General features: G+C 65.5%; 33 protein-coding genes and 2 pseudogenes. 13 read left to right on the forward strand and 22 right to left on the reverse strand.

Annotated features, from left to right (window positions below):
* Positions 1–23: 23 nt before the first annotated feature.
* Positions 24–743 carry an OmpA family protein gene (locus CKW22_RS08770; RefSeq protein ID WP_033701275.1) on the forward strand — a complete coding sequence of 240 codons (720 nt, stop codon included), beginning with the start codon at positions 24–26 and terminating at the stop codon, positions 741–743.
* A gap of 42 nt (positions 744–785) precedes the next feature.
* Here CKW22_RS08770 and pta read toward each other — a convergent pair whose 3' ends face one another.
* On the reverse strand, positions 786–2,873 hold the full coding sequence (gene pta, locus CKW22_RS08775; protein WP_033701274.1) for a phosphate acetyltransferase: 2,088 nt from the start codon (positions 2,871–2,873) through the stop codon (positions 786–788).
* Between the two features lie 32 nt (positions 2,874–2,905).
* Entirely contained in the window at positions 2,906–3,208 is a 303-nt protein-coding gene (locus tag CKW22_RS08780; protein ID WP_095064021.1) for a DUF3565 domain-containing protein, read from the reverse strand.
* On the opposite strand from CKW22_RS08780, the gene CKW22_RS08785 reads away from it, so the two are divergent.
* Both CKW22_RS08785 and CKW22_RS08790 read left to right on the forward strand, forming a co-directional pair.
* Positions 3,207–3,692, forward strand: a complete 486-nt coding sequence (locus CKW22_RS08785) for a peptidylprolyl isomerase (protein ID WP_016501463.1) — start codon at positions 3,207–3,209, stop codon at positions 3,690–3,692. The two genes, CKW22_RS08780 and CKW22_RS08785, sit on opposite strands and share 2 nt — an antisense overlap.
* A 145-nt stretch (positions 3,693–3,837) precedes the next feature.
* A complete protein-coding gene (locus CKW22_RS08790; protein WP_033701272.1) occupies positions 3,838–4,320 on the forward strand; it encodes a glutathione peroxidase in 483 nt (160 codons plus the stop codon).
* Between the two features lie 9 nt (positions 4,321–4,329).
* Here CKW22_RS08790 and CKW22_RS08795 read toward each other — a convergent pair whose 3' ends face one another.
* Positions 4,330–5,547 (reverse strand): glycosyltransferase family 1 protein, encoded by a 1,218-nt coding sequence (locus tag CKW22_RS08795; protein ID WP_047582736.1) that lies wholly within the window; start codon positions 5,545–5,547, stop codon positions 4,330–4,332.
* A gap of 307 nt (positions 5,548–5,854) precedes the next feature.
* Here CKW22_RS08795 and CKW22_RS28110 point away from each other — a divergent pair.
* Both CKW22_RS28110 and CKW22_RS28115 read left to right on the forward strand, forming a co-directional pair.
* Positions 5,855–6,454: pseudogene (locus tag CKW22_RS28110) on the forward strand (PAS domain-containing protein); the annotation flags it as partial.
* 168 nt (positions 6,455–6,622) lie between these two features.
* Positions 6,623–7,042 (forward strand): annotated as a pseudogene (locus tag CKW22_RS28115) (methyl-accepting chemotaxis protein); the annotation flags it as partial.
* 138 nt (positions 7,043–7,180) lie between these two features.
* On the opposite strand, the gene cysZ reads toward CKW22_RS28115, so the two are convergent.
* Positions 7,181–7,909: a sulfate transporter CysZ gene (cysZ, locus tag CKW22_RS08805; protein ID WP_033701268.1), complete on the reverse strand. Its 729-nt coding sequence runs from the start codon at positions 7,907–7,909 to the stop codon at positions 7,181–7,183.
* 329 nt (positions 7,910–8,238) lie between these two features.
* On the opposite strand from cysZ, the gene trxB reads away from it, so the two are divergent.
* On the forward strand, positions 8,239–9,201 hold the full coding sequence (trxB, locus tag CKW22_RS08810; protein ID WP_033701267.1) for a thioredoxin-disulfide reductase: 963 nt from the start codon (positions 8,239–8,241) through the stop codon (positions 9,199–9,201).
* A gap of 62 nt (positions 9,202–9,263) precedes the next feature.
* Here trxB and nadC read toward each other — a convergent pair whose 3' ends face one another.
* Complete coding sequence (nadC, locus tag CKW22_RS08815) at positions 9,264–10,112, reverse strand: carboxylating nicotinate-nucleotide diphosphorylase (RefSeq protein ID WP_033701266.1); 849 nt, start codon at positions 10,110–10,112, stop codon at positions 9,264–9,266.
* Between the two features lie 242 nt (positions 10,113–10,354).
* On the opposite strand from nadC, the gene CKW22_RS08820 reads away from it, so the two are divergent.
* The 3 genes from CKW22_RS08820 to ampE all read left to right on the forward strand — a co-directional run bounded on the left by CKW22_RS08820 (position 10,355) and on the right by ampE (position 14,000).
* Entirely contained in the window at positions 10,355–12,520 is a 2,166-nt protein-coding gene (locus tag CKW22_RS08820) for a DUF1631 domain-containing protein (protein WP_033701264.1), read from the forward strand.
* Positions 12,521–12,606: 86 nt separating this feature from the next.
* Positions 12,607–13,173, forward strand: a complete 567-nt coding sequence (ampD, locus tag CKW22_RS08825; RefSeq protein ID WP_033701263.1) for a 1,6-anhydro-N-acetylmuramyl-L-alanine amidase AmpD — start codon at positions 12,607–12,609, stop codon at positions 13,171–13,173.
* Entirely contained in the window at positions 13,170–14,000 is an 831-nt protein-coding gene (gene ampE / locus CKW22_RS08830; RefSeq protein ID WP_033701262.1) for a regulatory signaling modulator protein AmpE, read from the forward strand. Before ampD ends, ampE begins: the two co-directional genes overlap by 4 nt.
* 18 nt (positions 14,001–14,018) lie before the next feature.
* On the opposite strand, the gene CKW22_RS08835 is transcribed toward ampE, so the two are convergent.
* A complete protein-coding gene (locus tag CKW22_RS08835; RefSeq protein ID WP_033701261.1) occupies positions 14,019–14,795 on the reverse strand; it encodes a TatD family hydrolase in 777 nt (258 codons plus the stop codon).
* A 2-nt stretch (positions 14,796–14,797) separates the two neighbouring features.
* A complete protein-coding gene (cra, locus tag CKW22_RS08840; protein ID WP_033701260.1) occupies positions 14,798–15,793 on the reverse strand; it encodes a catabolite repressor/activator in 996 nt (331 codons plus the stop codon).
* A 286-nt stretch (positions 15,794–16,079) separates the two neighbouring features.
* On the opposite strand from cra, the gene ptsP reads away from it, so the two are divergent.
* The 3 genes from ptsP to CKW22_RS08855 are packed head-to-tail and all read left to right on the forward strand — an operon-like array spanning position 16,080 to position 21,615.
* On the forward strand, positions 16,080–18,932 hold the full coding sequence (ptsP, locus tag CKW22_RS08845; protein WP_095064022.1) for a phosphoenolpyruvate--protein phosphotransferase: 2,853 nt from the start codon (positions 16,080–16,082) through the stop codon (positions 18,930–18,932).
* Complete coding sequence (gene pfkB, locus CKW22_RS08850) at positions 18,932–19,879, forward strand: 1-phosphofructokinase (RefSeq protein ID WP_095064023.1); 948 nt, start codon at positions 18,932–18,934, stop codon at positions 19,877–19,879. The genes ptsP and pfkB overlap by 1 nt, the downstream gene beginning before the upstream one ends.
* Positions 19,876–21,615: a PTS fructose-like transporter subunit IIB gene (locus CKW22_RS08855; protein ID WP_095064024.1), complete on the forward strand. Its 1,740-nt coding sequence runs from the start codon at positions 19,876–19,878 to the stop codon at positions 21,613–21,615. The genes pfkB and CKW22_RS08855 overlap by 4 nt, the downstream gene beginning before the upstream one ends.
* A gap of 35 nt (positions 21,616–21,650) precedes the next feature.
* Here the strand turns inward: CKW22_RS08855 and CKW22_RS08860 are convergent, their stop codons facing one another.
* Complete coding sequence (locus tag CKW22_RS08860) at positions 21,651–21,872, reverse strand: DUF3820 family protein (RefSeq protein ID WP_095064025.1); 222 nt, start codon at positions 21,870–21,872, stop codon at positions 21,651–21,653.
* Positions 21,873–22,073: 201 nt separating this feature from the next.
* Here CKW22_RS08860 and CKW22_RS08865 point away from each other — a divergent pair, with 201 nt between their 5' ends.
* Positions 22,074–22,550, forward strand: a complete 477-nt coding sequence (locus tag CKW22_RS08865) for a PA2169 family four-helix-bundle protein (protein ID WP_033701252.1) — start codon at positions 22,074–22,076, stop codon at positions 22,548–22,550.
* Here the strand turns inward: CKW22_RS08865 and CKW22_RS08870 are convergent.
* From CKW22_RS08870 to CKW22_RS08935, 14 genes are all read right to left on the reverse strand, one after another.
* Entirely contained in the window at positions 22,547–24,043 is a 1,497-nt protein-coding gene (locus tag CKW22_RS08870; protein ID WP_033701251.1) for a sensor domain-containing diguanylate cyclase, read from the reverse strand. The genes CKW22_RS08865 and CKW22_RS08870 overlap by 4 nt on opposite strands.
* A 224-nt stretch (positions 24,044–24,267) precedes the next feature.
* Positions 24,268–25,602, reverse strand: coding sequence for an OprD family porin (locus CKW22_RS08875; RefSeq protein WP_095064026.1), 1,335 nt, complete (start codon positions 25,600–25,602; stop codon positions 24,268–24,270).
* A gap of 204 nt (positions 25,603–25,806) precedes the next feature.
* Positions 25,807–26,031 (reverse strand): hypothetical protein, encoded by a 225-nt coding sequence (locus CKW22_RS08880; protein ID WP_033701248.1) that lies wholly within the window; start codon positions 26,029–26,031, stop codon positions 25,807–25,809.
* Between the two features lie 130 nt (positions 26,032–26,161).
* On the reverse strand, positions 26,162–27,574 hold the full coding sequence (locus CKW22_RS08885) for a heavy metal sensor histidine kinase (protein WP_033701246.1): 1,413 nt from the start codon (positions 27,572–27,574) through the stop codon (positions 26,162–26,164).
* Positions 27,549–28,223 carry a heavy metal response regulator transcription factor gene (locus CKW22_RS08890; RefSeq protein WP_033701245.1) on the reverse strand — a complete coding sequence of 225 codons (675 nt, stop codon included), beginning with the start codon at positions 28,221–28,223 and terminating at the stop codon, positions 27,549–27,551. The genes CKW22_RS08885 and CKW22_RS08890 overlap by 26 nt, the downstream gene beginning before the upstream one ends.
* A 9-nt stretch (positions 28,224–28,232) precedes the next feature.
* Positions 28,233–31,325 carry a multidrug efflux RND transporter permease subunit gene (locus CKW22_RS08895; protein WP_033701244.1) on the reverse strand — a complete coding sequence of 1,031 codons (3,093 nt, stop codon included), beginning with the start codon at positions 31,323–31,325 and terminating at the stop codon, positions 28,233–28,235.
* On the reverse strand, positions 31,322–32,485 hold the full coding sequence (locus tag CKW22_RS08900; protein WP_033701243.1) for an efflux RND transporter periplasmic adaptor subunit: 1,164 nt from the start codon (positions 32,483–32,485) through the stop codon (positions 31,322–31,324). The genes CKW22_RS08895 and CKW22_RS08900 overlap by 4 nt, the downstream gene beginning before the upstream one ends.
* A gap of 421 nt (positions 32,486–32,906) precedes the next feature.
* Positions 32,907–33,641 (reverse strand): YkgJ family cysteine cluster protein, encoded by a 735-nt coding sequence (locus CKW22_RS08905; RefSeq protein WP_033701242.1) that lies wholly within the window; start codon positions 33,639–33,641, stop codon positions 32,907–32,909.
* The gene (locus CKW22_RS08910) at positions 33,638–33,949 is read right to left on the reverse strand and encodes a hypothetical protein (RefSeq protein WP_033701241.1); all 312 of its coding nucleotides are present in this window, start codon (positions 33,947–33,949) and stop codon (positions 33,638–33,640) included. The genes CKW22_RS08905 and CKW22_RS08910 overlap by 4 nt, the downstream gene beginning before the upstream one ends.
* Before the next feature lie 88 nt (positions 33,950–34,037).
* Positions 34,038–34,937 carry a chemotaxis protein gene (locus CKW22_RS08915; protein ID WP_033701239.1) on the reverse strand — a complete coding sequence of 300 codons (900 nt, stop codon included), beginning with the start codon at positions 34,935–34,937 and terminating at the stop codon, positions 34,038–34,040.
* A 117-nt stretch (positions 34,938–35,054) separates the two neighbouring features.
* The gene (locus CKW22_RS08920) at positions 35,055–36,239 is read right to left on the reverse strand and encodes an HlyD family type I secretion periplasmic adaptor subunit (protein WP_033701238.1); all 1,185 of its coding nucleotides are present in this window, start codon (positions 36,237–36,239) and stop codon (positions 35,055–35,057) included.
* Positions 36,236–38,398 carry a type I secretion system permease/ATPase gene (locus CKW22_RS08925; protein WP_047582717.1) on the reverse strand — a complete coding sequence of 721 codons (2,163 nt, stop codon included), beginning with the start codon at positions 38,396–38,398 and terminating at the stop codon, positions 36,236–36,238. Before CKW22_RS08925 ends, CKW22_RS08920 begins: the two co-directional genes overlap by 4 nt.
* Positions 38,395–39,831, reverse strand: a complete 1,437-nt coding sequence (locus CKW22_RS08930) for a TolC family outer membrane protein (RefSeq protein WP_095064027.1) — start codon at positions 39,829–39,831, stop codon at positions 38,395–38,397. Before CKW22_RS08930 ends, CKW22_RS08925 begins: the two co-directional genes overlap by 4 nt.
* Positions 39,832–39,895: 64 nt before the next feature.
* Positions 39,896–56,023, reverse strand: a 16,128-nt coding sequence (locus CKW22_RS08935; protein WP_095064028.1) for a BapA/Bap/LapF family large adhesin, incomplete at its 5' end; no start/stop codon positions are given.

A 56,023-nucleotide genomic window follows, 5' to 3' on the forward strand; every position in this document is an offset into this window, starting at 1 on the left:
TGAATTTCAGTAGGAGCTTGTCCATGTTCACCATGCGTCGTCTGATTATCGTCGCAACCGCTGCAGCCCTGATGACTGGCTGCGCAAGCCAGAACCCGTACGACAACCAGGGTCAGGCGCAGGGCTCCACGGGGATGAGCAAGACCGCCAAGTACGGCGGCTTGGGCGCGTTGGCCGGCGCTGTCGCCGGTGCCGCCATCGACCACAACAACCGGGGTAAAGGTGCGCTGATCGGCGCCGCCGCAGTGGGTGCCGCAGCAGCCGGTTACGGCTACTACGCCGACAAGCAGGAAGCCGCACTGCGTGCACAAATGGCCAATACCGGCGTCGAGGTGCAGCGCCAGGGCGACCAGATCAAGCTGATCATGCCAGGCAACATCACCTTCGCCACCGACTCGGCCAACATCGCGCCAAGCTTCTACTCGCCGCTGAACAACTTGGCCGGCTCGTTCAAGCAGTTCAACCAGAACACCATCGAAGTGGTCGGCTTCACCGACAGCACCGGCAGCCGTCAGCACAACATGGACCTGTCCCAGCGCCGCGCGCAGGCGGTCAGCACCTACCTGACTTCGCAGGGTGTGGATGCTTCGCGTATTTCGGTACGTGGCATGGGCCCGGACCAGCCGATCGCCAGCAACGGCGACGCCAACGGCCGGGCACAGAACCGTCGCGTGGAGGTCAACCTGAAGCCGATCCCAGGTCAGCAGTATGACCAGCAAGGGCAGGTTCAGCAGTATCCGTAAGTCATAAGGGTCGCCTTGGGGCTGCCAAGCAGCCCCAAGGCTTCAGCGCACGACGCTGGCCTGAATCGCCGTCAGGGCGATGGTATGCACGATATCGTCCACCTGAGCCCCGCGCGGCAAATCGTTCACCGGCTTGCGCAACCCCTGCAGCATCGGCCCCAGGCTGACCCCATCGGCACTGCGCTGCACCGCTTTGTGCGTGGTGTTGCCGGTATTGAGGTCGGGGAAGACGAACACCGTGGCTCGCCCGGCAACCGGGCTGTTTGGTGCCAGTTCCCGGGCGATGGCCGGGTTGGCCGCAGCGTCATACTGCAACGGCCCATCGATCAGCAGATCATGCTCCGCGCTTTGTGCCAGGCGTGTCGCTTCGCGGACCTTCTCGACTTCTTCATCGCTCGCCGAATCACTTGAATAACTGATCATCGCCACCCGCGGCGCGATGCCGAAGGCCTGTGCCGATTCGGCGCTCTGCCGGGCAATTTCTGCAAGTTCTGCGGCACTGGGGTGCGGGTTCATCACGCAGTCGCCGTACACCAGCACCTGCTCGGGGAACAGCATGAAGAACACCGAAGACACCAGGCTGGCACCTGGCGCCGTCTTGATCAGCTGCAGGGCCGGGCGGATGGTGTTGGCGGTGGAGTGCACCAGGCCCGAGACCAGGCCGTCGACCTCATCCAGGGCCAGCATCATGGTGGCGATCACCACCGGGTCTTCCAGCTGCTGCTCGGCCATGGGCGCATTAAGGTTCTTGCTTTTGCGCAGCTCGACCATCGGTTCGACATAGCGCCCGCGAATCAGCTCCGGGTCGAGTATTTCCAGGTCTGGCGGCAGGGTAATGCCCTGGGCGCGGGCAACGGCTTCGACGGCCTCGGGCTTGGCCAGCAGTACGCAACGCGCGATGCCACGGGCCTGGCAGATCGCCGCCGCCTGCACCAACAGCGGCTCGGCGCCCTCGGGCAGGACGATGCGCTTGTTGGCCTGTTGTGCGCGTTGAATCAACTGATAGCGGAACACCGCAGGCGACAGACGCAGCTCACGTGGCGTGCCACAGCGCTGATGCAGCCAGGCAGCGTCGAGGTGGCTGGCGACGAAATCGGTGATGAACTCGGCACGCTCGCGGTCATCCACGGGGATCTCGCGGTTCAGTGAATTGAGCTGGTTGGCCGTGTCGTACGAACCGGTACTCACCGAAAGAATCGGCAGGCCGGCTTGCAGGGCGCCGCGGCACAAGCCAAGGATGCGCGCATCGGGCTTGCTGTCGCTGGTCAGCAGCAGGCCGGCCAGGGGCACGCCATTGATCGCCGCCAGGCTCACGGCCAGAATGATGTCGTCACGGTCACCCGGGGTCACCACCAGGGTGCCAGGGGTGAGCAATGGCACGGTGTTGGCCACGGTGCGTGCGCAGATGATGATCTTGCTCATGCGCCGCTGCTCGTAGTCCCCGGCGTTGAGCACCTGGGCGCCAAGGAGGTCGGCCACATCGCGGGTGCGCGGGGCGTTCAGCTCGGGCTGGTAAGGGATGCAGCCCAGCAGGCGGAAGTCGTTGCCGCGCAGCAATGGCGAGTGCTCGCGCAGGCGCGTGGCGAAGTCCGCCATGCTTTCTTCGGTGCGCACCTTGTTGAGAACCACCCCGAGCACTTTCGGGTCGCGTGGGCCGCCGAACAGCTGGGCCTGCAGCTCGACCCGGCCGGACAGCTCGCTGAGGACCTCGTTTTCCGGCGCCGACACCAGAATCACCTCGGCATCCAGGCTCTTGGCCAAGTGCAGGTTGACCCGCGCCGCGTAGCTGGCGTGGCGGGTCGGCACCATGCCCTCGACCACTACCACGTCATTGCCCACGCAGGCTTGCTGGTACAGGCGGATGATTTCTTCGAGCAGTTCGTCAAGTTGGCCATCGCCGAGCATGCGCTCGACGTGCGCCAGGCTCAAAGGCTTGGGCGGCTTGATGCCGTGGGTCCGTGCGATCAGTTCGGTGGAGCGCTCGGGGCCGGTATCGCCGGGGTGAGGCTGGGCGATCGGCTTGAAAAAACCGACCTTCAGGCCTGCGCGTTCAAGGGTGCGAACCAGGCCCAGGCTGATTGAAGTCAGGCCGACACCAAAGTCGGTCGGCGCAATGAAAAATGTTTGCATGCGTGCTTCTCGAAATAAAGCGGTGCAAGGAATCAACGGCCAAGGGTAGCGCTATCGGCCGCCTGTGCACACCAGCCACAGGCGAAAGCCTGGCCGATGCGCTGCTGGCGCTGAGCGGCATCGAGCACCCACGGGCGCGCCTGCCAAGGGGGTTGGTGGCGAAGGTGCTGGGTGTGGCCGCACGACAACTCGACCACCCAGTGGCCTTCTTCGTCCTGATGGAAGCCAGTGATCCGACTGATGGGCTGTTCCTCGGCCGAGGCGCGTTCGCAATCGGGCGATGGCTTGGTTACACTTGTCCGCTCTACATACTTTTGCAAAAGGTCTTGCCCCATGCTGATCGCCGCCAACAAGGCTGTCTCCATCGACTATACCCTGACCAACGACGCCGGGGAGACCATCGACAGCTCCGCCGGTGGCGCGCCGCTGGTTTACCTGCACGGTGCCGGCAACATCATCCCGGGCCTGGAAAAAGCCCTGGAAGGCAAACAGGCCGGTGACGAGCTGAATGTTTCCATCGAGCCGGAAGACGCGTACGGTGAATACCTGGCCGAGCTGGTCAGCACCCTGAACCGCAGCCTGTTCGAAGGCGTCGACGAGCTGGAAGTCGGCATGCAGTTCCACGCCTCGGCGCCGGATGGCCAGATGCAGATCGTCACCATTCGCGACCTCGACGGCGACGACGTTACCGTTGACGGCAACCACCCGCTGGCCGGCCAGCGCCTGACCTTCCAGGTCAAGGTTGTCGACGTGCGTGATGCCAGCGAAGAAGAAATCGCTCACCGTCACATCCACGGTGAAGGTGGCCATCACCACTGATTTTCTGCGCTAAGCTCAGAGAGTCGCCAGGCGCTCGGGCAAGCCATTTGCCTTCCCAATGGGAGGTGGACGGCTTGGACGAGCGCTTTTTTGTTGGGCGGGTTTCGCCCACGCGGCCATCGGGAACCTGAGAGGGGATTACATCATGAGTGCATTTCACGACCTGAAGTTGGAGGCACTGAACGGCGGGGAACTGCCCCTCGCACCGTTCAAGGGCCAAGTGGTGCTGGTGGTCAACGTTGCCTCCAAGTGTGGCCTGACGCCGCAATACGCTTCGCTGGAAAAGCTGCAACAGCAGTTCAAGGGCAAGGGTTTCAGCGTGCTGGGGCTGCCCTGCAACCAGTTTGCCGGCCAGGAGCCTGGCAGCGAGAAGGATATCCAGGAATTCTGCAGCCTCAACTACGGTGTCAGCTTCCCCTTGGGCGCCAAGCTGGAGGTCAATGGGCCACAACGCCACTCGCTGTATCGCCTGCTGGCAGGGGAGGGGGCTGAATTCCCCGGTGACATCAGCTGGAACTTCGAAAAGTTTCTGGTAGGCAAGGACGGGCGTGTGCTGGCGCGCTTCTCGCCGCGCACTGCGCCGGATGACCCTGCCGTGGTTCAGGCCATCGAGAAGGCACTGGGCTAAGGTTTTTCCTCAGCCGCGCGGGGCTGTCGAACCTGGCTTGATCGCCAGCGCAGTGCCCGGTGCCTGTTGCGTCGCGCCTGCGCGTTGTTTGCAGGCACCATACAGATAGGCCTCGAACTGCTCGACAATCGCCGGCCAGCCTTGGCGGCTGGCGTGTTGACGGGCGTTCAGGCGTACTCGGCGCAGGGTTTCTTCCTCTTCCAGCAACCAGCAGGCGGCATCGATAAAGGCCGCCTGGTCCCCGGGCATGGCCAGCGCGCCGCTGTGCCCATGACGAAGATGTTGCGCGGCCGCCGCCTCATCGTAGGCCACCACCGCCAGCCCCGAAGCCATGCCTTCGAGTACCACGTTGCCAAAGGTTTCGGTCAGGCTTGGGAACAGGAACAGGTCACCGCTGGCATAGTGCTCGGCCAGTGCCTCACCGCGCTGGGCGCCACAGAACACGGCATCAGCCACCTGTTGTTCAAGGGCGGCGCGCTGTGGGCCGTCGCCGACCACGATCAGGCGCAGGCGCTTCTGTGGATAAGTCTGCTTCAGCGCGTCCAGGCACGGGCGCAGCAGCCCCAGGTTCTTTTCTGCCGCCAAGCGCCCGACATGCAGCACGGCGATATCGTCCGGGCCAAGCCCCCAGCTTTCACGTAGCACCTGGCTGCGCCGGGCCGGGTTGAACAGGCAGGCATCGACCCCGCGGGCCAGCAGTTCCAGGCGCTCGAAACCACGGCGTTCAAGCTCCAGGCGCTGGCTGATGCTGGGCACCAGCGTGATGGCCGTACGGCGATGGAACCAGCGCAGGTAGTGGGTGAGCAGGCGTGCCAGCAAACCCAAGCCATATTGGCCGGAGTACTGCGGGAAGTTGGTATGGAAACCGCTGACCACCGGCACCCCCAGGCGCCGCGCCGCGCGCAGCGCACTCAGCCCCAATGGCCCTTCGGTAGCGATGTACAGCACATCCGGGCGTTGTCTGCGCCAGCGCCGCAGCAGCTTGTGCATGGACACTTCGCCCCATTGCAGGCCGGGGTAGCCGGGCAAGCCCCAGCCGCGGCACAGCATCAGTTGCGGGTCGTTGTGCACCGGCGCTTCGCCGGCTTGGCGTGGGCGCACGATCTCGATGTCATGCCCGCGTTGGCGCAACCCTTCGCTGAGGCGGCCAAGGGTATTGGCGACACCGTTGATCTCCGGTGGGAAGGTTTCGCTGACGAGGGTGATACGCAGGGCGGGTGTATTCATGACAAAAAGTGTCCGCCTGCAGCATTGCGCGCATGTGACGGCCTTGTGACGTGCAGGTGACGCCTGATCGCCGGTTGTTTCAACGGTGTGAATATTTGCCTGCAGGGTGCTCAAGAACCTGCCACCACCAGCCGATGAAGATGCATTCGATTACGTGCTGCGCTCCAGGAGAGCGGGAATGTTCAACAACAAGCTCAAGCAAGAAATCCAGCAACTGCGTGAAGACCTGCTGTCGGTCGAACAGGTCAAGAGCAGCCTCGACAGCGAGATGCTGGTGCTCCAGCTCGACCCCCAAGGACGGATCGAGATGGTCAACGGCAACTTCGAGAGCGAGATGCTCTACCGTGCCGACCAACTGCTTGGACGCAAACTCGAAGACATTGTCCCGGCCCATGTGAAGACGCTGGATTTCTATCAGCGCATGAAAAGTGCCATTAGCCGTGGCGAGCACCTCAACGGGGCGTTCCGCCTGCTGCGTGGCAATGGCCAGGAAGCCTGGCTGCGCTCCATCCTGCAGCCGGTCAAGAACAGCGAAGGGCGCCTCAAGTATTTCACCCTGCACTCGAGCGACCTTACCCGCACCATCGAAACCTCACGCGAGCACGAAAGCCTGATCAAGGCATTGATGCGCTCGACCGCCGTGATCGAATTTGGCCTCGATGGCACCATTCTGACTGCCAACGAACGTTTTCTGACCGCGGTCGGCTACCGTCTCGAGCAGATCTGCGGCAAGCATCACCGCATCTTCTGTGAGCCTGCAGAAGCCAATTCGGCAGGGTATCAGGCGTTCTGGGACAAGCTGCGCCGGGGCGAATACATCGCTGAGCGCTTCAAGCGCGTCGACGCCCATGGCCGGGTAGTGTGGCTGGAGGCGTCCTACAACCCGATCTTTGATGCCCATGACGTGCTGTACAAGGTGGTCAAGTTCGCCACCGTGATCACCGACCAGGTCAACCAGGAGCAGGCAGTTGCCGAGGCGGCGGACATCGCCTTCAACACCTCGTTGGGCACGGACACCAGCGCGCGCAAGGCCACCGAGGTGGTCACGCAAACCGTAAGCGTCATGCGTGGGCTGGAGGCGTCGATGCAGGAAGCGGCCGAGGGTATCCAGGCGCTGGACACTCAGTCGCGGGTGATCGGCTCGATCATCAAGACCATCAGCGACATTGCCGGGCAGACCAACCTGCTGGCGCTCAACGCCGCCATCGAGGCAGCCCGTGCGGGGGAGCAGGGGCGGGGGTTTGCTGTGGTCGCCGACGAAGTACGCCAGCTGGCCTCGCGTACCAGCACTGCCACCGAAGAGATTGCCCGGGTCGTGCAGCAGAACGAGCAATTGGCCCAGGCTGCGGTGGCGATCATCGACACCAGCAAGCGCCAGGCCGAGCAGGGGCTGGCGCTTGCCGATGAGACCGGCAACGTGATCGTCGAGATTCAGGACGGAGCGAAGCGGGTGGTGGACGTGGTGGGGCAGTTTTCCAGCCGCCTGGCTCAGTGATTGTTGTTGGTGTAGGAGCGGCCTTGCGTCGCGAAAGGGTCGCGTAGCGGCCCCATCGATATTAGCCGCTGAAATCCGGGGGCCGCTACGCGACCCTTTCGCGACGCAAGGCCGCTCCTACACCAGCGCGTGCCAGGCTCAGTTACGCTCGCGTACCCAGAACAGGGTGGCACCGGCCACCGCTGCCGGCATCATCAGCACGTTCACCACCGGCACCATCAGCGCCAGGTAGGTGATACCGCCAAAGCCCAGCGACTGCCAGCGCTTCTGGCGCAGCCAGGCGAGCATGTCCTGCCAGCTCATCTTGTTGTTGTCCGCCGGGTAGTCGATGTACTGGATAGCCATCATCCATACCCCAAAAATCAGCCACAGCGGCGCCGCGATCACGTTGACCACCGGGATCAGCGACAGGATGAATAGGCCGATCGCCCGGGGCAGGAAGTAGCCCAGCTTGCGCATCTCGCGGCCAAAGGTGCGCGGCACCATGGCCACCAGCTCAGCCCAGCTGAACGCGGGGAAATTGTCTTCGCCGCGCACCACCACTTCGACCTTTTCGGCCAGAAAACCATTGAACGGCGCGGCAATGACGTTGGCCACCAGGGTGAAGGTGAAGAACACCATCAGCACCACCAGGGCGACGAACAGTGGCCAGAGAATGTACGTGAGGAAGTTCAACCAGCTTGGCAGGGTCGGCATCAGCGCATCGACCCACACACTGAACTGGTGGCCGGCAAAGTAGATCAGGCCGCCGAACAGCAGCAGGTTGACCGCCAGGGGCAGCAGCACGAACAACCGCAGGTTCGGGCTCAGCACCAGTTTCAGGCCTTCGCGCAGATACTGGGGGCCAGAGAGGACAGGGGCTTGCATCGAGACACTCCGAACATAAGGAAAACGCGCTGACCTTACCGAGTTTGTTGCGCCGACGAAAGGCGGGCGATGTCGGCGAAACCGGCTGTAACAAAAGCACCAGGGCGTTTTTCGTGAATGAAATTGCTGAATAGACGATGCCTATGAGGTGGATTGTCGAAGGATATTTCCTTAATCTTTGCGACCTCGCTACAGTGCGCTCAACTTTTAGGTTCTGGACCGACGCGTAGTAGCCTTCCCCAAGGTTGCGTGGGTCCTTTTTAAATTCCAGCTGGCACCGCCGGCACACCGATGCTGGCCCCGTGCGGCCGGCTCGACAGGAGTTCGACATGTCTGAAGTACGTCATTCGCGCGTCATCATCCTCGGTTCCGGCCCTGCCGGTTACAGCGCCGCAGTTTATGCCGCCCGTGCCAACCTCAAGCCGCTGCTGATCACCGGCATGCAGGCCGGTGGCCAGCTGACGACCACCACCGAAGTCGACAACTGGCCGGGCGACCCCCATGGCCTGACCGGCCCAGCCCTGATGCAGCGCATGCAAGAGCACGCCGAGCGCTTCGAGACCGAGATCGTCTTCGACCACATCAACGCTGTCGACCTGGCCAACAAACCATTCACCCTGCAAGGTGACAGTGGCACCTATACCTGCGACGCGCTGATCGTTGCCACTGGCGCCAGCGCCCGCTACCTGGGCCTGCCGTCGGAAGAAACCTTCATGGGCAAGGGTGTTTCGGCCTGCGCTACCTGTGACGGCTTCTTCTACCGCAACAAGCCGGTAGCCGTTGTCGGTGGCGGCAACACCGCGGTTGAAGAGGCGCTGTACCTGGCCAACATCGCCAGCAAGGTGACCTTGGTTCACCGTCGCGAAACCTTCCGTGCCGAGAAGATTCTGGTCGACAAGCTCAACGCCCGCGTGGCCGAAGGCAAGATCGAGCTCAAGCTCAACGCCACCCTGGACGAAGTACTGGGTGACAACATGGGCGTGACCGGTGCGCGCCTGAAGAACAACGATGGCAGCAGCGACGAAATCAAGGTCGACGGCGTGTTCATCGCCATCGGCCACACGCCGAACACGTCGCTGTTCGAAGGCCAGCTGACCCTCAAGGACGGCTACCTGGTGGTCAATGGCGGCCGTGAAGGCAACGCCACTGCCACCAACGTCGAAGGTGTGTTCGCAGCGGGCGACGTGGCCGACCACGTCTACCGTCAGGCCATCACCTCGGCCGGTGCAGGCTGCATGGCGGCACTGGACGTCGAGCGTTACCTGGACGGCTTGGCCAACGCCTCGTTCTGATCCAACGCTCGAAAAAACCGGCCATCTGGCCGGTTTTTTCATGCCTGCAATTTTCTGCGCCTTCAGAGGCTCAAGCGCATCGACAAGTCCACCGCCTTTACATCCTTGGTCATGGCACCAATGGAGATGTAATCGACGCCGGTTTCGGCAATCAACCGCAAGGTGCTCTCGTTGACGCCGCCGCTGGCCTCAAGTTTGGCCTTGCCTGCGGTGATGCGCACCGCTTCGCGCATTTCATCCAGGGTCAGCTCGTCGAGCATGATGATATCCGCCCCCGCACTCAGGGCCTGGCGCAGTTCGTCCAGGCTTTCGACCTCGATTTCCACGGGCTTGCCAGGGGCGATGCGGTGCGCTGCTGCCACCGCTTCAGGCACGCCACCGCTGGCGGCGATGTGGTTTTCCTTGATCAGGAAGGCATCGTAAAGGCCGATGCGGTGGTTGTCGCAACCGCCACAGGTGACTGCGTACTTTTGCGCCAGGCGCAGGCCGGGCAGGGTCTTGCGGGTGTCGAGCAGGCGCACCTGGGTGCCGTCGACCAGGTCGGCCAGAAAGCGCGCGCGCGTGGCGACGCCAGACAGCATCTGCAAAAAGTTGAGCGCACTGCGCTCACCGCTGAGCAGCGAGCGTGCCGGGCCTTCCAGGTGGAACAGCGGCTGGTTGGCCAGCGCGCGGTCGCCGTCGGCGACTTGCCAGTGCACGGCTACCCGCGGGTCGAGCTGGCGGAACACGGCGTCGACCCAGGCGGTGCCGGCGATCACGCAGTCCTCGCGGGTAATGATGGTCGCCTTGGCCAGGCGCTCGGCAGGGATCAGCTGCGCGGTGATATCGCCACTGCCGATGTCCTCCAGCAGCGCGCGGCGCACGTTGGCTTCGATTTCGGCGGTCAGGTCGGCGAGGCGTAGGTTCGGCATGGTCGGCTCCACAAGCTAGATGCCGGCGATTATAGGGCAGGGGGCCGGTGTGTACAGCGCCCTGGCGGGTGACCTTTGGTCGGTCGGTGTGAGCATCTGCGGCAAAGCAGGGTCATTTCCCCGTACGCGAAACGGCGCTGGCAGCTATCAGATTTTTTGCCGATAATGGTGCCCAGTATTTGGCGTCATAGCTTTGACGAATTATTGCCCGCTCGGGCAAGCGAGCCTGCAAGGAGTTCGGGATGCATAAAGAAGGCAAGGTGGTGCCGCTGGCGGCAGCCATCGACAGAGGGGCGCGCACGCCTCTGCCTTGCCTTCCGGTATTGCTCCTGCAAGTGCGCGACAAGGCTGCACTGCAATTGCGCCAAGGCCTGCAAGCCTTGTTCGACAACGCCGACGACACCCTGTTCGAGATGGCCGACAAGGCCTTCGAGCGCTGCGACCAGAACCTGTATTTTGAAGCGATGCGCGACTTGCGCCTGAAGCGCAAAAGCATCGAGCGGGGCTTTCTCGATACCTTCTACGACACCTTCGCCAGCATCGGCAAGGTTGACCCCTTGGGGTGCCTGGGTGAAACGCAAAGCGCAGCCAGCAAGGCGCAACTGGAGCGCGCATCGGCGCTTGAAGGGATGGTCGCGCGGGTGCTCTCGCGTGACGGCATTGCCCTCCAGCAACTGGGCCTGCGCTTGCAGGCCTTGCTCGATCGCCCTGTAGCGGAGCAGCAGAACCCGGTCGGGCCTGCTGCCCTGTGCGGTTATTTTCTCGAAGCGGGCCGCAACCTGGGGGTCGGTCTGCGGGTGAAGCTGGTGTTGCTCAAGCTCTTCGAGCGCTACGTGCTGCGTGATGTGGATGTGCTTTACGCGGAGGCCAACCAGTTGCTGGCCGCCGCCGGCGTGCTGCCCGAGTTGCAACCTGCGCCGCGTCGGCGTGCCGAGGACCGGCGCATGAGTGCCGGGCGCCGGCCGGCAAACCTGGAGGCACAGGGGCAGGTGGGCGCGGACAGTGCGGGGCAAGCGTTTTTTGCTTCGCTGCAGGCACTGCTGGCCCCGTCGCGTGGGCAGATCGCACCGCGTTTGCAGGCTGTGGCCGCTGCCCAGCCGATCAGCACCGGCGACCTGCTGCGCCTGCTCTCGCACCTGCAACACTATGTACCCGCCACCCAAGCGGCAGATGACTTCGAACTCGGCCAGCAGCTTGAGCAACTGCTGTTGCGCGTCAGTGTGCGCAGTGGCACCCGCCGGCGCATCGCCACCGCCGATGAAGACATGATCAACCTGGTCGGCCTGCTGTTCGGCTATATCCACAATGACCACAACCTGCCGCCCAGCCTGCGGGCGCTGATTGCGCGTTTGCATATCCCGCTGCTCAAGGTCGCGCTGCTCGACAAGGGATTGTTCAGCCGTGCCAGCCACCCGGCCCGCCGCCTGCTCAACGAGATCGCTGCTGCTGCGATCGGCTGGGAGCAAGGCGGTGAGGGCCTGCGCGACAGTTTGCATCTGCGGGTGGAGCGAATCATTCAGCGCCTGCTCAACGATTACACCGAGGACGCGTGCCTGTTCGCCGAACTGCTCGACGAATTCCTCGCCTTCAGCCACGACGAGCGCCGCCGTAACGAGCTGCTCGAGCAGCGCACCCGAGACGCCGAAGAGGGCCGGGCGCGCACCTTGCAGGCCCGCCTGCGGGTGCAGCAGGTGCTCAACCAGCGTCTGCGCGGGCGGGTGTTGCCGCAGGTGGTGGTACAGATGCTGGTGCAGGCCTGGAGCCAGGTGCTGCTGCTGGCGTGGCTCAAGCAGGGCGAAGGCTCGCAGGTGTGGCGTGATGCCCTGGCCACCATGGACACCCTGCTCGTCAGCATTGCCCCGCACCAGGCCTGCGAGCAACTGCTGCAACAGGTGCCAGGCCTGCTCAAGGCCTTGCGTGAAGGCCTGGCTGGCGTGGCGCTGGACTCGTCCGCCACCCGCGACTTCTTCCAGCAACTGGAGCAATTGCACCTGCGTGCCTGCTCGGCTTGCGTACCGCCATTGGCCGATGACCACCCGGCGTTGCAAGAGGTACGGGTAGCCGAGGACATCGTCCTGGCCCTCGCCGAAGAGCCGGCCTGTGCGCCCTTGCACATTGCCGATGGGTTCGCCGCGCAACTGCGCCAGGTTCAGCGCCTGCGTATCGGCACCTGGGTCGAGGTGTTCGATGAAGACGACACACTGCGCTGCAAGCTGGTGGCACGTATCGACAGCAATGATCGGCTGATCTTTGCCAATCGCACGGGCATGAAGGTGCGAGAATGGAGCACTGGCAGCCTGGCCCAGGCGTTGCAGCGGGGGGATGCGCGTGTGCTCGATGACGGCTTGCTGTTCGAACGGGCGCTGGCGTCGGTGCTTGAAGGGCTGCGGCAACAGCAGGTGCATTGACCCCCTTACAATGATTCACATGCAAACGGCCTCGCCCGCAGGGCATACTGCTGTTCTGTACCCGGCGTTTTTCAGGATCTGCCACCATGCAATTGGACCGTGCCACCGGCTGGTTCCACGGAATCACCCACTGCCCTTCGCCGAACTTCAACGCGCGCCCCGAGGGCGAGTCGATTTCCCTGCTGGTGATCCACAACATCAGCCTGCCGCCCGCGTGTTTCGGCACCGGCAAGGTTCAGGAGTTCTTCCAGAACCGCCTGGACGCCAATGAGCACCCCTATTTCCAGAGCATCTGCCAGCTGACGGTGTCGGCGCACCTGTTCGTCGAGCGCGATGGTGCCGTGACCCAGTTCGTGTCATTGCTCGACCGCGCCTGGCATGCTGGCGTCTCCAGCTTCGACGGGCGTGAAGGCTGCAATGACTTTTCCATCGGCATCGAGCTCGAAGGCACTGACGACCTGCCTTACACCGATGCCCAGTACGCCACGCTGGCGCAGCTTACCCGGCAGATCCGCAACGCCTGGCCGGTCATCGGCCTGGCGCGCATCCAGGGCCACAGCGACATTGCGCCGGTGCGCAAGACCGACCCAGGCCCGGCATTTGACTGGGGCCGCTATCGCCAAACCGTGAAGGATAACGAGGATTACCCATGAGTTTTCTGGTTCTGCTGCTGGCGCTGTGGGTCGAGAAGTTCTCGGCACTGCGCCATCAAGTACAGCGCGATGGTTTTTTCCTGGGCGAGATGGTGCGCCTGGAGCGCAGCGGCAAGGTGCAGCCGTGGTGGACGCTGGCCATTCTGGTGCTGGCGCCGGTAGCGGTGCTGGTACTGCTGCTGCATGTGCTGGAGCCGGTGGCCTATGGCCTGCTGGCATTGCCGGTACACCTGCTGGTGCTGGTCTACAGCCTGGGCCGCGGCGATGCGAAGGCGGCGCTGGGGCCGTTTCGAGATGCCTGGCGGCGCGGTGATGATCAGGCCGCCCTGCACGTTGCCGAGCGCGATCTGGGCCTGGTGGCCGATGAACCGCAAAGCCTGCTGGTGCGCGTGCAGGGCTATTTGCTGTGGCAGGCTTACCAGAGCTTCTTTGCCGTGATCTTCTGGTATTTCGTGCTCGGCCCCGGTGCTGCATTGGCCTATCGCCTGCTGGCGCTGTGCGGCGAGCACAGCAATCAGCCCGCGCTCAAGGCGCGTGCCGAGCAATTGCGGCACATCATGGACTGGCTGCCGGTGCGGGTGCTGGCCTTGAGCTTCGCGCTGGTCGGCAATTTCGTCGCGGTCACCCGTGTCATGCTCCACGAACTGCTCAACTGGCACATCAGCGCCGGGCACCTGGTGGCCCGGGTCGGCCGGATTGCCGACGATATTCCCGAGGAAGAAGACAGCCAGCGTGGGTTGAGCCGGTTGGACAGCCTGTGGGAGTTGCTGCTGCGCTGCGCGGTGCTGTGGTATGCCGGGTTCGCCTTGTGGACGGTGCTGGTCTGAGCCTACCCAGGTAGCTGGCTACCAGCCAAACAGCTCGCAGGCATTACGGCTGCTGGCAGCGGCCAATTGCTCGACATCGACCCCCATCACCTGCGCCAGCGCCGCCGCGATCTCAGGCAGGTGCTCCGGGCTGTTGCGCTCACCCGGGTACATCACCGGGGCCATGTCCGGCGCATCGGTCTCCAGCACGACGCTCTCCAGCGGTAGCCGTGCCAGGGTCTTGCGCAGCCGCAACGCCTGGGGCCAGGTGGCTGCCCCGCCAAGGCCAAGGCGAAACCCGAGCTTGATGTATTCACGCGCTTCTTCGTAGCTGCCCGCAAACGCATGGATCACCCCCGCCCGCGCCGGCTTGTAGCGCTTGAGCGTGGCGATCACCTGGGCGTGGCTGCGGCGCACATGCAGCAAGGCGGGCAGTGCGAAGTCGCAGGCCAGTTGCAACTGGGCCTCGAACAGCGCCTGTTGGCGGCCCTTGTCCAGTGCTTCGAGGTAGTAGTCCAGCCCGAACTCACCCACAGCGCACAGGCGCGGGTCGCCGCGCAGGCGGTCCAGCCAGTCGCGCAGTTGCGTGAGGTGCTCGGGGCGATGCTGGTCAAGATAGACCGGATGCAGCCCAAGGGCTGCAAACACCTGCGTTTCGGCGCAGGCCAGGTCCCATACCCGCTGGAAGTTCGCCTGATACACCCCCAGCACCACCATGCGTTCAACCCCTCGCACCGCCGCGTTAGCCAGCAGGCGCGGGCGGTCGGCATCGAAGTCGGGGAAGTCGAGGTGGGTGTGGGTGTCGATCAGGCGCATGCTCAGCCCGCTGTGATCCGTTGCTTGAAGGTTCGACCGATGGCGTGTACGCCGGGTTCGTAGCGTTTTTCCTCGATTGCAGCCAGGGCCAGCTCCAGTGCGGTGGCTGCAATCAGCCCGTGCTGCTGGGCCATGGCATTGACCGGAAGCGGCAGGAAATCGAGCAGTTGATTGTCACCGAAGGTGCCCAGCTGCAGCTGGCGCGAGTCGGCGGGGCGCGCCTGCAGGGTGTCGAACACCCCTTGCAGCAGCACGTAGGAAGTGGTGACCAAGGCATCGGGCAACCCCCCTTGCTCGTCGATCAGTTGCTGCATCAGGCGTTGGCCGCATTCGCGGCTGAATGCCTCGCCCTGGTAACGCCGCACTTCACCGGCATAGCCTTGCAGCGCTTCGTCGAAGCCGCCGGCACGGGCCTGGCTGACCGAAAGCTCTGGGCGCGCGCCGATCAGGGCGATGCTGCGCGGGGCAGCGCTTAGCAGGCTGGCCGCCAACTGGCGGCTGGCATCGCGGTCATCGCTGATGACCGAGCAGAAGTGCGCTGGGTCCAGGCGGCGGTCAATGGCGATCACCGGCATGCCCTTGTCCTGCAGTTCACGGTAGCTGTCGTCTTCCACCGGCAGGCAGCTGGCGACGAACAGGGCGTCGCAACGGCGGGCGCGGAACAGTTGCTGCAGCTGGCGCTCGCTGTCGGGCTGGTCATCGCTGCTGGCAATCAGCAGTTGATAGCCCCGGGCGCGGGCGCCTTGTTCCAACTGCTTGGCGATGCGCGCGTAGCTGGGGTTCTCAAGGTCAGGGAGAATGAAGCCCAATGTGCGGGTGTGTCGGCTGCGCAGGCCGGCGGCTTGCGGGTTGGGTGTGAAGCCATGGGCCTCGACCACCGCGCGCACACGCTCGACAGTGCCGCTGCTGATGCGCTGCTGTTCGGCCTTGCCATTGATGACGTAGCTGGCAGTGGTCACGGACACACCGGCCAGACGGGCGATATCGCTGAGTTTCACCGAATTTTCCTTATTATTACCGGGGCTGGCTGCGAGGCCTGACCGGGTAGTTTGACCCGGAGTTGCCGCCGCGCGCAGACGACCATTGTCGCAATTGTCCGACAGGATGGGGCTTTTTCCTGGGGAGATTATCGAGTAACGTGGCCGCCTGGTCAGGTTAAACGTTTCAGCTGCCAAATATCTGCCTTGGCTGCCGCCTGTGCAAGGCTGTTGAACTGGCCGTTTTCGTGAATTTCACAACAATAACCTCAGTACCCGACTTTGGGCACTGTAAAAGGAGAAGGTCATGCTCGAGCTCGCCACAGGGCAGATAGCCATGGGCCAGAAGGCCGCGGACAAGGCCGAGGCATTGCGCCTGCTGGCGGACCAACTGGTTGCCGACGGCCTGGTCGCCGAGGGTTACCTGCAAGGCCTGCAGGCCCGTGAGGCGCAGGGCTCGACCTTCCTCGGCCAGGGCATTGCCATCCCCCACGGCACCCCGCAGACTCGCGACCTGGTGCATACCACTGGGGTGCGCTTGCTGCAGTTCCCCGAGGGTGTGGACTGGGGCGATGGCCAGGTGGTCTACCTGGCCATCGGTATCGCTGCCCGCTCTGACGAACACTTGCGCTTGCTGCAACTGCTGACCCGCGCCCTGGGCGAGACCGACCTCGCCGAAGCGCTGCGCCGGGCCAGCTCTGCCGAGGCCTTGCTCAAGTTATTGCAAGGTGCGCCGCAAGCCTTGGCGCTGGATGCGCAACTGGTCGGCCTGAACCTGCCGGCCGAAGACTTCGACGAACTGGCCTGGCGCGGTGCGCGCCTGCTGCAGCGCGCCGGTTGCGTCGACAGTGGCTTTGCCGCCGTGCTGCAACAGGCCGAGCCGCTGCCACTGGGCGAGGGCCTGTGGTGGCTGCACAGCGAGCGCCAGGTGCGCCAGCCTGGCCTGGCATTCATTACCCCGCAGCAACCGTTGCGTTACCGCGACCAACCGCTCAACGGCCTGTTCTGCCTGGCAAGCCTCGGCGCTGCCCATCAGGCCTTGCTCGAGCGCCTGTGCGAAGTGCTGATCGAAGGGCGCGGGCAGATGCTCTACCAGGCCACCAGCAGCCGCGCGGTGCTGCAGGTGCTGGGCGGCGAGGCGCCGGCAGATTGGCCCAGCGCGCGCATCGTGCTGGCCAACTCGCATGGTTTGCATGCCCGCCCGGCCAAGGTGCTGGCACAACTGGCCAAGGGGTTCGAGGGCGAAGTCCGTGTGCGCCTGACCGACAGCGCGCAACCCGCCGTGTCGGTCAAGAGCTTGAGCAAGTTGCTCAGCCTCGGTGCCCGTCGTGGTCAGGAGCTGGAACTGATTGCCGAACCCGGCATTGCCGCTGATGCGCTGCCGGTGCTGCTGGCGGCCATCGAGCAGGGCCTGGGCGAGGACGTCGAGCCGCTGCCGCAAAGCGCTGCAGCGGTTGCCGTCCCGCCGCAGGAGGTGCTGCAGGCACCCGCCGCAGGTAGCCGAATTCAGGGCGTCGGCGCGGCCCCCGGCATTGCCAGTGGCCCGGCGCACGTCTGCGTCGAGCGCGACATCGACTACCCGCTGCGCGGTGAGTCCCCCGCCAAGGAACGGGTCAAGCTGCGCGAGGCCCTGGCAACGGTAAACGGCGAGTTGCAAACGCTGGTCCAGCGCAGCGACAAGGCCATCGGCGAGATCTTCGTCACCCACCAGGAAATGCTCGCCGACCCGGCGTTGGCCGATGATGTCGAGCAGCGTCTGGCCCAGGGCGAGAGCGCCCCTGCGGCGTGGATGGCGGTGATCGAGGCGGCCGCCCGGCAGCAGGAGTCGCTGCACGACGCCTTGCTCGCCGAGCGTGCCGCCGACCTGCGCGACATCGGCCGCCGCGTGCTGGCCCAGTTGTGCGGCGTGCAGGCGCAGGTTGAGCCCGACCAGCCCTATGTACTGGTGATGACCGAGGTCGGCCCCTCCGATGTGGCCAGGCTGGACCCAAGCCGGGTCGCCGGCATCGTCACCGCCCAGGGCGGGGCGACTGCTCACAGTGCCATCGTCGCCCGCGCCTTGGGCATACCGGCGGTGGTCGGCGCCGGTGCAGCGATTCTGCTGCTCGATGGCGGCACGCCATTGTTGCTCGATGGGCAACGCGGTGTGGTGAACATTGCGCCAGCCGCGGCCGAGCTGCAACGCGCCTTGGCCGAGCGCGACCAGCGTGAGCAGCGCCTGCAAGCGGCCTGGGCCAACCGTCATGAACCGGCTATCACCCGTGATGGCCATGCCGTCGAAGTCTTTGCCAACATCGGCGAGAGCAGCGGTATCGACAAGGTCGTGGAGCAGGGCGCAGAAGGCGTCGGCTTGCTGCGCACCGAGCTGATTTTCATGGCCCACCCCCAGGCGCCGGACGTGGCCACCCAGGAAGCCGAGTACCGCCGCGTGCTCGATGGCCTGGGTGGGCGGCCGCTGGTGGTGCGCACCCTGGATGTCGGCGGCGACAAGCCGCTGCCTTACTGGCCGATCGCTGCCGAAGACAACCCCTTCCTCGGCGTGCGCGGTGTGCGTTTGACCTTGCAGCGCCCACAGGTGATGGAAGACCAGCTGCGCGCCTTGCTGCGCGCGGCCGACCAGCGCCCGCTGCGGATCATGTTCCCGATGGTCGGCCAGGTGCACGAATGGCGTGAAGCGCGGGCCATGGTCGAGCGCCTGCGTGAGGAAATTCCGGTGGCCGACCTGCAACTGGGCATCATGGTCGAGGTGCCCTCGGCGGCCCTGCTGGCGCCGCAGCTGGCACGTGAAGTGGACTTCTTCAGCATCGGCACCAACGACCTGACCCAATACACCCTGGCCATCGACCGTGGCCACCCGAGCCTGTCGGCCCAGGCCGACGGCCTGCACCCGGCGGTGTTGAGCCTGATCGACATGACCGTGCGCGCTGCCCATGCCGAAGGCAAGTGGGTGGGCGTGTGCGGTGAGCTGGCCGCCGACCCGCAGGCGGTCGCCGTGCTGCTTGGCCTGGACGTTGACGAGTTGAGCGTCGCCGCCCGCAGCATTGCCGAAGTCAAGGCCCTGGTCCGCCAGGCCGATCACCAGACGGCCCGCGCCCTGGCGCGCGAAGCCTTGCAACAAGACAGCGCCGCGGCGGTTCGCGCGCTGGTGGAGCGTTACTGATGGCCAAGATCCTCACCCTCACCCTGAACCCGGCGCTGGATATCACCATCGGCCTCGATACCTTGCGCCCAGGGCACGTCAATCGCAGCCAGGCGCAGCACAGCCATGCCGCCGGCAAAGGGCTGAACGTCGCCCAGGTACTGGCCGATCTGGGCCACAGCGTCACCGTTGGCGGCTTCCTTGGGCAGGGCAACCTGCAGCCGTTCGAAGCCTTGATCGACTGGCGTGGTTTTACCGATTGCTTTGTCCGTGTAGCGGGCGAGACGCGCAGCAACATCAAGCTGGTCGAAGCCGATGGCCGCGTGACCGACATCAACGGCCAGGGGCCAGAGGTCGACGAGGCCGCCCGCGTTGCGTTGCTGCGGCGGCTGGAGCAGGTCGCCCCTGGGCATGATGCGGTGGTGGTGGCCGGCAGCCTGCCCCGCGGTATCAGCCCTGAGTGGTTCCGCCAGTTGCTCGAACAACTGAAGGCTCAGGGCCTGAAAATTGCCCTGGACAGCAGTGGCGAAGCGCTGCGTGCCGGCCTGCAATGCGCGCCGTGGTTGGTCAAACCCAATACCGAGGAACTTGGCGAGGTGCTTGGCCTGGTGCTGCAAAGCCCGGCGCAGCAACGCGCGGCGGCCGAGCACCTGCTGGCCAGTGGCATCGAGCATGTGGTGGTGTCCGCCGGCGAGCAGGGCGTCAGTTGGTTCGCCCGCGACCTGGCCCTTCATGCCCAGCCGCCCAAGGTACGGGTTGCCAGCACCGTGGGCGCGGGGGATTCGCTGGTGGCGGGCATGGTCCATGGCCTGCTGCTTGGCGGGGCGCCCGCGCAGACCTTGCGCCGAGCCACCGCCATCGCCGCCCAGGCCGTGACCCAGGTCGGTTTCGGCATTCGTGACCGCGAGCAACTGGCACGCCTGGAAGCGGGCGTGCAAGTGACAGAACAACAAGAGGGTTGCCGATGAACATTGCCATTGTCACCGCCTGCCCCAACGGCCAGGTGTCCAGCGTGCTGAGCGCGCGTCTGCTGGCTGCAGCTGCCCAGCGTCGTGGCTGGAGCACCAGCGTCGAGGTGGAGGACGCCGAGCACCCCGAGCGGCAGCTGACGCCGGCACAGATCAGCGAAGCCGACTGGGTATTGGTGGTCAGCACCGGGCCAGTGGACCTGGCCCGTTTTGTCGGCAAGCGCGTGTACCAGAGCACACCGTCCCAGGCGTTGGCCGACCGCGAGGGTTTCCTCGACGAGGCGGCGGCCAAGGCCCAGCTGTTGGCCGAGGTGCCCGGCAGCCCGGTCGCGGTGAGTGGCGCTGGCACGCGGATCGTCGCGGTGACTGCCTGCCCGACCGGCGTCGCGCACACCTTCATGGCCGCAGAGGCCTTGCAGCAGGCCGCGCAGCAGCAGGGCTACCAACTTACCGTGGAGACTCAAGGGTCGGTAGGCGCGCGTAACCCACTGTCCGCCCAAGCCATCGCCGAGGCCGACGTGGTGCTGCTGGCCGCCGACATCGAAGTGCCCACGGCGCGCTTCGCCGGCAAGCGCATCTACCGCTGCGGCACCGGCATCGCCCTCAAGCAGGCTGGCGCCACCCTGGACAAGGCCCTGGCCGAAGCCAAGGTCGAACATGCCGCCGATGCCGCTGCGGCTGCCAGCGCCGGGAAGGGTGAGAAGACGGGGGTGTACAAGCACCTGCTCACCGGGGTGTCGTTCATGCTGCCGATGGTGGTAGCCGGCGGCCTGTTGATCGCGTTGTCGTTCGTGTTCGGTATCGAAGCCTACAAAGAGCCCGGCACCTTGCCGGCGGCCTTGATGCAGATTGGCGGCGAGGCGGCGTTCAAGCTGATGGTGCCGCTGTTGGCCGGCTACATCGCCTGGTCGATCGCCGACCGCCCAGGCCTGGCGCCCGGCATGATCGGTGGTCTGTTGGCCAGCACCCTGGGGGCTGGCTTCATCGGCGGCATCATTGCAGGGTTTCTCGCCGGCTACAGCGCCAAGGCCATTGCCCGTTGGGCGAGGCTGCCAAGCAGCCTGGAGGCGCTCAAGCCGATCCTTATCATTCCGCTGTTGGCCAGCCTGTTCACTGGCCTGGTGATGATTTATGTGGTCGGTCAGCCAGTGGCGGCGATGCTCGAAGGGCTGACGCAGTTTCTCGACAGCATGGGCACCACCAACGCCATCCTGCTTGGGCTGGTGCTTGGCGGCATGATGTGCGTGGACCTGGGCGGGCCGATCAACAAGGCCGCCTATGCCTTTTCGGTGGGCCTGCTGGCCTCGTCGAGCTATGCCCCCATGGCGGCGACCATGGCTGCCGGCATGGTGCCGCCGATCGGGCTGGGGATTGCCAGCTTCATCGCCCGGCACAAGTTTGCCCCGAGCGAACGCGAGGCGGGCAAGGCCGCGCTGGCCCTGGGGCTGTGCTTCATTTCCGAAGGCGCCATCCCGTTTGCCGCCAAGGACCCGCTGCGGGTGATCCCGGCCAGTGTCGCCGGGGGGGCCTTGACCGGTGCGTTGTCGATGTACTTCGGCTGCAAGCTGATGGCACCGCACGGGGGCCTGTTCGTGCTGTTGATCCCCAACGCGATCAACCATGCGTTGCTGTACCTGCTGGCGATCGTGGCGGGTAGCCTGCTGACGGCCGTGGTGTACGCGGTGATCAAGAAGCGTGAGCAGGTGGAGTTGGCAGTGGTGCCGGTGAAGGGGTAATCGAGCGTTCTGGGGCTGCGCAGCAGCCCCCCTGCCTACCGCTGATGTTTGCGCCGCAACGGCTCCAGCAAGTCCATCAGCCCGTTATGATCGACTTCATGCATCAGCGCCAATAACCCCCCCAGTTCCCCGGCCGGGAAGCCCTTGCGCGCAAACCAGGCCAGGTAGTCACCCGGCAAGTCGGCAATGATGCGGCCTTGATACTTGCCAAAGGGCATGGTCCGGGTGACCAGCAGTTCGAGGGTTTCCGGTTTCATCGGCGCACCTGGCTGTGGAAAAGCGCCGACCATACTGCAATCTGCACGAAGGCCCAAGCGGCAATCATGCAGAACGCCGCTTCGAGCATGGCTGGGCGATTATTTAAGTAATTGATTTAAAAGGATTTAATTCTAAAACAAAGGTTGGCACGAACGCTGCTCCATTACAGATGACTATCACCTGCCAAGGAGTTCGTGAACATGAGCAACCCCAACAAAGACGTGATCGATGTGCTCAACGACTTGATCGAATACAGCAAGGATGGCGAAAAAGGCTTCAAGGCCTCGGCCGAAGATGTGAAAAACCCCGAGCTGAAAGCCTTCTTCGTCCAGCGTGCCGGTGAATGTGGCAACGCCGCCGGCGAGCTGCAAAGCGAAGTACGCCGCCTGGGTGGCGACCCTGAGACATCCACCAGCATCAGCGGTGACCTGCACCGTGGCTGGGTCAACCTCAAGGCGATGGTCACCGGCAAGGATGAAGAGGCCGTGCTGAATGAGGTCGAGCGGGGCGAGGATCATGCCCTGAAAGCCTACAAGGAAGCCCGTGAGAAACTGGTCAAACTGGGCCGTGCTGCCAGCGATCCGAGCTACGCCCTGGTGGAAAAACAGCTGCAAGGTGTGCAGCGTAACCACGACCAGGTCAAGGCACTGCGTAACGCAGCCCGCGCCCGTTCCTAACGCGTAGGCCCCTCTACCCGGTTGCGGCCATTGGCCTTTGCCCGGTAGAGCGCCTCGTCCGCAGCCCCCAGTACGCTCGCCAGATCGTGCTGGGGGCCTGCTTCGTACAGGCCTATGCCGATGCTCACCGTCACTGCGCGGGTGTCATTGGCAAACGGCGCCAGCGCCGCCACGCTGCTGCGAATACGTTCGGCCAGCAGCCGCGCCCCGGCCAGATCGGTCTCGGGCAAGATCACTTGAAACTCCTCCCCACCATAACGCGCCGCCAGGTCCGCCGGCCGCCTGATGCAGGCCTCGATGCACTTGGCTACTTCACGCAGTGCATGGTCACCCCCGGCATGGCCGTGGCGTTGGTTGAACGCTTTGAAATGGTCCACATCCACCATCAGCACTGCCAACGGTTTGTGGTTGCGCTGCGCGCGCGCCCACTCCAGGCGCAGCACCTGATCCAGCCGACGGCGGTTGGCCAGGCCGGTCAGGCTATCGGTGGCGGCCAGTGTCGCCAGGCCCTGCTCGGCCTCGTGGCGACGGCGCAGTTCGCGGCCCAGCAACAAGGTCAGCCAGAGCAGGCCCATGCACAGCACGCCCGTGGCCACGCCAATCACAATCGCGGTACGCCGCCACGACTGGAACACTTCGTCGGCCGAGTGCACTACCAACACGATCAGTGGCAAGTCGGCCACGTGGGCGAAGGTGTACATGCGTGAGGTGCCGTGGGTGGCGGAGCGGGCAGTGAAGCTGCCACTGCGCTCGCCAAGGATGCGCTTGAAGTTGGGCCGCTCGGCATAGAGGGTGCCGATCAGCGGGTCTTGCGGGCGCGTGGGCTGGCGGGCCAGCAGTTGGCCGTCGGTATTGAACAGGTTGATGCTGCTGTCATCGCCGATGTCCAGGCGCTTGAACAGTTCGCTGAAGTACGAAAGGCGCAGGGCGCCCGCCACCAGGCCGGCAAACTCGCCATCGGGGCCGGAGATGCGCCGGCTGAAACTGATGCACCAGTCCAGGTCGCCCAGCCTGGCCTTGAACGGAGGGCCAACCAGCAAGCCGAGGTCGGCATTGTGTAAATGGGCCTGGAACACCCCGGTGTCGCTGAAGTTGGCCTTGCGCGGTACGGTGCTGGTGGAATCGCCCACCACGTTGCCTTGCTTGTCGAGCCAGAGCACGTCACCGCGCTTGCGGTCGACGAACGCTTCATTGAACAACAGGCGTTGGCGTAGCGCACCGGGGATCTCCGGCAGTTCCTTGCGCCCGACCGCCCAGATCAAGCCCTGCAACGACTGATCGTAAAGTTCGGCGTTGCGCAGGATGTCGCTTTCGATCAGTTGGACGATGTTGTTGGAGGCGCGGATGGCCGACAGTTCGACGCTTTCGCGCTCACGGGCCAGCAGGTAACTGACGATGGCCACGATGGCGAGCACGGCAAGGCAACTGCCCAGGTTGAGGATCAGCTCGGGGTGCGACCTGTAGAGTGCGAAACGCGGTGATCGGGTGAGCATGCTCGCTACTGCTGAGGCAGGGCCATTCGCGGCGGCGCCATTCTAGGGAACTGGGGATTGTCGGACAAGATTTGTCCGACGGAATCACGCGGTGCCGTTGCCAGTCCTGTGGGAGCGGGCTTGCCCCGCGAATGGCCCTACGCGAGGCGTGGCACCGGCTTCGCCGGTGTTCGCGGGGCAAGCCCGCTCCCACACGGTCCCTGCTAAATCAAAAAATAGGTGGGTCAGAACACGTTCAACGGATAATCGACGATCACCCGCAGTTCGTCGTTGTCGCTGTTGCTGTCGATCGACGCATAGCCCTGGCTGCCCCGGTGGGCGGCGTAACGCACCAGCACCGAGAGGTCCTTGAAGTCGCCTTCCTGGAACACGTATTTCACGTCCAGGTCACGCTCCCAGTGCATGGCATTCTTGCCATCGGCGCGGTAGTAGTCGTAGTGGGTGTTGTTCTGGTCGGCTTTGGTCAGGTCTGCCTCGCCGCGCGAGTACGACAGCGTCGTGCTCAGGCCGGGGATGCCCAGGCCTGCGAAGTCGTAGCCGTATTGCAGCTTCCACGAGCGCTCGTTGGGCGCGTTGAAGTCCGAGTACATGCGCGAGTTGTCCAGGTACACGCTGTCGCCCAGGTTGATGTAGTCGAACGGCGTATCGCCATTGACCCGCTGGTAGGCAGCCGTGACGCTGTGGAACCCGGCGTTGACGGTGAAGTGCACGCTGTAGGTGTTGTTGTCGATCTTGCCCAGCAGGGCCTGGCCGGTGTCTTGGGTGTGATAGAAGTGCACACCCGGGTTGAGGCTGACCAGGTCGTTGACCACATAGGTGTAGTCGAAGTCGGCGTAATACTGGTTCCAGATGTCCTTCAGCTCGGCGGCGTACAGGTTGGCGGTGATGTTTTCGCTACCGCTCCACGCTGCGCCGGCCCAGTTCAGGTGCTTGCTCTTGTCGTGTTCGTCCAGCGAGCCGTAGTAGGTGTCGATGCGGCGGTGGCCGCTCTGGTTGTACGGCTTGGTGAAGCTGACCTGGCCGCCTTCGAGCAGCAAGCCGTCGATGCTGGTGTTGGTCAGGCTCACACCGCGGAAGGTCTGCGGCAGCATGCGGGTTTCGCCACCGGCGATCACCGGGTTGGTGAGGAACAGGTCACCGGCCTTCAGCTCGGTGTCAAAACCCTTCAGTTTGACTGCTGCACCTGCGGTAGAGAACGAATGCGGGGCCGCGCCCAGTTCGCCGTCGTCCTTCACATGCTGCGGCAGAATGCTGGTGCCAGCATGGCCGCCACCGCCATCGAGCTTGAGGCCCAGCATGGCATGGGCGTCCACGCCGAAGCCGATCACGCCGGGGGTATAGCCCGACTCGAAGCGCGCCACTGCGCCCTGGCCCCACTCGCGGGTGTCGCGCGCGCCGGCATTGTGGTTGTCGCGGTTGAAGTAGGCATTACGAAAATGCAGGTTCAGGGAAGACCCTTCGATGAAGCCATCAGCCTTGTCTTCATCTGCCTGGGCGGCGAAAGGCATCGTTGCAGTCAATGCAATGAACAACGGGGTAAAACGAAACGCGGAAGGCACCGGTACTAGCTCCTTTGGTCTGACGGTGGGGCAGTTTTTATTTTTGAATGTGCAACTTTCTTATGGGTGACGTTACCGCCGGGCTGATAGTTAAAACACATAAAAAAAGCCGCTGATTGGCAGCGGCTTTAAAAGGCTAACATATCGGCACCTAAGGTGCCCATGGCGTAGCCAAGGGAAAACGGGAGCAGGTACGGCGACCGATCAGCTGTCGGCATTGGCGTCGCTGGACACCTTGGAAGCGGTCTGGTTTGCGTCTTTTACGGCATCGGCCTGTTGTGCGGCTACAGCGTCGCGGGCCTCTTGATGGACGGCGGCGAGCTCTGCATTACGGGCGACGAAAGCCGGGGATTCTTCGGCCATGGCCAGGGGCGACAACAACAGGGAAGACAGGACGAAGACGCTGGCAATACCCATACTGTTGGACATTTGAAACTACCTTCTTGCGATGCAAGTGCTAATGAGGACAGGGCTAAAGTTAGTCCCTTCAGGGCACTTGAAACAGAGCGAAGTACGATAAGCACTGTTGCGCAAAAGGTAACGATCATGCGGCGAAAGCTCAGGCTTCTGCGGCAAACCCGCGCAGTTGAGCGCTTGGCAGGCGAATGCCGAAGGTGTTGGCGCCTGCTTCGCTGCGTACAAAAACCTCGCCGCCATGCATCAACGCAATCGCCTTGACGATAGCCAAGCCCAAACCATGGTTGCCACCCCCACTGTTGCTGCGCGCTGCATCCACCCGATAGAAGCGCTCGAACAGCAGCGGCAGGTGTGCATCTTCGATCGCCGGCCCCGGGTTGCTCACGGCGATGCTGACCTGGCTCGGCCCGCTGTCGATCCGCACCTGGATCACCTGGTTGGGCGCGGTGTGCTGCACGGCATTGTTCAGCAGGTTGATCAGCGCCCGGCGCAGCTGGGCTTTCTCGATGGGCGCCTGGGCATCGCCACTGACCGCGACGCGGACCTGTGCGTCTTCGAGGATGTAGTCCAGGTAGTCCAGCGTGGTCGCCACTTCCTCGGCCAGCGAGGCTTGGGTCAGTGCGGTGGCCTTGCTGCCCTGGTCGGCGCTGGCCAAAAACAGCATATCGTTGATGATGCTGCGCAGGCGCTCCAGCTCTTCGAGGTTCGATTGCAGCACTTCGAAGTAGTGCTCGGCGCTGCGGCCGCGGGTCAGTGCCACCTGGGTCTGGCCAATCAGGTTGGTCAGCGGCGAGCGCAGCTCGTGGGCGACGTCGGCGTTGAACGCCTCCAGCCGTGAGTAGGCCTGGCTGACCCGGTCGAGCGCGGCGTTGAAGGCCCCGGCGAACTGCGCCAGTTCCGGGGCCAGGTCGTGGGTTTGCAGGCGCCCGTCCAGGCGTGGCGGCGCCAATGCCTGGGCTTCGTTGGACAGTGCCAGCAACGGGCGCAGGCCGATGCGTGCCACCCAGTAGCCGAGCACCGAGGCCAGCAGCACGCCGAGCACCGCCAAGCCAACGATGGCCACCAGCAAACTGTGCTGCGCCTGCCAGAAGGTCTCGGTGTCGATGCCGATCAGAAAGCGCAGCGGTGGGCGCTCAGCCAGCGCCGGCAACTCGCTGACCAGCACCTTGTAAGGGTAGGGCTGGCCGGGCAGGCGCAGGTCGCGCATGCCCGGCGGGCCTTCGGCAAATGCGCGAACCAGCTCGCTGGGGTGGCCATAGTCGTAGGCCGGGTCGCTGCTGACCACCCAGAAGCGGATGCGCTTGTCCTCTTCACTGAGCAGGTTGAGCTTGTTGCTGACCTTGGCCCAGTGATCGGCCGTGCCGAAACGGTTGAGGGTGGACTCCAGCACACTGAAACGCGCATCCAGTTCGGCGGCCGGCAGCAGGTCGAGGCTGCGATCGACCTGGCGGTAAAGCGCCGTACCGATCAGCAGGAACACGCTCACTGCCACCAGGATGAACAGCACCGACAGGCGCAGTGCGATGGAGTTAGCCCGCACGGTTTTCCAGGACATAGCCCATGCCTCGGATGGTGTGCAGCAGCTTGTGGTCGAATGGCCCGTCGAGCTTGGCGCGCAGGCGTTTGATCGCCACTTCGACGACATTCGCATCACTGTCGAAGTTGATGTCCCAGACCAGCTCGGCAATCGCGGTCTTGGACAGAATTTCGCCCTGGCGGCGGGCCAGCACGCTGAGCAGCGAGAACTCCTTGGCGGTCAGGTCCAGGCGTTGGCCGGCCCGGCTGGCCTTGCGTGCCATCAGGTCGATCCACAGGTCGGCGACCTGTATCTGCAGCGGTTCGTGGCTGCTGCTGCGGCGGGTCAGGGCCTGCAGGCGGGCGACCAGTTCGAGGAAGGAAAAGGGTTTGCCCAGGTAATCATCGGCCCCTTCGCGCAGGCCATGGATGCGGTCTTCGACCCGCTCGCGGGCGGTCAGCATGATCACCGGCGTCTGCTTGCGCGCCCGCAAGGCGCGCAGCACGCCGTAGCCGTCCAGGCCCGGCAGCATCACGTCGAGCACGATTACCGCATAGTCACCTTCCAGGGCCAGGTGCAAGCCGTCGATGCCGTCACGCGCCAGGTCCACGGTAAAGCCTTGCTCGCTGAGGCCGCGATGCAGGTAATCGGCGGTTTTTTCTTCGTCTTCGATGATCAGCACACGCATGGTCTTGTCTCAACTGGCACTTGGCGCGGCCGCGTTGGCGGCCCGACGGCGATGGAACAGGCGCTCCAGGGCCAAGTATATGACTGGGGTGGTGAACAGCGTCAGGGCCTGGCTCACCAGCAACCCGCCGACCACGGCAATGCCCAGCGGTTGGCGCAGCTCGGCACCGGCGCCGAAACCGAACATCAGCGGCACCGCGCCGAGCAGCGCGGCCAGGGTGGTCATGATGATCGGCCGAAAGCGCGTCAGGCAGGCCTGGTGGATCGCCTGCTCGGGCGTCATGCCGTGATGGCGCTGGGCTTCAAGGGCGAAGTCGATCAAGAGGATGCCGTTTTTCTTGACGATGCCGATCAGCAGCACCACGCCGATCAAGCCCATGATGCTGAAGTCCTGGCCCATGGCCCAGAGCAGGATCAGCGCGCCCAGGCCCGCCGAGGGCAGGGTCGAGATGATGGTCAGCGGGTGGACAAAGCTCTCGTAGAGCACCCCGAGGATGATGTACACCGCCACCAGGGCGGCGAGGATCAGCCACGGCTGGCTCGACAGCGAGCTCTGGAAGGCCTGGGCCGCGCCCTGGAAGTTGCCGCTGATCGAGTCGGGCATGCCCAGTTCGCGCTGGGTGCGCTCCAGGATGCTCACCGCATCGCCCAAGGCCACGCCCGGGGCCAGGTTGAACGACAGGTTGGCAGCCGGGAACAGCCCATCGTGGCTGATCGACAGCGGCCCGGTGCTGGGCGCGGCAACGTGGGCCACGGCGGACAACGGCACCATCTCGTTGCTCAGGGGCGAGCGCAGGTAGAAGTAGTTGAGGCTCTCGGCCTTGCCACGCTGGCGCGCGTCCAGTTCGAGGATCACTTTGTACTGGTTGGTCTCGGTCTGGAATTCGCTGATCTGCCGTTGGCCGAAGGCGTCGTACAGTGCCTGGTCGACGTCGGTGGTGGTCAGGCCGAAGCGCGCGGCGGCCTGGCGGTCGATGTCGATGCGGGTGACGCTGGCCCCCAGTTGCAGGTCGTTGGACAGGTCGCGCAGTGCCGGGTTTTCACGCAGGCGGTCGGTCAGGCGCTGGGTCCATAGGTTCAGTGCCACGCCGTCGTTGCTCTTGAGCACGTACTGGTACTGGGTGCGCGACGGGCCGGAACTGAGGTTGATGTCCTGGCCGGCGCGCATGTACAGGACGATGCCCGGCACCTGGGCGAGCTTGGGCCGCAGCCGGTCGATCAGCTCGCTGGCCGAGACATCGCGCTCGCCGCGAGGCTTGAGGGCGATCCAGAAGCGGCCATTGGCGATGGTCTGGTTGCTGCCGGTGACGCCGACTGAGTGCGAAAATGCACGCACGGCCGGGTCAGCCTCGATGATCTTGGCCAGGGCCTGGTGCTTTTCGATCATCGAAGGGTACGACACGTCCGCTGCCGCTTCGCTGGTGCCGAGAATGAAGCCGGTGTCCTGCAGTGGGAAGAAGCCCTTGGGGATGGCCACGTAACCCACCACGGCCAGGGCCAGAGTGAGGCCGAACACGCCGAGGGTCAGGCGCTGATGGGCCAGGGCGTGGTTCAGGCCTTTTTCGTACCACCTCACCAGGCGCTCGCCAAAGCCGCCGTGCTGCTCGCCGGCCGGGCGGCGCATGAACAACGCGCAGAGGGTGGGTGCCAGGGTCAGCGAGACCACCACCGAAATCAGGATGGTGGCCGTGGCGGTCAGGGCAAACTCCTTGAACAGGCGCCCGACCACCCCGCCCATGAACAGCAGCGGGATGAATGCGGCAATCAGCGAGAAACTGATCGACACCACGGTGAAGCCGATTTCGCCGGCGCCCTTGAGTGCCGCCGTGCGGCTGTCGTCCCCCGCTTCGAGGTGGCGGTGGATGTTTTCCACCACGACGATGGCATCGTCCACCACGAACCCCACCGAAATGACGATGGCCACCAGGGTCAGGTTGTTCAGGCTGAAACCGAGTACGTACATCAGCGCGCAACTGGCAATCAGCGACACCCCGAGCACGCTGGACACCACCAGGGTCGCCGACCATTGACGCAGGAACAGCGCCATGACCCCGATCACCAGGGCCACAGCGATCATCAGGGTCAGCTCCACTTCGTGCAGCGAGGCGCGGATGGTTTGGGTGCGGTCCTGCAGGACCGACACCTCGATCGAAGCCGGGAGCATTTCCTGCAGCTTGGGCAGGGCCGCCAGTACCCGGTCCACGGTGTCGACGATATTGGCGCCGGGCTGGCGAAAGATCACCAGGTTCAGCCCAGGCTGGTCGCCGGACCAGGCCTTGACGTAGGCGTTTTCGGCGCCGTTGATCACCTTGGCCACGTCGCGCAGGTGCACCGGCGCGCCGTCGCGGTACGAGACGATCAGTTGGGCGTAGTCCTCGGGGTGGAACAGCTGGTCGTTGGCCGCGAGAGTCGACACGCTGTGCTCGCCGTACAGCGCGCCCTTGGCCAAGTTGAGGCTGGTCTGCTGGATGGCCAGGCGCAGGTCGGCGAGGGTCAGGCCGATGGCTGCCAGCTTCTCCGGTTGCGCCTGCACGCGGATGGCGGGGCGCAATTGCCCGGTGATATTGATCAGGCCGACCCCGTCGATCTGGCTCAGTTGGCGTGCCAGCAGGGTTTCGGTGTAATCGCTCAGGTCATTGCCGGGCATCTGGTTCGAGCTGACAGTCAGCACCAGCACCGGGCTGTCGGCCGGGTTGACCTTGCGCCAGGTCGGCGGGTTGGGCAGGTCTTGCGGCAAGCGGGCAGTGGCGGTGTTGATCGCGGCCTGGACTTCCTGGGCCGCCGTGTCGATGTTCTTGTCGAGGGTGAACTGCAGAATCAGGTTGGTCGACCCCAGCGCGCTGCTGCTGGTCATCTGGGTCATGCCGGGGATGGCACTGAACTGCACCTCCAGCGGCGTGGCCACCGACGAGGCCATGGTTTCCGGGCTGGCCCCTGGCAACTGGGCAGTGACCTGAATGGTCGGGAAGTCGGCCTCGGGCAGCGGTGCCACCGGCAGGCGGGGGAAGGCGATGGCCCCCAGCATCACCAGAGCGAAGGTCAGCAGCAAGGTAGCGATCGGGTGGTCGATGCACCAGGCCGAAACCCCGTTGCGCGCGTTCATGGCTGGCTCCGGCCGTCGGCCATTTCTGCGGGGGCCGGCGCATCGGTGGTGACTTCGACCCGCGACCCAGGCTTGAGCCGCGACTGGCCGTCGAGCACCAGGCGCTCGCCTGCCTTGACCCCGGCGATGACATTCAGCCCGCTGTCCTGGTACAGCACGTTGACCGGCACGCTGGTCACCTTGTCACCGTCCAGGCGGTACACGAAGTGGCCGTCGACGCCGCGCTGCACTACGGGGGGCGGCACCACCAGGGCATTCTCCTGCATTGCCGTGCGCAAGCGAACGGTGACCAGTTGGCCGGGCCACAGGCGCCCATCCTTGTTGTCGAATTCGGCCTTTACCCGCACCGTGCCCGTGGTCGCCGAAATCTGGTTGTCGATCAGCGCCAGGTGGCCTTCACCGAGCAGGCTGCGTTCGCCGTCGGCGTCCATGTAGGCCTGCACCAGCGCCGGGCTGGGCGCCTTGAGCAGGCTTTGCAGGGTGGGCAGCATCTGTTGCGGCAGGGCGAACTCGACGGCGATCGGGTCGATCTGGGTCACGCTGAACAGGCCCTGGGTGTCGCTGCTGCGTACCAGGTTGCCGGGGTCGACGTTACGGATACCGACCCGGCCGGTCACCGGTGAGTGGATCTGCGTGTAGGACAGTTGTACTTCGGCGTTGGCGATGGCGGCCTGGTTGCCCTTGACCGTGGCCTGCAACTGGTTGACCAGGGCCTGCTGCTGGTCGAGGGTTTGCTTGGATACCCCGTCATCGGTACTCAGCAGGCGGTAGCGCTTGAGGTCGACACCGGCGACCTGGATCTGCGCCAGGCTCTGCCCGAGCTGCGCGCGCGCCTGGTCGAGGCTGGCGCGGATCGAGCGGTCGTCGAGGGTGGCCAGCAGGTCGCCTTCCTTTACCCATTGGCCTTCCTTGACCAGCACCTGGGTCAGCACGCCTTCCACCTGTGCGCGGATTTCGACGCTGTGAAGCGACAGCACCGAGCCGATGGCGCTGGCATAGCGCGGCACGTCTTGTTGGGTGACGCTGACCACGCGCACGGGGATCGCTGCCTGGGCGCGGGGGGCGGGCGCTGGTTGACGCTGACTGAACCAGACGCCCAGCGCTACCAGAATGAGCAGCGCCAAGGCGGCAAGGGTGACAGAGCGGGACGGACGTCGCATCGGGGGCGGGCACCTTGGCCAGAAGGGGGAGACGGTTGTCTGTACTCAAGCTTATAGCCCCCGGAGAGGGTCGGCAGCATGACGGCTGGCTGACAGCGGTGACAGTTTCGGGTTTGGCGACGGTTTTGTGGTGGGGCGGAAATCGAGCGCCGCGCGGGCGGCGCTTCGCGGGGCAAGCCCGCTCCCACATCTGTTTCGGGCCAGTCTCGCCTGTGAGATAGGCGCGCGCCCCCTCGTTTATACGACACGACATTGGGGTGGACGCCAAGAGGGACGCGCGCCAATGCTTCAGGAATAATTGGCCCGAAACAGATGTGGGAGCGGGCTTGCCCCGCGAAGCGCCGCGCGGGCGGCGCTCGATCTCGAATCCGCCACAAGGCCCAAGCCATGCACCCGGCCCCCCGCAATCCGCGTTACCCCGTCAAAACCCAATAAACGCGTAATAAACCGGCGTTTCAGAGGTCGTGCTCAGCCCAACCCCCCGCAAACTGGCCGTCAACGCTTCATCCTGCACATGCAGCGTCCACCGCGCCCCATTATCCTCCGGCACCTGCGCCAACGCTGTCGCAAAAGCCCCCATCTCCGGCAGATAAGCCGTAAACCCGTTCCCTTTCAGCGCACTGGTAGTCATGCCCAACGCCTGGCAAACCGCAACCTTGGCCGCGATGTCATCACGATCCGCCTGGCGCGAAGCCTCCACCAGCGCCGCCAGCCCCGCGTCGGCCAGCTGGCTGCCATGAATCAGCGCCGGCCCCTGCTGCCAAGCCTCGGTCGGGCAGTCCTTGTTCTCGGGTCGCAGCGGAATATGCGGGTTGATTTCCACCGGGTAGATGCGACAGACCAACGGGCGCGCGTCGTAAATGGTGCACAGGTCATTGTCGTCGAGGTTGCGACAGCGCCCCGGGTTGAAGGCCGCGAAGGTCACCGAGACGCGAGCGACCGTGTCGCCGCAGGCCACCGGGTGGGAGCGGCGCAGCACATGCTCGCGTTGCTCCTCCGGCATGCCCGGGCCATCGGCCACGAAGGCTTCTATCAATACCACCACCTGGCCCCCAGACGCCGCCCATTGGCGCGCCTCGTCGAGGGTCAGCGGCACATGGTGGCCGGTGCAGCACTTGCCGCAGCCGGTGCAGGCGAAACGCAGGTTGTCGGTCACTTGGCTTCCGGGTTCCATTCGCTGACGAACGCGCGCTGGTGCTGGCGGTCGTAAAGGCACAATTCGGTGCCGCTACGTTGCTGCATGTGCTTTTGCGGGTAGACGCCTTCGATCAGCAGGGCACTCATGCCGACTTGGTCGTCGAATTCGGCGGGCTTGCCGCGCGCATGGGCGTCCTTGAACTGGCTGGCGGCAAGGCACGCCTTGAGCATCTGCTGGCGCTGCTCGTTCCAGGCCTGGCTGCTGGAGGCCTGGGCGACACCGCTGAACAGCGCGCAGGCGACTAGGAGGGAGCTGAAAAACTTCATACGCGATTCCGGCAAATATCTTCCGAGGGGAGCGAATTATGCCCGAGTCATCCCCGACGGCAAGCCGGGGAGTTTGTCGCTTGATGTATCAACGCTCGGCAAACACCACTGCCCGCGCCGCCACCACCAGGCAATCGGTCAGCTCCGGCGAGGAGAATTTGGTAAGGATGGCATTGGCCCCCGCCAGCCTGGCTTTTTCGCTGCTCATGGCGCTGTCGAGCGAGGTATGCAGCAGGATATACAGGTGCTGAAAATCGGGCGTTTCACGCAGGGTACGGGTGAAAGCATAGCCGTCCATTTCGGACATCTCGATATCGGAGACGATGATGTTGATCTCCTGCGCGGTGCCCTGCAGTTCCAACAACACGTTGATGGCGTCCTTGGCACTGCGTGCGGTATGGCATTCGATGCCCAGGTTGCGCAGGGTGTGCACCGACTGCTGCAAGGCCACCTGGCTGTCGTCCACCACCAGGATGTTGGCGGCGGCCAGCAGGCTCGCGTCTTCTTCGGTCAGTGCGCCGTGCTGTGGCTCGGCGGCAGGCGGGGCGATGGCATGGATGACCTTCTCGATGTCCAGTACCTGCACCAGCGCGTTGTCGACCCGGGTCACGCCGGTGATGAACGAGCGGTTGCCCGAACCGAAGGGCGGCGGTTTGATGTCGGTGCTCAGGCAATGCACGATGCGGCTCACGGCCTGTACATGCAGGCCTTGGCGCGAGCGGCTGATCTCGGTGACGATCAGGCAGCCGCCGTCCGGGTCGGCCAGCGGGCGCTCGCCGATGGCGCGGGACAGGTCGATGACCGACAGCGAGTTGCCGCGCAGGGTGGCCACACCTTTCACATGGGGGTGCGATTCGGGCAGCTTGGTCAGTGAAGGGCAGGGGATGATCTCGCTGACCTTGAGCAGGTTGATTGCCATCAGCTTGCCGCTGCGCAGGGTGAACAGCAGCAAGGACAGCGAATCCGCGCGGGCATTTTGCGTGGCCATGGTGACCTTCGTGGGAATAGGGGAATAACGGGTTATCGGCGTATTTGCGTCGGGCTTTAGTGGGCGTGTTGTCGATGCCTGGCCTGGTAGAGCGGGGGGCGCAAAGCGCCCCCACGATTACCGTTCGCGCAGGGCTTCCTTGGCCCGGTTCAACGGCTTGATCAGGTAGTCGAGGATGGTCTTCTCGCCCGTGCGGATATCCACCGTGGCAATCATCCCGGGCACGATCGCAAAGTGCTTGCCGGCCTTGTTCTGCAGGCTGTCCTGCTCGGTGCGGATAAACACCCGGTAGTAGTAGATCTCCGGCTTCACCTCGTCCTGCAGGGTATCCGGCGAGATGCCGACTACTTTGCCTTCCAGCCCGCCGTACACCGAGTAGTCATAGGCACTGATCTTGACCTTGGCCGCCTGGTCGGGGTGGATGAAGGCGATGTCCCGTGGTGCAATGCGGGTCTCGATCAGCAGGCGCTCGTCCATCGGCACGATCTTCATCACTTGCCCACCGGGCTGCACCACACCGCCCAAGGTATTGACCTCAATGTCCTTGACGATGCCGCGCACCGGTGAGCGCAGGGTCAGGCGCGTCAGCGAGTCGCTGCGCCCGCGGATCACCTCGGATAGGCTGTCGGCCTCGGCGCTGGCCTTGGCCAGTTCCTCGCGTGCACGCACCAGGTAGTCGGAGCGCGCTTCGTTGGCCTTGAGCTGCAGTTCCGAGCGCTGGCGGTTCAAGCGGATCACCTCGACCCGGCTCGAGGCGCCCATCTTCGCCAGGTTCTCGGTGATCTTCAGCTCGCTGCGCACCAGTTGCAGCGAGTCCTCGATACCGGCCAGGGTCTGCTCCAGGCCACGGCGGCGTGTCTGGTACAGCGCGGTCTCGGCGTCGATCAGGTCGGGTGAGTCGCGCAGGCTGTCGGGGAACACCAACGGCTTGCCGGTCACCTCTGCCTGCAAGCGGGCCTGGCTGGCCTTGGCCGCCCGGTACTTGGCTTCACTTTCGCCGACGCTGGAGGAGGTCTTGGTCGGGTCGAGCTGGGCCAGTACCTGCCCGCGGTCGACCAGGTCACCTTCGGCCACGCTCATCTGCGCGACGATGCCGCCCTCGAACGACTGGATCACCTGCTCGCGTGAACTGGGGATCACCTTGCCGGTGCCGGTGGACACTTCGGTCACCTCGAACCAGGCCGCCCACGCCAGGAACGCCGCCAGCATCAGCGCACAGATCGTGATGATACGGCCGGCGCGGAACACCGCCTGGTCGTCCTGCCCGTCCAGGTAGGACGCCGGGAGTTCATGGTTGCTCATGCCTGGGCTCCTTGCAGTTTCGCCAGCGCGGCATCGCGTTTGTCGTCGATGACGATGCGCCCGCCATCGAGCACGAGGATCCGGTCGACCCGCTGCAGCACGCTCAGGCGGTGGGTGGCGATCACCAGGGTGCGGCCCTGGCAGAAGCGTTCGAGGTTATCCAGCAGCTTGCGTTCGGTCATGTCGTCGAGGGATGCGGTGGGTTCGTCCAGCAACAGCACCTGCGGCTGGCGCACCAGCAGGCGTGACAGCACCAGGGCCTGGCGTTGGCCGCCGGACAGGCCCACGCCGCCTTCCAGGATCAAGTGGTCCATGCCTTTGGGCAGCCGCCGGACAAAGTCCAGCGCCCCCGTGGCGGCCAGGGCGGCGACCAACTCCTGATCACTGGCCTGGCCGGCACCCAGGGTGAGGTTTTCCCGCAGGGTGCCGTGGAACAGCCGCGAGTACTGCGGCAGCAGGCCGACATCGCGGCGCAGGTCGGCAGGGTCGAGGTGGGCCAGGGCAATGCCATCCAGGTTGATTTCGCCCTGGACCAAGTCCATGGCACCGCCCAGGGCCTGCAGCAGGGTGGATTTACCGGCACCGTTACGGCCGAGCACGGCGATGCGTTCACCCGGCTGGATGTCCAGCTGGGCGATGCTCAGGACGGGCGGGGCCTCCGGGCTGTAGCGGAAGTTGGCCTGGCGCAACTGATACTCGCCGCGGATGGCCGGCAGGTGCACGCGGGCTTCGTTTTCGGGGTGATCGACCGGTGACTGCATCAACTTGTCGAGGCCTTGCAGGGCCACCTTGGCCTGCTGCCAGCGAGTCAGCACATGGGTCAGTTGTGCCAGCGGCGCCATCATGCGCGACGACAGCATCGACGCCGCCACCAGGCTACCGGTGGTGAGGTCGCCGGCGATCACCATCGGTGCGCCGATGACGATGACCACCGCAAACACCGCACCCTGCACGTTCTGCGTCCAGGTCACCAGACCGTTGGTCAGGGTGCGCAGGCGCAGGTTGGTGTGGGCGCAGGCGGCGTTGTACTGGTTCCATTGGCGCTCGAAGCGTGCCTCGGCTTGCAGTGCCTTGATTTCGTCCAGGCCCTGGATGCTCTCAACCAGCATGGCGTTACGCAGCGCCGACTCACGCATCGAGGCATTGGCCAGGCGGGCCAGGCGCCGTTGCGCGAGCAGGCCGGGCAGGACCATGGCCAGCAACGCCACCAGCGGGATGAACACCAGCACGCCGCCGATCAGCCAGAACACGAACAGGAACAACAGGAAGAACGGCAGGTCGGCCAGGGCCGTGGCGGTGCTCGAGGTGATCAGGTCGCGGATCGATTCCAGCTCGCGTAACTGCGAGATGAACGAGCCGGTCGACTTGGGCCGCACCGAATTGCGCAGGCGCAAGGCATGCCCATAGACCAGGTCGGAGACGCGCAGGTCGGCGCGCTTGCCCAGCAGGTCGGTCACCTTCAGGCGTAGCAGGCGCATGCTGAAGTCGAACACCAGCGCCAGCACCACACCGCCAAACAGCACGTACAGCGTGGGCAGGGACTCGGCGGGGATCACCCGGTCGTACACCTGCATGGAAAACAGCACGCCGGCCAGGGCCAGCACGTTGGCCACCAGCGAGGCGACCATCACCTGCCCATACGGGCGCAGGTCGCGCAACACGATGCGGGCGAACCAGTGGCGGTCGTAGGGGGCGGTGTAGTCGTCGGTGCGCACATCGCGCAACGGCCGCGCCGGGCGCAGCAGGGCAACCCGGGTGATGCGCCCTTTGAGGGTGTCGCGCGGCAGGCGTGAGGTCAGCCCCTGGTCACCGGCGAAGACTACCGCCAGGTCGTCCTCTTCGGTTACCGACTCGACCACTGCCAACTGGCCGTCGTCGAGTTCCAGTACCAGCGGCGTGCGCCATTGCCGCAGGCCTTTGGCATCGAAGCGCACGAAGCGCAGCGCCAGCCCGGCCTGGCGGGCCATGTGGCGAAGAATTTCATCCAGTGGGCGGGCATCTTCGACGGCCGCCAAGCGTATGCGTTGCGGCGACACGTCCAGGCGGTAGTGGTGCGCGACCTGGAGCATGACCTCAAGCCAAGGCCCCAGGTCTGGCCGTTGCTGGGCCGTTTGCTCCGGGGGCTGGCTGGGCAGGGTCACATTGACGGATTCGTTCATGGCTGGATCTCCACACCTTGCAGGTTACGCCCCTCGAGCCCGAAGGCCGTGCGCAGGGCGCCGGTGTTGTAAAGGCAGTCGACATCCAGGCGCAGCAGGTCGGAGCGGGTGCCGGCGAGTTCGAAGCGTGACTGGTAGATTTCCTGCTCGGCGTTGAGCAGGTCGAGCAGGGGCCGGGTGCCCAGGTCCAGGTACTGCCGGCCGTACAGCATGCGGGCCTCCTGAATGCTGACCTGGCGGGCCTCCAGCGAACTGAGCCGACGGCCCAGCCCTGAGGTCTGCGCCATGGCCTCGGCCAGGCCGCGGCGGGCCTGCAGGCGGGCGGCATCTTCGGCCGAGTCGGCGGCAGTCAGCGCATGGCCGGCGGCGCGGCTGCGGGCGCTGATGGCGCCACCCTGGTAGATGGGCACCTCGACGTTCAGGTAGATGCCTGCCTGGGTGCGGTCCATGCGTGAGTTGTCGCGGTCGTAGTCGTTGTCCAGGTAGTGGTTGATCTGCGGCTGCAGCGACACGGTGGGGTAGGCTTCGGCCTTGGCCTGGGCCAGTTCGGCCTGGCCTTGGGCGCGTTGGGCCAAGGCCATCAGCACGGCGGGCAAGCGGTCGTCGCCTTGTGCCGGGCGCTTGCAGGCCTGGTTCAGCTCGGGTGGCGATTCCTCGGCAAGCGCCGGTGGCGTGACCCGCCCCAGCAACGATGCCAGGGTCGAGCGCCAGCGTTCGTACTGTGACTGGTATTCCTCCAGGGTGGCGCGGGCGCTTTCCACGCGGGACTCGGCCTGGACCACGTCGGAGCGGGTGCTGGCGCCCATGTCGCTGCGTTGGCGAGCCATGCCGGCGATGTCGCCCACCCCGCGGATCTGGTCGCGGGCAATGGTGATCAGTTGTTCGTAGCGGCGGGTTTCGACCCAGGCATAGGCGGTGTCGCGGGCCAGTTCGTCGACCACCAGCAGGATATTGGCTTGGGCGCGGGAGGCGGCGGCCTGGGCAGCGCTGACGGCGCTGTCGACCTTGCCGAAGTCGTAGAGCATCTGCTTGAGCGACAGGTTGAGCGCCTGGCTGTTGCGGTCGCCGCCGTAGCCGGTGTCATAGCCTGTGCGTACACCGCCGGAAATCTGCGGGTAGTAACCGGCGCGGGCAACATTGATGCCTTCGCCTTGCTTGTAGAGGTTGCCGATGGCCTCGGCGATGCTGGGGTGCCATTGCGCGGCTTGCAGCACCGCTTCGGTCAGGCCAAGGCGGTCGCCATTGGCGACGGGGGCCATGCCGATGGCAGGGCGGGCGGGCACTGCATCGGGCGCATCACGTAACAGTGATGGCCCGATCTGGCGCAGTTGTGGGTCGATGTCATCGGCCGCCTGGGCAGCCGTGTTGAAGTTCAGGGCCAGGAGCCCCAAGGCTCCCAGCAACAGCGGTGACAGCGGACTGCTTCGCTTCACATAGTTCCCTTACTGCTGTTCCGTCCTTGCCGCCGGGCGATGGCCCGGCGGGGTTGCAGCGGCCTCAGACGACATGGATACCGTTCTGCACCCACAGGTGCTGGCTTGGATCCTCCTGGGCCGTGTATTGGTTATAGTCGATGCCGTCGGCGGTTTGGTTCCCGACCAGCGCCCAGTTGTCCGTCATGTGAACCGAGTCGTTTTCATCCCCCTTGATGACCAGTGTGTCGGTGCCGGTTTCGGTGATCGCGACCACGTCCGCCAGGTTCAGGGTCAGCGCCACCGAACTGGTGTCGTTGAGGTCGATCACTTCGATGTCATGCACCCGCCCGACCAGGTTACCCAGGTCGATGCTGGCATCACCGCCGCCCCACAGCAGGGTGTCGGTACCGGTGCCGCCATCGACGCTGGCGAAGTTCTGGTCGACCACCACCAAGGTGTCGTCGCCCGCACCCCCTTGCAGGGTGATGTGGCCGCCCTGGCTGCCATCGAGGTGGTCGTTGCCGTCGGTGCCGGCGATCACTTCGCTGGAGGCCGCCGCCGCGATACTGGCCAGTGCGACACCTTCGTCGCCGGTGTCGGCCAGCAGCGAGCTGGTGGCGGTGAAGTTGGCGGCGTTGTCCAGGTTGATGGTGAGGTTGGCGGTGTCGGTGGTGCCGTTGGGGTGGGTCAGTTCGTAGGTGAAGGTTTCATGCTGGCCGATCACCGCATTGGTCAGCCCGGCGTTGAGGGTGTAGGTGTAGCTGCCATCGGCGTGCACCAGCAAGGTGCCGTAGTTGCCCGCCACACTGACCCCGTTGTAGCCCGGGATGGTGTAGGTATTGGCCGCCGTCATCACACTCAGCACGGTCAATGGCGAGCCGACGTTGTCGTCGGCCAACAGGTTGCCGGTGACTGCGGTGGCGCCGCTGACCACGAACTCGGTCAGGTGCGTGGTAGTGGCGTTGACGCTGGTGGTGATCGAGCTGGCCAGGCCGATGCCACCTGCGGTGACACGTATTTGGTAGGCGCCGGCGCCTTGGTTCTGGAACGTGTAGCCGGCACCGCCGCCAAGCAGGCTGATCAGTGAGCCGCCACCGACCGACTGCACCAGCACGTACTGGCCGGTAGCCGGGTTGAGTTTGAGCAGGTCGAGGGTGGTGCCATTGAGCAGGCTCAACAGGTTGGTGGAGTTGACTACCACTTGCAGGTTGGCCGTGGTGTCGGCGGCAACGCTAGTGTCGTAGAGGGCCTGGCGTGAACCAATCAATGGCAAGCGGAGCGTGCCTAGCGTGTCACTGTTGGTGTCTACCCGGTTGGCCAGGGTGAGGTGGCTGGTACCGGCATCGTTGACCGCGTCGACCACCGTGGCCGGTGCGCCGTAGTTGCTGTCGCTCCAGATTTCCGTGGCTTGTGGGCTGTCGATGCGCACATACAGGTTGGCGGCATCGGACGCGCCGTTGGCATGCAGCAGCTGGTAGCTGAACACATCGACCTTGCCGACGCTCGATGGGCTGCCGTTAGGCGTGTAGGTGTAGCTGCCGTCGCCGCGGATCACCAGGGTGCCGTACAAGCCCTGCACCGTGGTGGCGCTGCCTGCCGAGACATAGCTGCCGTTCTTCATGACCTGAAGGACGGCGGCGCTGTCCGGGCCAAGGGCGTCGACGGCGCCGTCGGTGCCGACGTCGGTGATGACGTTCCCCGATGTTGCCGTGCCGGTGCCGGTGAACTGCGTGAGGCTGGTGGTCTCGATGTCCAGCGTGGTGGTCACGTTGGTAATCAGGCCGATGCCGCCACTGCCGACGGTCAGGCGATAGTCCCCCGCCTGCAGCACGCCGATATCAACGCGGATGCCCTGGCCCAGCGGCAGCAGGATCAGGTCGAGCAGGCCTTGGCTGGTGCCAGTGGCCAAGGTCACCCAGTTACCGGCAGCGTTCTTCACCTGCAGGGTGAAGGTCGCGTTGTCGAGCAGCGACAGCGCGCTGCTGGTGTTCAGGGTCAGCGTCGGGTCCACGGTGGTACCGGCACCTACCGTCCAGGTGTAGGTCTTGGTGAAGCCCGCCAGCAAGGTCGTGAAGCTGTCCTGATAAGTCCGCGAGCTGACCACCGGTGCCAGGTTGACCTCGGCGGTCACCAGGTTGTCGCTGGCGATCACCGGGGCATTGGCGTCGACGTCAGGCGCGGTGATGTTGACGTTGCCGGACACGTTGCCGCGCCCGTCGCTGAGGGTCACCGACAGCAGCTGGCCGTTGTCCTGAGGCGGGCTCAGGGCCACGGTGAAGTTGCCGTCCGGTTGCACCACCGCCGTCTGCAGCACGGTGCCGTTGGCACTGCGCACGGTGACGGTGGCACCCACTTCGCCACTGCCGGTGAGGCTGCTGCCGTCGGCGCTGATCACCAGGTTGCTGGCGGCCGCAGGTGGGGTCAGGTCAGGTGCGGTAAGCGCGGTGCCGGTCGAGGCATTACCCGCACCGTCGGTGAGGGTGACGCTCAGGGCCTGGTTGTCGATCTGCGCCGCAGTCAGGCTGACCACGAACAGGCCGTTGCTGCCCACTGTTGCGGTGCCCAGCACGGTGCCTGCGCTGTTGCGCACGGTGACGGTGCTGCCGACCTGGCCAGAGCCGCTGACGGCCGTGCCGTTGGCGTTGATGGTTGCCAGCGGCGCTGCCGGTGGCGTGGTGTCCGGCGCCGTCAGGCTGATGCTGGCGGACAGGTTGCCGGACGGGTCGGACTGGCGTACGACCAGCAATTGCCCATCATTTTGCGCTGTGGTCAGGGTGATGGTGAAGGTACCGTCGGGTTGCACCACGGCCGAACCGAGCGGGCCGCTCGGGCCTTGCACGGTCACGGTTGCACCGGGCTCGCCACGCCCTGTGAGCTCGGTACCCGTCCCGTTGATGACCACGTTGGTAGGCGCAACAGGCGGCTGTACATCGATAGCCGTGAAGCTGGTGCTGCCAGACGCGTTGCCGGCCGTATCGGCCTGGCTCACGGCCAATACCTGGCCATTGAGCTGCGGCGTGATCAGGTTGATGCTGAACACGCCACCGGCATTCACCACCCCGGTGCCGAGCACGTTGTTGGCGGCGTCGCGCACGGTCACCGTAGCATTGGCCTCACCGGTACCGGTGAGTACCAGGCCATTGGCGGACAGGCCGGTCACCAGCGGGTTGGCCGGTGGCGTGATGTCGGCGGCCTGGACGAAGGTCGGTTGCGATTCGCCGCCCACCAGTGCCACCGCCGTCACGCTAAGGTGCTGGCCGTCGAGCTGCGCCGTGTTCAGTTGCAGGGTGAAGGTGCCATTGAGTGTGGCGCCGCCCGTGCCGATCAGGTTGCCTGCGGCATCGTACACGCGGATGCCGACACCGCTCGGCGCGTTGCCCGACAGGGTCAGGCCGTCGCTGCCCAGGGTCACGTTGGTGGGCGGCACCGGCGGTGCCAGCAGTGGCGTGATATAGGTCGCGACCGCCGAGGTGTTGAAGCCGTCAGACTGCGTCACCGCCAACGTGGCAAGGCTGCCGGCTGCCGGCACCAGGGTTACCTGGAAGTTGCCGGCAGCATCCACCTCGCCAGTGCCCAGCACGATGCCGCCGCGGCTGACGGTGACCGTCGCATTGGGTTCGCCTTTACCGGTCAGCACGTTGAAGGTGTTGTTGATGGCCATGTCCGTGACCACGGCAGGCGGCGAGGTGTCGTTGGTCTGGTAGCTGGCAGGCAGCGAGGCGTTGCCGGCATCGTCGGTGGACACCACGGTCAGCAGTTGGCCATTGTTCTGGGCCGGGTTGAGGGTGACGGTGAACTGGCCGTTTTCAGGTACCTCCACCGTGCCGACCACCGCGTTGTTTGGCCCGCGAACGGTGATGGTGGTGCCTGCTTCGGCAGTACCCGTCATCGAGGTGCCGGCCGGGTTGAGCAACAAGTCGGTCGGTTGTAGCGGTGGCGTCAGGTCCGGTGCGGTCACTTGCAGTGGCGCGGACGGGTTGCCGGTGGCGTCCTGGGCGATGAGGGTCAGGGTTTGGCCGTTGATCTGCGCAGCGTTCAGGTCGAGCACGAAGGTGCCGTCCGGGTCGACTGTCACCTGGCCAAGCAGGTCGCCATTGTTGTTTACCACGGTGACGCGGGCGCCGGCTTCACCGGTACCAACCAGCTGGGTGCCGCTGTCGTTGATCACGGCGATCACTGTGGCTGGCGGGGTAACGTCAGCTGCGGTGGTCGTGCTGATCGGCGAGACGTTGCCGCGCGGATCGGTCAGGGTCACTTGCAACACCTGCCCGTCAAGCTGCGCCGAGCTCAGGTCGACCACGAACTTGCCGTCGGCACCGACCTCGATGGTGCCGATCTGGGTGATGCCGACGTAGACGCGAACGGTAGCGCCCGCTTCGCCGACGCCGCTGAGCTGGTCGCCCGCCACGTTGAGCCGCAGCTCGGTCGCAGGCGCTGGTGGTGTGAGGTCGGGCGCCAGGATGTTGACCGGCGCACTGATGTTGCCGGGTGGGTCGGCCTGCTGTACCGACAGCGGTTCGTTGTTGATCTGCGCGGGTGTCAGCTCGACGCGGAAGCTGCCGTCGGCCTGCACGGTGCCAAAGCCCAGCACGGTGCCCGCAGTGTTGCGCACGGTGACGGTTGCCCCGGCTTCGCCCAGGCCGGTCACCACGCTGCCGTCGACACTGATGTCGACCTCGGTAAGCGCAGCGGGCGGGGTGAAGTCTGGGGTCTGCAGGGTGGCCACCGCCGATACGTTGCCGGCAGCGTCGGTCTGGGTGAAGCTGAGCAGCTCGCTGTTACCCAACGCCGGGGTGAGGGTGACGGTGAAATGCCCGCTGGCGTCGACCGTGGCCCTGCCGACTTCGTCGCCATTCGGCGCGGTGACGATGACCTCTGCCCCAACCTCGCCGCGGCCGGTGAGGGTGATGCCATCGCTGGAGATGGCAAGCTCGGTTGGTGCGGCTGGTGGCGTGGTGTCGGGCGCGGTGATGGCACTGGCATCCGACTGGTTGCCGGCGGCATCGATCAGCACCACTTGCACCTGCTGGCCGTTGGCCTGCGGCGTACCGAGGTCTACCTGGAAGCTGCCGTCGCCACGCACGACCGCGGTGCCGAGCACGCTGCCATCGGCAGCCAGCACGCGGACAGTGGCGCCCGCTTCGCCGGTACCGTTGAGCAGGCTGCCGCCCCCGGCGAAGGCCAGGTTCTCGGCGGCATCGGGTGCCACGCGATCAGGCGCGGTGAGGCTGATGCTGTTGGACTCGTTGCCGGCAACATCGGACTGGCTGGCGCTGAGCTGTTCGCCGTTGATCTGCGCGCTGCCAAGGCCAATGCTGAAGTTGCCATTGGCATCGACCAGACCGGTGCCGAGATCGATGCCGCCTTCACCGATCACGGTAACGGTGGCACCCGGCTCGCCGCGGCCACTGAGCACCAGCCCGTCGCTGGACAGCACGACATTGGTCAGCGGCAGCGGTGCGGTGGTGTCGGGCGCTTGCAGGCTGGCCGGCAGCGACGTGCTGCCGTCGGTGCCTACGGCGCTGACTTGCAGCACTTCGCCGTTGGCCTGGGCGCTACCGAGGTTGACCGTGAAGGTGCCGTCGTTGGCGACGGGGGCGGTACCCAGCAGTACGCCATTGGGGCCATACACGTTCACTGTGCTGCCTGGGGTTGCCGTGCCGGTCACTGCCAGGCCATCGGCAGCCAGTACCAGGTTGTCGGGTGTATCCGGCGCCAGCACGCCCGGCGCGGTGACGGTTTGCGCAGGCGAAACGTTCTGCGCGGCATCGGCCTGCACCACGCTGAGGCTTTCGCCGGTAATGGCAGCCGGTGACAGGGCCACGCTGAAGTGGCCATCGGCCCCGACGGTGGCGGTGCCTAGCACGGTACCGTCCGGTGCGCGAACGGTGACTGTGGCGTTGGCTTCGCCGGTGCCGGTGAGGGTCGCGCCATTGGCCGCGACAGCAAGGTTGGTCACGACGGCAGGTGGCGTGGTATCGGCTGCGGTGTAAGGCGCGGCTGGCGACACGTTGCCTGCGGCATCGGTGGCGGTTACCTGCACGGTCTGGCCGTTGGTCTGGGCACTGTTCAGGGTGACCTGGAAGGTGCCATTGCTGCCGGCTACCGCAGTGCCGAGCACGTTGCCTGCGGCATCGCGCACGGTCACGGTGCTGCCCGCTTCTGCGTTACCGGTCAGTTGCAGGCCGGTGGCAGCCAGGGCCAGGGTGGTCGGTGCCGGTGGTGGGGTGAAGTCCGGCGCGGTGACTGCCACTGCAGTAGAGGTGTTGTTGCCCGCGTCGGTCTGGGTCACGCTCAAGTGCTGGGCGTTGAGCTGTGCGTTGTCGAGCGTCAGTGTGAAGCTGCCGTTGGCGGCCACCAGCCCGGTGCCGATGATGGTGCCATCCGGGCCGCGCACGGTCACGGTGGCGCCTGCTTCACCGAGGCCGCTCAGGGTCAGGCCGTTGTTGTTCAGCACCACATTGGTCAGCGGCGCGGGTGAGGTCAGGTCAGGGGTGCTGACGTTGACTGCCGTCGAGGTATTGCCAGCAGCATCCACTTGCGTGACGCCGATGGCCTGGCCGTTGGCCTGCGGTGTGTCGAACACCACCGTGAAGCGCCCATCGGCACCGACCACAGCGGTGCCGAGCACGGTGCCGGCGGCATTGCGGACCTGGACCGTGGCGCCCACTTCACCGCTGCCCGACAGCTGCCGGCCGTCCTGGCTGAGGACGGGGTTGCTGATGGCGGCAGGCGGTGTGCGGTCTGGCGTCGCCATGCTGGCCGGGCCAGACACGTTACCCGCAGCATCGCTGAGCGTGACCTGCAGGGGGCTGCCGGCGGTTTGCGCGCTCGGCAGGGTGATCTGGAACTGGCCGTTCTGGTTGACGGTGCCGGTGGCCAGGATTGCGCCGCTGGCATCACGCACAGTGACGTTGGCACCGGCTTCGCCTTCGCCGCTGAGCACGGTGGCCGCGCTGTTGAGGCTGAGGTTGTTGGCTGCCAGCGGCGCCTGCAGGTCAGGTGCCTGCAGGGTGGCCGCGAGCGAGACGTTACCCGCGCCATCGGCCTGGGTGATGATCAGGTTTTGCCCATTGGCCAGCGCTGGCGCGAAGCTGATGCTGAACAAGCCATTGCTGCCGACGGTCGCGGTGCCAAGCACGTCGCCCTGGGCATTGACCACGCGAACGGTCGCACCCACTTCGCCCTGGCCGGTCAGCGTGCTGCCGGTACGGTCGATGGCAACCTGGGTCGGCGCATCCGGCGCTGTGCTGTCGTTGGCCACGAGGGTGGCCGGTACCGACGGATTGCCATCGACCGAGGTGCGAGCGGTGACCACAAGGGTCTCGCCATTGAGCTGGGCATTCTGGAAGAACACCCGGAAGGTGCCATCGCTGCCAACCGTCGCCGTGCCCAGGGTGGTGCCGCCGGCGGTCACGGTGATCAGCGACCCGACGGTGCCCTGGCCGATCAGCAGGAAGCCATCGGCGCTGAGGGCGAGGCCGCTTGGAGTGGCGGCTTCGGTGCCATCCGGGCCGTCCAGCGAGACCGGGGTGGACTCGTTGCCGGCGGGGTCGATCACCACCACGTCGACGGTTTCGCCCGCCGTCAGTGGTGGGTTGACCGGTACCACGAAGGTGCCGTCCGGGCCCACGGTTTCGCTGCCGCGCTCGCTGCCGTCCGGGTTACGGATGACCACCGTGCTGCCAGGTTCGGCGCCGCCGCCGACAATGCTGCCATCCGGGCTGACGGTGACCCCCGTGGCCGGCAGTGGGTCGGTGGTGTCGGGTGCGGTGATGGTGATCGGCGCGGAGCCGTTGTTGGCGCCGTCGGTGACTACCACGGTCACGCTTTCGCCATTGGTCTGCGGGGTCGGCAGCGTCACGCTGAAGCTGCCATCGGGGTTCACCGGCTCGGTGGTTTCGTTGCCGTCCGCGTCCCGCACCGTCACCGAAGTGGCGCCTGGCGCGTTGCCGGTAACGGTGGTGCCATCCGGGCTGACCACCACGTCGGTGGGCAGTGCTGGCGGCGTGACGTCCGGTGCGATGATCTGGGTAGCCAGGGATTGGTTGCCAGCGGCGTCGGTCAAGGTCACGTCCAGCGCCTGGCCATCGAGCTGCGCAGGCGCCAGCGGTACTGTGAACTGGCCGCCAGCCGGTACCACCACACTGCCCACCAAGGTGCCGTCGGGGGTGCGCACTTCAACAGTCGAGCCCGCTTCGCCGGTGCCCTGGATCGCGTTGCCGCCGGGGGTGATGGAGAGCCCGTCCGGTGCGGTAGGGGCGGTGCTGTCATCGGCGGTGAAGGTGGCCGATGGCGATGCATTGCCTTCGCTGTCGATCAGTACCACCGACAGCACTTCGCCGTTGGTCTGGGCGGGCGTGAGGGTAACGCTGAAGGTGCCGTCCTCGCCCACCGGGAGGGTGCCCAGCAGGTCGCCGGCTGCGTTGCGCACTTCCACGGTGCTACCCGGTTCGCCCTGGCCACTGAGTACCGTGCCTTCGGGGTTCAGGCCCAGGCCTTGCGCCGCTGCCGGTGCTTCGAGGTCAGGCGCGGTCACGGTGCCAGGCGTCGAATCATTGCCGGCGCCGTCAGCCTGGGTGACGGACAGGGTCTGCCCGTTGAGTTGTGGCGGGTCGATGCTTACGCGGAAGCTGCCGTCGGCCTCGACCACGGCGGTGCCCAAAATCGCGCCAGCCGTGCCGGTGACGGTAACCTGCGCACCCGGCTCGCCGGTGCCACTAACGGTGCGGCCATCGCCCGACAAGGTGAGGCCTGTCGGGGTGTCTGGCGCTTCGCTGTCCGGTGCCGGCAGGGTGACGGCGGTAGACAAGTTGCCGGTGGGGTCACGTTGCTCCACGGTCAGTGCCTGGCCGTTGGTTTGCGGCGTGTCCAGGGTGATTTCGAAGGTGCCGCCCGTACCAACCACGACGCTGCCCAGCACGGTGCCGTCCGGCCCCCGCACGATAACCGTGGCATCGGGTTCACCGGTGCCGGTGACGATGGTGCCTGCGTCATCGATGGCGACGCCAGTGACCACTTGCGGTGGTGTGGTATCGGGCGCCGTGAAGTCGACCGGGCCTGCGCTGTTGCCCAGGTTGTCGGTGGCTTCTACGGTCAGGCTTTCGCCATTGCGCTGCGGCTGGTTGAGGGTGACGTCGAAGCGGCCGTCGGCAGCCACCGTGGCGGTACCCAGCACGGTGCCGTCCTCGGCGCGCACGGTCACGATCGAACCGCTCTGGCCCTGCCCGGTGAGGTGGATGCCGGCGGTATCGATGGCCAGGCCCGAAGGCTGCAGCGGGCCATCCAGGTCAGGCGCGTTGACGGTTGCGCTGGAGGTGTTGCCTGCGGGGTCGCGCAGTACCACGTCCAGTTCCTGGCCGTCGGTTTGCGCGGGGGTCAGGATAACGCTGATGACGCCGTTGTCGCCGACCTGGGCATTACCCAGCACATCGCCCTGGGCGTTGATGACCTGAACGGTGGTGCCGGGCTCGCCGCGCCCGGTGAGGACGCTGCCATCGGCGCTGAGCTGCAGGTCGCTGGCCTGGTTGGGCGGGGTGATGTCGGGTGCGGTGATCTGGGTCGGCAGCGAGCTGTTGCCATCGGCATCGACGGCGACCACATCAAGCACTTCGCCGTTGGCCTGAGCAGGTGTCAGGCCGATGGTGAAGGTGCCGTCGGTGCCTGCCTGGACGCTGCCAATGACAGTGCCCTGGGCGTCGCGCACCTCAACTTGCGTGCCCGCTGGGGCAGTGCCGCTGATGGATGAACCGTCAGGCGCCAGCACCAGATCGCTCGGGCTTTCGGGCAGCGGTGCATCGGCAACGATGACGTCGATGCCCACCGAGGTGTTGCCAGCGGCGTCGGTTTGCACCAGTACGATCGACTCGCCAGCGGCCAATGGGTTGGCGAGGTCGATCACGAAGGTGCCATTCGGGGCCACCGTGCCGGTGCCGATGACAGTGCCACCGGCATCCCGCACTTCCACTTCGGCGCCGGCTTCGCCGCGACCCGACACGGCCAGGCTGCCAGCACCGGCGACGACGTCGGTGATGATCGCTGGCGCGGTGATGTCCGGTGCCACGTAGCTCAACGGCACCGAGGTGTTGCCGGCGGCGTCGACCACGGTGATGGCCAGGGTCTCGCCATTGGCCTGGGCAGGGTTGAGGGTCAGGGTGAAGGTGCCGTCGGGCTCGACGATGGCGCTGCCGATCAAGTCGCCCGAGGCGTCACGTACGTTCACCCGCGCGCCCGGTTCGGCGCTACCGGTGAGGCTGTTGCCAGCGGTAAGCACCAGGTCGGTGGGTTGCGGCGGGGCAACCTGGTCTGGTGTGTCCACCGAGCCTGGTTGCGAAACGTTGCCGGCGGCATCGGTCAAGGTCACTTGCAGGGACGAACCGTCTACAACCGCCGACGGCAGTTGCACGGTGAAGTCGCCGTCGGGGCCTACCGTGCCACTTTGCAGCAGTTGGCCTTGGTCGTTGCGTACCTCGACCGTCGCGCCAGGTTCGCCGCGACCAGAAACGGTGCGCCCGTCTTCGCTGACCACCAGGTCGGTGGCCGGCTCTGGCGGCGTGGTATCGCCGCCGTTGTCGATATCCGGCGCGGTGACGGTGCCGGCTGTCGAGCTATTGCCCGTGGTATCGGTGGCAGTGACTTGCAGTTGTTCGCCATCGACTTGGGGGGGGGTGAGGGTGACGCTGAAGGCGCCGCTTGGGCCGACCAGCGTGCTGCCCAGCTCGGTGCCATCGGCTGCCAGAACCCGCACGGTGCTGCCGGCTTCGGCACGCCCGGTGACCACGCTGCCATCGGTGGTGACGGCGAGTTCGGTGGGCGTGTCGGGGGCGGTGATGTCCGGTGCGCTGACTTGTACCGGCAGGGACGATGCACCGGTGCTGTCGATGGCCACCACATCCAGCAGTTCGCCATTGGCCTGTGCGGGTGTGAGCACGACGGTAAAGGTGCCTTCGGCACCGACCACCACGCTGCCGACCAGGGTGCCGTTGGCATCGTGCACTTCTACGCGGGTGCCGGTCTGGGCGCTACCGCTGATGCTGGTACCGTCTTCAGCGACCACCAGCTCGCTTGGGCTGGTGGGTACGGTGGCCAGCGGCACATCGTATTGCAGGGCTTCAGAGGCATTGCCGGCCGCGTCGGTCTGGACCAGGCTCAGGCGTTCGCCCGGCTGCGCGGCGGGGTTGAGGTCGACCAGGAAGGTGCCGTTGGCAAGCACGGTACCGCTGCCCAGCAGGTTGCCATCGACGTCACGCACTTCGACGCTGGCCCCCGCTTCACCGCGGCCGCTGAGGGTCAGGCCGTCGGCACCGACCACGATGGTACTGACCGCTGCCGGTGGGGTGATGTCCGGGGCATCGAACTGCAGCGGAGCAGAGGTGTTGCCGGCGGCATCCACCAGGCGGATGTCGAGGGCTTCGCCATTGGCCTGTGCAGGCGACAGCGTAAGGCTGAAGCTGCCGTTGTCGTTGACCAGGCCCGTGCCGATCAGGTCGCCATCAGCGTCGCGGACCTGCACCGTGGCACCCGGCTCGCCGCTACCGGTCAAGGTCACGCCATTGGCCAGGGCCAGGCCGGTCGGTTGCTCGGGTGCCTGCAGGTCTGGCGAGATGACCGAGCCAGGTTCGGAGGCGTTGCCTGCGGCGTCGGTCAGTATCACTTGCAGGGTACTACCGTCTTTGACGGCCGGGTCCAGGGTGAGCTGGAAGCTGCCATCCGGGTTGACCGTGCCGGTGGCCAGGAGATTGCCCTCGGCATCGCGCACCTGCACGCTGGCCCCGGCTTCGCCGCGGCCGTTGAGCTGGCTGCCAGCGAGGCCAATCACCAGGTTGGTTGGCGCCTCCGGTGGGGTGGTATCTCCGCCGTCGATGTCAGGGGCCGTGACCGTGCCCGCCGTGGAGCTGTTGCCAGCGTTGTCGGTGGCCGTCACTTGCAACACCTCACCGTCGACCTGAGGTGGGTCGAGGGTGATGTTGAAGATGCCGGTCGGGCCAACCAGTGCACTGCCAAGTTCAGTGCCATCGACCGCCAGGATCCGCACGGTGCTACCGGCTTCGGCACGCCCGGTAACCACGCTGCCATCGGTGCTGACGGCAAGTTCGGTCGGTGTGGCGGGCGCGGTGATGTCGGGTGCGCCCACTTGCACTGGCAGCGACGATGCGCCGGTGCCGTCGATAGCCACCAGGTCGAGCAGCTCGCCATTGGCTTGGGCCGGGTTGAGGATGACGGTGAAGGTGCCTTCGGCGCCGACCACGACACTGCCGACCAAGGTGCCATTGGCATCATGCACTTCCACGCGCGTACCGGCTGGGGCGCTACCGCTGATGCTGGTACCGTCTTCGGCCACCACCAGGTCGCTTGGGCTGGCCGGCGCGGTGGTCAGGGGTACGTCGTACAGCAAGGCTTCGGAGGCGTTGCCGCTTGGGTCGCTCTGCACCAGGCTCAGTTGCGCGCCCGGTTGGGCTGCTGGCGCAAGGTCAATCAGGAAGGTGCCGTTTTCGCCAACGGTGCCGGTGCCGATCAGGTTGCCATCGGCGTCACGCACTTCGACGCTGGCCCCCGCTTCGCCCCGACCGCTCAGGGCCAGGCCGTCGGCGCCGACGACAATGTTGCTGACTGCCGCCGGTGGGGTGATGTCCGGGGCATCGAATTGCAGTGGGGTGGAGCTGTTGCCAGCGGCATCCACCAGGCGCACATCCAGCGCCTCGCCATTGGCCTGCGCAGGGAACAGTGTGAGGCTGAAGCTGCCGTTGTCGTTGACCAGGCCGGTGCCGATCAGGTCGCCAGCAGCATTGCGAACCTGCACCGTGGCGCCCGGTTCGCCGCTACCGGTCAAGGTCACGCCATTGGCCAGGCCCAGGCCGGTCGGTTGCTCAGGGGCCAGCAGGTCTGGCGAGATGACCGAGCCGGGTTCGGAGGCGTTGCCTGCGGCGTCGGTCAGTACCACTTGCAGGGTGCTGCCGTCGTTCACGGCTGGGTCCAGGGTGAGCTGGAAGCTGCCATCCGGGTTGACCGTGCCAGTGGCCAGGAGATTGCCCTCGGCATCGCGCACCTGCACGCTGGCCCCGGCTTCGCCGCGGCCGTTGAGCTGGCTGCCGGCGAGGCCGATCACCAGGTTGGTCGGTGCCTCCGGTGGCGTGGTGTCACCGCCGTCGATGTCCGGCGCCGTGACCGTGCCGGCTGTGGAGGTATTGCCCGCAGCATCGGTTGCGGTGACCTGCAACACCTCCCCATCGACTTGCGGCGGGTCGAGGGTGATGTTGAAGGTGCCGGTCGGGCCGACCAGGGCAGTGCCCAGTTCGCTACCGTCAGCGGCAAGAATACGCACGGTGCTGCCCGGTTCGGCGCGGCCGGTGACTGTGCTGCCGTCAGCGCTTACGGCGAGCTCGCTTGGGGCAGTTGGGGCAGTGATGTCTGGTGCTGCGATTTGCACAGGCAGGGACGACAAGCCCGTGTCATCGATGGCCACCACATCCAGCAGTTCGCCGTTGGCCTGGGCCGGGTCGAGGATGACGGTGAAGGTGCCATCGGCACCCGCCACCACGCTGCCGACCAGGGTGCCGTTGGCATCATGCACCTCAACACGGGTGCCAGCTGGGGCATTACCACTGATGCTGGTGCCGTCTTCGGCCACTACCAAGTCGCTCGGGCTGGCCGGCGCGGTGGTCAGGGGGACGTCGTACAGCAGGGCTTCGGAGGCGTTGCCGCTTGGGTCGGTTTGCACCAGGCTGAGCTGCGCACCAGGCTGTGCAGCCGGGTCGAGGTCGATCAGGAAGGTGCCGTTGGCCAGTACCGTGCCGGTGCCAATCACATTGCCATTGGCATCGCGTACTTCAACGCTGGCACCTGCTTCGCCACGGCCGCTCAGGGCCAGGCCGTCGGCACCGACGACGATGTTGCTGACAGCGCCAGGTGGGGTGATGTCCGGAGCATCGAACTGCAGCGGGGTGGAGGTGTTGCCGGCGGCATCCTCCACGCGGACATCCAGTGCCTCGCCGTTTGCTTGAGCGGGGGCGAGGGTGACGCTGAACAGGCCATCCGCGCCCACCAGGGCGGTGCCGATCACCGTGCCCGCTGCATCGCGTACTTGAACAGTGGCACCCGGTTCGCCGCGACCGGTAAGGGTCACGCCTTCGGCCAGGGCCAAGTCGGTGGGTTGTGCCGGTGGCAGCAGGTCTTGCGAGGCGACCGAACCCGGTTGCGAAACGTTGCCGGCTGCATCGGTCAGGGTCACTTGCAGGGTGCTGCCATCAATCACGGCAGGGTCAAGCGCGATCACGAAGGTGCCATCTGCACCGACGGTGCCGGTCGCCAGCACATTGCCGGCGGCGTCACGCACCTGCACGGTGGTGCCCGCTTCGCCACGGCCGCTGAGCTGAGTACCAGCAAGGCCGATCACCAGGTTGGCCGGTGTACTCGGTGGTGTGATGTCGACGCCGTCGATGTCCGGCGCGGTGACGGAGCTGGCTGTAGAGGCATTGCCTGCGGCGTCGGTAGCGGTGGCTTGCAGCACTTGGCCATCGACCTGTGGCGGGTCAAGGGTGATGCTGAAAATACCGGTCGGCCCAACCAGGGCAGTACCCAGTTCAGTGCCATCGGCGGCAAGAATGCGCACGGTGCTGTCCGGCTCGGCGCGGCCAGTAACGAGAGTGCCGTCAGCGCTGACGGCCAATTCACTCGGTGCGGCTGGCGCGGTGATGTCTGGCGCGGTGATCTGCGCAGGCAGGGACGACAAGCCCGTGTCATCGATGGCCACCACATCCAGCAGTTCGCCGTTGGCCTGGGCCGGGTTGAGCTCGAGAGTGAAAGTACCGTCGGCACCGGCAATGGCGCTGCCGATCAGCGTGCCATTGGCATCATGCACTTCCACACGGCTGCCGGCTGGGGCGGTACCGGTGAGGGTGGTGCCGTCGGCATCGATGGCCAGCTCGCTCGGGCTGGCCGGCGCGGTGGTCAGCGGTACGTCGTATTCGAAGGCAACCGAAGCGTTGCCGCTCGGGTCGGTCTGTACCAGGCTTAACTGTTCGCCGGGTTGTACGGCCGGGTCAAGGTTGATAGTGAAGGTGCCATTGGCGCCCACCGTGCCGGTGCCGATCACATTACCGTCGGCATCGCGCACTTCGACGCTGGCACCCGCTTCGCCGCGACCGCTCAGTACCAGGCCGCCAGCGCCGATGACAATACCGCTTACTGCGGCAGGCGGCGTGATATCTGGGGCATCGAATTGCAGCGGGGTCGAGGTGTTGCCCGCAGCATCCGCCAGGCGGATATCCAGCGCCTCGCCGTTTGCTTGAGCGGGGGCGAGGGTGACGCTGAACAGGCCATCCGCGCCCACTAGGGCGGTGCCGATCACCGTGCCCGCTGCATCGCGTACTTGAACAGTGGCACCCGGTTCGCCGCGACCGGTAAGGGTCACGCCTTCGGCCAGGGCCAAGTCGGTTGGTTGTGCCGGTGGCAGCAGGTCTTGCGAGGCGATGGAGCCCGGTTGCGAAACGTTGCCGGCTGCATCGGTCAGGGTCACTTGCAGGGTGCTGCCGTCGATCACGGCAGGGTCAAGCGCGACCACGAAGGTGCCGTCTGCAGCCACGGTGCCGGTCGCCAGCACATTACCGGCAGCGTCACGCACCTGCACGGTGGTACCCGCTTCGCCACGCCCGCTAAGTTGGGTGCCGGCAAGGCCGATCACCAGGTTGGTCGGTGCACTCGGTGGTGTGGTGTCGACGCCGTCGATATCCGGCGCGGTGACGGAGCTGGCTGTCGAGGTATTGCCCGCAGCATCGGTCGCGGTAGCTTGCAACACTTCGCCATCGACCTGGGGCGGGTCAAGGGTGATGCTGAAAATACCGGTCGGCCCAACCAGGGCAGTACCCAGTTCAGTGCCGTCGGCGGCGACGATACGCACGGTGCTGCCCGGTTCGGCGCGGCCAGTGATGACGGTGCCGTTGGCATTGACGGCCAATTCGGCAGGTGCGGCTGGTGCGGTGATGTCCGGCGCAGTGATCTGCGTAGGCAGGGACGACAAGCCCGTGTCATCGATGGCCACCACATCCAGCAGTTCGCCGTTGGCTTGCGGCGGGGTGAGTTCCAGGGTGAAGGTGCCGTCGGCACCGGCAATGGCGCTGCCGATCAGCGTGCCATTGGCATCATGCACTTCCACACGGCTGCCGGCTGGGGCGGTACCGGTGAGGGTGGTGCCGTCGGCATCGATGGCCAGGCC

This window comes from Pseudomonas sp. Irchel s3f19 (assembly GCF_900187555.1).
Lineage (GTDB): Bacteria > Pseudomonadota > Gammaproteobacteria > Pseudomonadales > Pseudomonadaceae > Aquipseudomonas > Aquipseudomonas capeferrum.

Coding starts and splice junctions, on each gene's coding strand:
- CKW22_RS08860 (WP_095064025.1), bottom strand. CDS start 21,872: ATGAAACCGGAAACCCTCGAACTGCTGGTCACCCGGACCATGCCCTTT.
- CKW22_RS08895 (WP_033701244.1), bottom strand. CDS start 31,325: ATGAACGCGCGCAACGGGGTTTCGGCCTGGTGCATCGACCACCCGATC.
- CKW22_RS08835 (WP_033701261.1), bottom strand. CDS start 14,795: ATGCGCCTGATCGACACCCACACCCACCTCGACTTCCCCGACTTCGAT.
- ptsP (WP_095064022.1), top strand. CDS start 16,080: ATGCTCGAGCTCGCCACAGGGCAGATAGCCATGGGCCAGAAGGCCGCG.
- CKW22_RS08820 (WP_033701264.1), top strand. CDS start 10,355: ATGCATAAAGAAGGCAAGGTGGTGCCGCTGGCGGCAGCCATCGACAGA.
- CKW22_RS08920 (WP_033701238.1), bottom strand. CDS start 36,239: ATGAGCAACCATGAACTCCCGGCGTCCTACCTGGACGGGCAGGACGAC.
- pfkB (WP_095064023.1), top strand. CDS start 18,932: ATGGCCAAGATCCTCACCCTCACCCTGAACCCGGCGCTGGATATCACC.
- CKW22_RS08910 (WP_033701241.1), bottom strand. CDS start 33,949: ATGAAGTTTTTCAGCTCCCTCCTAGTCGCCTGCGCGCTGTTCAGCGGT.
- CKW22_RS08795 (WP_047582736.1), bottom strand. CDS start 5,547: ATGAATACACCCGCCCTGCGTATCACCCTCGTCAGCGAAACCTTCCCA.
- cysZ (WP_033701268.1), bottom strand. CDS start 7,909: ATGCAAGCCCCTGTCCTCTCTGGCCCCCAGTATCTGCGCGAAGGCCTG.
- ampE (WP_033701262.1), top strand. CDS start 13,170: ATGAGTTTTCTGGTTCTGCTGCTGGCGCTGTGGGTCGAGAAGTTCTCG.
- CKW22_RS08890 (WP_033701245.1), bottom strand. CDS start 28,223: ATGCGTGTGCTGATCATCGAAGACGAAGAAAAAACCGCCGATTACCTG.
- CKW22_RS08900 (WP_033701243.1), bottom strand. CDS start 32,485: ATGCGACGTCCGTCCCGCTCTGTCACCCTTGCCGCCTTGGCGCTGCTC.
- CKW22_RS08785 (WP_016501463.1), top strand. CDS start 3,207: ATGCTGATCGCCGCCAACAAGGCTGTCTCCATCGACTATACCCTGACC.
- CKW22_RS08790 (WP_033701272.1), top strand. CDS start 3,838: ATGAGTGCATTTCACGACCTGAAGTTGGAGGCACTGAACGGCGGGGAA.
- CKW22_RS08880 (WP_033701248.1), bottom strand. CDS start 26,031: ATGTCCAACAGTATGGGTATTGCCAGCGTCTTCGTCCTGTCTTCCCTG.
- pta (WP_033701274.1), bottom strand. CDS start 2,873: ATGCAAACATTTTTCATTGCGCCGACCGACTTTGGTGTCGGCCTGACT.
- CKW22_RS08865 (WP_033701252.1), top strand. CDS start 22,074: ATGAGCAACCCCAACAAAGACGTGATCGATGTGCTCAACGACTTGATC.
- CKW22_RS08870 (WP_033701251.1), bottom strand. CDS start 24,043: ATGCTCACCCGATCACCGCGTTTCGCACTCTACAGGTCGCACCCCGAG.
- nadC (WP_033701266.1), bottom strand. CDS start 10,112: ATGCCGAACCTACGCCTCGCCGACCTGACCGCCGAAATCGAAGCCAAC.
- ampD (WP_033701263.1), top strand. CDS start 12,607: ATGCAATTGGACCGTGCCACCGGCTGGTTCCACGGAATCACCCACTGC.
- CKW22_RS08855 (WP_095064024.1), top strand. CDS start 19,876: ATGAACATTGCCATTGTCACCGCCTGCCCCAACGGCCAGGTGTCCAGC.
- CKW22_RS08915 (WP_033701239.1), bottom strand. CDS start 34,937: ATGGCCACGCAAAATGCCCGCGCGGATTCGCTGTCCTTGCTGCTGTTC.
- CKW22_RS08770 (WP_033701275.1), top strand. CDS start 24: ATGTTCACCATGCGTCGTCTGATTATCGTCGCAACCGCTGCAGCCCTG.
- trxB (WP_033701267.1), top strand. CDS start 8,239: ATGTCTGAAGTACGTCATTCGCGCGTCATCATCCTCGGTTCCGGCCCT.
- CKW22_RS08780 (WP_095064021.1), bottom strand. CDS start 3,208: ATGGGGCAAGACCTTTTGCAAAAGTATGTAGAGCGGACAAGTGTAACC.
- CKW22_RS08925 (WP_047582717.1), bottom strand. CDS start 38,398: ATGAACGAATCCGTCAATGTGACCCTGCCCAGCCAGCCCCCGGAGCAA.
- CKW22_RS08885 (WP_033701246.1), bottom strand. CDS start 27,574: ATGTCCTGGAAAACCGTGCGGGCTAACTCCATCGCACTGCGCCTGTCG.